A 57,671-nucleotide genomic window follows, 5' to 3' on the forward strand; every position below is an offset into this window, starting at 1 on the left:
GGGTTGGGACCACGGTCCCAGTTGTGGGGTTGGGACCACGGTCCCAGTTGTGGGGTTGGGACCACGGTCCCAGTTGTGGGGTTGGGACCACGGTCCCAGTTGTGGGGTTGGAACCACGGTCCCAGTTGTGGGGTTGGGACCACGGTCCCAGTTGTGGGGTTGGAACCACGGTCCCAGTTGTGGGGTTGGAACCACGGTCCCAGTTGTGGGGTTGGGACCACGGTCCCAGTTGTAGGGTTGGAACCACGGTCCCAGTTGTAGGGTTGGGACCACGGTCCCAGTTGTAGGGTTGGGACCACGGTCCCAGTTGTAGGGTTGGGACCACGGTTCTAGTTGTGAAGTTGGGACCGTTCGTCATGAGATATAATGAGAGTAAACGGAAATTTTAAAAATTACACTGAACCAGATTGTTGAAGCTTTTCAAGAATGCCTTCAATTTGTTCGATGCAATGCTGAGGAATCTTTGAACGGTCCAGGTTAAATACAATTCTATTTGCTTTGTATTGCGCAGTTGCTCCAGGAGCAAACTCACGGTTGATTGGTGATGGTGCCACATGAACTTTAGAGATCTTAAGAGCATTAGTTAAAAACTGAATGATTTCTTCTGTTTCAAACACAATACCACTTTTGCGTTTGTCCAAAAGCTCACTTATTTTTTCTAGCAGTAAGCCTTCATCATCAATAAAAAGACGATTCAAATTATCCCCAGCTCGTGCGGATAACTCACCGGGATGAGAGAAGAGCGAAATTAAATCACGAGGCAGCTTTGAAGTGTTGATACAACGCGTAATGATTTTACGGGAAATATTTTCAGCATCTGCTAATGCGGAAATATTGTTGTTGAACTCATTCTCTAGCCGGAATGAGTAACGCCTACCTCTTTCATATGCGCTTGTTGGCCTGTAATCATTACCAATCTTGCAGAGCGAATCCATTTGCTCATCATCAAGTTCTCCGACAAGAATGCGATATTCACTTGAAGTAAGTATCGCAGCCATACGACGACGGCTGCCATCAGCAACCTCTATGTAATCAGAGACTCTCCTACCAAAACCAGGGTTCTGCTGTCCTGTAAGCAGAAATGATGGAATTAGATCATCAAGCGCTTCTTCCGTCAGAAATTCCTGATCTCGCTCATTACCAACCCATACTCTCGTGGATGTTCCAACACTGTTTCCTGGTATAGTTTCCAGTGTAAATTTCACATCACGACCACAGACGGGGAGGGTGATTAAGTTTCCTTTTGCCATTGCTCCAACCCTGGCGATTAGAGAATCAACCATAGGGGCAGCTGGAGCAGATGCTGGCGTAGCAGGAGATTGTGCTGGTGAAGATTTGGGTATTATCGGAGCACGTTTCATTATTTAATCTCCCAACGAGGTTTAATCAGTCGATCAAATATTTCGTTGCAAACGGGTTCCCAGATCGCGAGAGCGTTTCGCCATGCACCTGTCGATGAACGTTGATCTATGGCTTGCTCAAAGACGGTACGCATTCGAATTTGACCTTTACCAACTTCATCTGTTTCACGGACTACATTCTTTAAAACCATACTTCCCCAGGCGTCACGTATCTGCTCTTCCATCCAGGGAGACTGGGAACCGTTATTATTGCTATATTTTGTAAGAAGAATTCTGACATCAGGTTCAAAGCCTTGCAGATCAACGTTTTTCAGCAAATCACGCAACATATCAAAAAATTGTAGCGCCGATGTGTAATCAAAAAGTTCTGCCGGAGTAGGAACGATAAGTACATCAGCAGCACATACAACGTTAATAGTCCCTATACCGAGATTAGGAGCACTATCGATCACTACTACGTCATAGTCCTGAGCAACCGTTTCTATTGCAAGACGCAACATCATATGAGGTTCTGTGGGTAATTTTCCCTCGTCATAACGGCCCATTAGTTCAGTTTCAATCCGATGCAAAGCCAGGCACGAAGGAATTATATCCAGACCCGGCCAACACGTTGGCTTAATGGCATATGTTGCATCATCTCGTTCGCCAAGATAGAAGGGGAGAAGTGTATCTTCAGCATGGATATGCAGATCCGGAACCCATCCATGATACATGGACGCAGTACCCTGAGGATCATTTCCTTCTATCAATAAAACGCGCAGGCCTTTTAAAGCAAGGTCTTGAGCAAGATGGACAGATACAGAAGTTTTATAAACACCGCCTTTATGAGCAGCAACACCAATTACCGGTGGAACACTATCACCCGGTCGACGCAGACGTGTTCCAAAAACATCACGCATATGATTAATCTGTTCAATGGTATATCCAACGCGCTGTTCTACCCGGCCACGCTTTTCCATGTCAGGATGGGGGAGGCGGCCTGCTTTTTCTGCATCCCGAATGGCTTGAGATGAAACACCAATAAGATCTGCAGCTTCCCCGACACGCCATCGACGTGTAATTTTTCTTGCTTCAGGGCTATCATCGTTAAATTGTGCAATAGCAATCGCTTTTGTCATTTCATGACCAGCTGTGATGCATTGGTCAAGAGTATCCATTAATCCCATCTTAAAGTCCTTTAGGTTAACTTTGCATTAATACATTAAATCTTGATAAATGACGCAAAGCAACACTAAAAATGCAAACCAACCCTAAAATTACAAAGTTGTTCAAAAAATGAATAGATAATGAGTTAATCAATAGCATAAGTATGGTAATTGCAGACCCCGCCTTATAGCACGCCGTGGTTGCGAATAAAATTTTCCTTGAAAGGGTAAATACAAAGGGTGCTAAGGGGGAAATATGAGTCTCGATATCGGGGAGCTGAAGAGGGAAACCAAGTGTGATTAAGGGAGCTAAGGCGGGAACTTAAGAAAGTGACTTATAGAGGGAACTAAAGATGGCACAGGGAGCTAGGGAGGGAGTAAGAAATAAAAAAGGGAGCTAGAAAGGGAAGGAATCTGTCGAACCTGGTTTCACAGCGAGTTACAGGGAAGCTTATCCCGCTACAGCTCCCCATATCTAATCAAATCGGTTTTCTTTAGCCCAACAACATACCCTTCGTTCAATATGCCGCAAAGATAGCCCGTCACAGGTCACCTTGTGCAGCTGTGGGGCGATACCCTCTGCAGCTCACTTTTGAATAAAAGTATCACCCGCTCTAAGTCACTTTTCCCTCTACAGGTCACTTGGTTTTAAGGCAGGGTTTCTACTAAGAACTCGCACCATAGTCTCACGTCCTTCTTTTTTAAGGAGATAGTCCAGGTAGCCAATGCTTTTTAGTTTCTGCAAAGCTGCACGAATGACTTTGTTTTGATCGCTGATTCGATTGGTGAGCATCAGTCGAGCTCTCAATCTGGTGAACGAAATGTCCGCTGGACGTTCAGGAAGACTGGCTAAGTAGGTGTATAGCGCCTGAGCAGCCTCCTGCCGTGGAAGCGCGTTAAGCGGTTTCTTACGCAGTAGGGTGAGATAATCTGCCCTATACAGCTCCCATAACTTGCTATCAGCCTCAAGCTCGATGGTATCTTCATCCGAATTAAAACGTCCCGTCTTTAATAACCCTGTGACATAGGCGCCTTTTGAGCCGATAGTACTCAAAGTAATAGTCTTACCTCGAATACGTGTTAGAGAATCGCGTATGTTCCCACGAAGCCTTGAATCCAGGCGTTTTGAGGGTATCTGACATAGCCCCGCGAACTCATGAAATGAAAGAGTGATCGCGTTGCTGGCAATACCGTACTTTGAGAATGCGTGAATTATCCCCATCCAGACCTTTAAGTCGGTAGAAAGGTTAAGCCTTGGCCCGGTGATAATGATCTTCGTATAACCTTCTGACCTTGAAAGCTCTAACGAAGACAAGATTTCGCTTGCATCAATTGCATCGCCTGAGTCACCGCTTTTGTTTGCTGGAACAAATATGCCTAGACGCATCAATGCTGCAGGCTGAACACTTGAATTGCTGGTAACTGTTAGTGATTTCCCTTCTCCTTCTACAGATTCAGGGATAGCATCAGGAAAGAAGTATATGTTTTTATTAGAATTATCCAACTTATCCACCTTGTGAAAAATTTATACAGTGTAGTGAGAATTTTCCCACCACAGCTCCCTATGTTACCCACTGTAACTCCCTTTTCTCCCTCTGCAAATCACTTTTTACCCTCTCCAAGTCACCTTTTACCCATCACAGCTCCCTTTATACCCGCTTTAACTCCCTTTCTTCCCTCTACAACTCCCCTTAACACGGCTCCAAGTCAGGTAGGACAAGGCTCTCAGCGATCGGGGATCTGTTTGGTTCTAATTGGAACTGTTGGGATCCATAAAGGATCTTATCTGGATCTGAAATATTGGATCTATCCATTGTATATGTGGATAACTATATTGAATTTTCTGGATCGCTGTTGGTGTAACAGAAAGGGCCAACTAGCGTAGTGTCAGCGCGTCAGGGTAGTCGATCACCATCGGCAGCTTCGTAGCAGAAAACGTAATGCCTTGGCCTGATATTGCTGGCATCATTGTAAGTTGTTCCCTATGGAAAGGTATTGCTCTGTAAGACGTACCAATACTTTCTGCGCATAATCTTCGCACGGGAACAGAGCAATTTCTCACCACTGTTCCTCCCGACGCCGATAGCGCTAAGGGTCATTGTTATCGGAACATACCGGCGCAGCTGTAGGGCGTACCCGCATGCGGAACGGATACGAATGGCAATATATCCTCATCGCGGGAATACTGTTCCGGTGACGGCTTCTCCCTGCCGTCCTTCTTAGACTGCTGTTGCTGGCATAGGGTCAACAGTGCCACTATCTCATCGGCGAACGTACTGGCATGTGTCTCATGCAGACTTGCATTATTCATATTGTTCTCCTTGGTATGTCAGTATCGTTTACCTACCGGGCCCTGATATTTAAACCTTTCATTACATTCCAGCTTCAGGTTCTCTACTTGTCCTTCTGACGGTTTTGGTCAGGTAGAAGGGATCATCAGGCATGTTCACGGACTTCCTTCCGACAGTAGGACGGCGCCTCGCCCGGATTACGGGTGATATACGCCGGAAACTCAGTGATCTCGGTCTGGCTGTAAGGCGAGAAGTTTTCAGTGCCACCGAAACGGCTGCGGAATCCTTTAAGTACTGCCTCTTCACCGGCAGGTCCGGCTGCGGGCATTGAGACGGCCATGCTTTCAGGATCAATAAATGAGTACTGCCCTTTCTCATCACTGCGCTGGTTCATCAAAAACGTCAGTGTCAGATCACCGGCATCGCTTTCTTTCGCCCCCTGAGTTTGCCAAGTGACGGAAACGCTATAGAGGGTATGACCATTTTCTCGGGACTCGACCTTTCCCCTAAAGATCATTGTTGTTGGTAGGCTGAGTTTTCCGTCTCCCGGAAGGTCTGAGTGGCAGACAACTACACTGCCGGGCGGGTAGGCCTCATCGAGTCGCCGCATTTCTTCCCGGGTTGCGGCGCCGGCTCCGTAAATCGTGCTGGCAAAAACTACCATAATTCCTAACCGGCTTGAGATCCCCTTAACTGTCTTCATTATGCTTTCATCCTGATATTTGTCGGTTCAGTCCGGTAAAACGAATTGAGAAATTCCGCCTTCATTATTATTAGATGAAGTAATCAAGACCATGAATGACATCTTCATCCAGATAAGTACCGGAAGGATTTGTACTGGACGAATCGATGTTCGGATCAAAGGTAAGTGGATAACTCCCTGAACCGTAAAACCACAGAGCGGTGGCAGGGCAGTAATAAGCAAGGGGTCTGTTTGATTTCGAAACCACTACCCATTGATTTTTCGTGGACGGAGATATTGTTGCAGGATACATGTGAGCAGACCAGGGACGAGTAGTCAGCCACAAATCTGTATGTCCCATATATTTTCCGGTCAGGAATGCCCAGACCTGGCTCAAAAGCTTGTCACACATCAGTTATCAATCCTTCCCCAACAAACAGTCACTCAGAGTAGTTATGGTGCGCAACACAATCCACTGAGCACATCCCTGCGTCTGTCACTCGGATTATTTTCCCCTGCAGTCATCATTTACATGATGATAATAAGCAACCATATAGCCACGCGGATAAATTACCGGATGGCTGTTCCGGTGTGATCCGACTTTCTGGCGTATCACAACTTTCCGGAAGTTTACCATGCACACGGAATAACCACTCTGCCCTTTTCCGGGGGTGAGCGGACGGTCACGTGAAAGGGACGAAACACAACATATAGCGTCGTGAGCAGCTGTCAGAACCTCTACATATTGTGTCAGGGGCCGATAACGCCCCGGAGGGGAGGAAGCAGATCCGGAACTCAGGGTTTCCGGATCTGCGGTGAAATGAGAGAGGGCAGGAGATGCTGTAGCGCCAGAATCATCACTTTCATTAACTATGTTCCATCACAAATGTCAGCTTTAATTTATAAAATTAATAACAAACAACTTTAGTGCTAGGTTAGCATGGCTATTAAAGCAAAGATGAAAGGAATGATGATGCTCAGCCAGCTTAACCTGCGTTTTCATAAAAAACTGATCGAGGCGCTGAAAGTGCGTGCCGGCCGCGAAAATACCTCCGTCAATGCGCTCGCCGAACGCTTCCTGGATGACGGCCTCAAAACGGCCGCTGCCGGCGACGGATATTTTCAGCTGGTTGCCGATCCGGAGGCCACGGTCCGGCAGCTCTACCGGCATATTATTCTGGGCCAGACCTTCGGTTCCGCCCCGATCTCCCGTGATGAGCTGCGCTTCATGCTGGCTTATGCCCGGGAGGCCTTTATGCGCGGGCACGGCAGGCTGGCCACGCTCCCGGCCCTGCGCACCCTGCTCACCATCACCCGCGATCTGCTGGCCTGGCAGGTGACAAACGACCGCCCGATGGATGGCCCTTATCTGAAGGGGATCTTCCGCCTGAACGGCGAGAAGTGGGTGGAAGAATTTGACGCCTTCCTGGCGGAGCTGCGCCCCGTCGTTGACCAGCGGTATGCCGAACATCTGCTGCGCCCGCTGGAAAGCGACTGTTTCCGGCTTGGGGAGATCCCGGACGCGACGCTGGCGGAGATTTTCACCCTCCCGCGGCTGCGGGACATCTTCCCCCTGGTCCTGCGCGGCCTCGACTGGAATGAGGATAAGGCCGCAGCCCTGGCCCGGGATCTGCGCCCGGTGGTTCCGGCCGTGACGGAAACCCTGTCGGCCGGGACCCTGCGCCTGGACTTACGCACCGACGGCCAGTCTCCGGGCCAGCGCCCGGGGGCCTGGTATGACACGCCGCGCCTGCACCTGATGATCACCGGCCAGGATTTTGTGGTGCCCTGTGACTGGGCAGCGTTCTGCGAACTGCTGGGCCTGTTCACGCTTTATGCCCGTCATCCGGAGGTCCTGGCTCAGGGGCACCACGGGGAGCGGGTGATGTTCTCCCCGCCGGGACACGTCACAAAGGAAGGTTTTTTCGGGATCGACGGGCTGCGAATTTTTCTGCCGGCAGAGGCGTTTGAGACCCTGGTCCGGGAGCTCACCACGCGATGTGCAGAAGCCACGCTGGCAGAGGCCCTGACCGGGCTGCGCTGCCTGTACGGAGATCTGTGATATGGCGGATACTGATGCAATAAGGCTGGACCAGTCCGTCACCAGCCCGGAACAGGATCGCTACGGCTTCCGTCATGTCGCCACACAACTAGCGCAGTCTGTTCAGGATATTGGCCGCGAGGGCAGTGCCGTAATTGGCATTGAAGGTCCCTGGGGTTCGGGGAAAACCAGTCTGCTGAACCTGCTGCGTGCCGAACTGGATGAGCAGAAAGAAGATAGCACCTTTGTCATGAGCATCTCCCCCTGGCTTGATGGCAGCGGAACCAGTCTGGTGGAATCGTTGCTGATACCTGTGGCAGGAAGCATTGCAGCTGAAGAAAAAAATCGCCTTTCGCCCGAAGAGCGGAAAATACTGGATAAGAAGAAGACGGTTACCCGGACAGCACGCACGCTCATGGAATATACCAGAGCAACGGCCCGCAATCTGGCCCCGCTGGCTCAGACGGCCGCAATGATCCCGGGCGTACCGGATGCCAGTAATGCTCTGTCCGCGCTATCGGAAACCAACTGGTTAAAAGAAAAGGAAAAAACGACAGCAGATCTGCGGGCAGAAATTTCGCAAAAAATAATCGAAATGGACCTCAGCTTTATTATTCTGCTCGACGATCTGGACAGGCTGGAGCCCGCCCAGGCTGTTGAGGTTGTCCGCCTGGTCAAATCCGTCGCCGATTTTCCCCGCTTTCGTTACATACTCTGTTATGACAAAGCCGTACTGGCGCAGGCCATCAAAAAAGGGCTGGGTGTGGAGGATGGCGAACTTTACCTGCAGAAAATCGTGCAGATTTCTTTCAGCCTGCCGAGGCCGGAATCTTTCGTTCTCCGGCGTGAGTTTATGTCGGGTGCCGTCGCATTGTATGAGTCCGTTAACGATTTTCCACCAGATGAACGGCTTCTGGATAATCTAAAGAGGGTGACGGATATTTACGGCGAGGCACTGAAAACCCCCCGTGAAGTTCATCTCGCGCTGAATAACCTTCGTTTCAGGTACAGCGGGATACGCGATTATGTTTATCTGCCTGATTTGTGCTTTCTGCAGCTGATACGTATAACCAATCCGGGGCTTTATGACTGGGTTGAGGAATACCTGACGGAACGCGCGATGGTAGAGTCAGGCGATGGCAGCGTAAGTCAGGAAGCACAGGAGACTCTTACCGGCTCGCTGCTTAACTGTATCGCTCTGTACCGTTCATCGGAAGCAAAATCGGCAACCTCCCTGCGTCATTGTGTTCCTGGAATTTCCGGATTTAAGCCTGAACACCTGGAGCTTTTCAGGCCAGCGGGAGAGGAAGAAAAGATAGCGATGACAGCAGATCGCCGTCTGGGTAGTGCAGCTTACTGGCGATACTACTTTGCCTTTTCCTCGCCCCAGAATGTCCTGCCACCGGACTATTTCGATGAACTGTTCCGCAAAGCAGGCATTCCTGCTGAGCAGTCAGCTCTGGCGGAGGAGTTACTTGCGCAGATAAACAGCAACGGTATCTCTTCCCGTACCTGGTTTGAACATATCCTGAGCCAGCTAACATGGCCTCAGATAGCTTCCCGTGCGCCCGAATCCTGTGCCGGTCTGCTGCGGTTCTTCTTTGAACATGGCAGTGAGGTGGAAAAGCGTTATGTGGCCCGCAATGTCTGGTTTGCCCATGAGGATCTGGATATGGACAGTGTGGTGGATCATCTGCTCAGACGCATGTATGAGCACGAAACCGGTATAAAAATCAGCCATTTTGCGGAACTGATTATGGAAGCAAAGGACTGGCACTGGATCGCCTGTTATTTTCATCATCTGCTCAACCGGCACGGGCTGGTCGGTAACAGAGTCGCCACTGACAGGATGCAACTTTTTTCTGCAGAGCAACTGCAGATTATGCGCAGCCAGCTGGCAGGAAGGCTCGGCTCAGCTGAAATCACCGGGCAGATTCTGGAAATAAATGATCTGACCCATTACCTCTGGGCCTGGTGCGATATCAGCGGAACCGGGGCCGTTCGTGAGTGGGTACAGTCAGCCACCGATCAGGATGACGACGCGTTCCTGAAACTGTTACTGGCCCTGCGTTATAAAGGCCTGAATACGGCAACCGGGCGCTTTCAGGCTCTCAACGTGTCACAGCATGCTGAGTACCTGGGAGAACCAGAAACAATACAGAACAGACTTAAACGAATTGAGGAAGAGGGATTACACAACGAACGCCTGTTGCTGGTCAACGCATCCATAAAGCGCAACCGCATCTGAACTTTATCACCGGCTCACACGGCGGGCATGTCGCATCAGCGATCGTATTCTGTGTCAGGACACTGCGTCTTTTCCTGCTGGAAGAAATGTTGGAGACAGAGGTCCGTAAATTCAGAATCATATGCAAGGAAGGCACACCGGCGAACGCAGTTGTTATACCTGCAACCGTTAAAATGGTAGAGCCGCATATGCGGCCTTACCATTTCTGCTGTTGTGCCAGCCATTTTGTGGCCACTCAGGCGGGCATGGCGGGCGGCATTGACGTTTTTTTAAATAACGACCTTATGGATTACCAGATAGCTGGGACAGGAAAAAGTTTTATCGGAAAATACTTGGACGTGTGGAACTACGATAGCGCGAAATATCAGCAACGTTACCAACAGGCTGTCAAAACGTTTACGAATAAACCGATGACAAAAGGGGATTGTAATCAACTGAGTGCTGATATTTACAGGCAGAATCAGGCACTGCCCAGCGTCGACCAACAGCGCCAGCAGGAGCAACAGGAACGCCAGACCCAGTCTCTCAATGATGTCTTGAAAGGACCTGTGCAGACCAACTGCACCCGGTACGGGAATTCCGTTTACTGTACGTCCTATTAGCTCTTTATGACGCGTATTGTCACCATTATCTGGCGCCACGCTGATTTATCCCGGTAGAGGAAATGCGCGCCTTTACACCCTGTTCAGAGGTAAAGTAAGAACATTCAGTTAGGAAATTTGTTTAGCGGAGTGATTGCATTTTGGAAAAGATCCAGGCGACTGCGGTTAAATATATCAAGCTGGGAGAGGGAGGCGAATGGGAACATGAGTGCCTGACATCTGGCATTATTAAGTTTGGGTACCACAAAACGCCCCATCAGATGTGCCTTGAGGGAAAGTGGGAGGATGTGAATAAAGTCTGGTTAGAAGAAAGGAAAAATAACCAGTCCACTGCCACCAGTGATGTCAGACAGATAAGGACGTTTTACACCGCCACCCCCGATATACTCTTCATTACGTTCAGCCAGGGGTTATTGCATTGGTGCCAGCCTTCCGGAGAGGTCACCGAACTGGATGATGGCAGTAGGACCCGCCCCACGGTGAGCGGATGGCACAGCCATAGTCTGGCCGGGAACCTTCTATCCCACAGCGTCCTGAGCGGTGCTTTACTCGCTACACAGAATTACCGGGGGACCATCTGCGATGTGCGTTTGGCCGATTATGCCCTTCGAAAAATCAATGATGAGCAATCGCCGGAAATCATCAGCGCTGATATTGCTAAAGCTCAGTACCTGAAGGCTATTACCAAGCTGTGTAGTTTGCTTACCTGGCAGGACTTTGAGTTGCTCGTAGATCTGATTTTCTCCGCCAGCGGATGGAGAAGAACCGGGAGCCTTGGCAGGACACAGAAGACTGTCGATATTGAGCTTGAACTGCCCACCACCGGAGAACGGGCATTTGTGCAAGTGAAGTCTGTTGCTGAGCAGTCTGTATTCTCTAACTATCTGTCACGGTTCCAGACCAGTGACAGCTATGATCGGATGTTCTTTGTCTGGCATCAAGGGACATTGAGTGAGGATCTCCGTGCTGAAGGCGTCACTATGATTGGGCCCACGAGGCTTGCAGAACTCATACTGGACACCGGGCTGGCACGATGGCTTAGAAATAAGGTTTCGTAATAGCCCGATACCTTATCGGTTACGGGCATTTATGCTAGAAGATGCCTTTTCTTATGCTGTGTAGTGGATAGCTAAATTTGGCCACTTTCAAAGGTATGTTAATTTCTGCTCCTCGCTCTAAGCGGACCTTGAGTGCGGCCCTCCACTTTGTGCCAGAAACGGACGTTTATGCAGATATTGCCGCTGTAAAAGCAACTAAATCTGCAAAGCAGGATTTGCTTAAAGCAACATAGCCACCAGTACCATGCACAACAGCATCACGTAGATTCGCGCGTGCCAGACATCAGGGACGGCGGGAATCACCCGGCGGCTAAATATTATACCCGCCCAGCCAGCCACCAGGAGCAGGCCCAGAATCTTCAGGCTGATAAAACCCACAAAACCGCCTGCCGAAATTTTGTGCCAACCACTTATCGCATAGGTCACCGCACCGCACAACGCCACCGGCAGGGAAAGCGGATTAGCCGCGCTAATACACTCTCGCATCGTATGACCGTGTCGCCGCAACAACGGCACCGTCATTACGCTGCCACCCACGCCCAGCAATGCGGCAATTGTGCCGATTAGCATACCGCCACCGGTGACCGTCAAAAGTGACAAACGACGCGGCGCATTGCCGCTGAAGAAACCTTTGCGCAACAGACAGTCCCCAATTGTCATCAGCATATAAAAAATAAACAGCTCGCGAATCAACACCTCGCTTAATATTCCCGCCAACCACGAACCGGCCACTGCGCCCACGGCGATAAACCACAACAGCGGGAATAAGATGGGCAAAGAAAGCCTGCCCGCACGCCAGTTTTGAAAGCTGACCCAGCCCGCGTTAAAAATCATCACAGCCGTTGAAGTGGCCACGGCGATATGCATCGCATCACTTGCCAGCGGTGGCTGCCGCACCAGCAGCTGGTAAACAAACGGTACCACTACAAAGCCGCCGCCAAAGCCAAAAAGCACTGTTGTCATGCCGGTAGTAAAACCGGCCAGTGCGATAATCATCAGATCGTTCAAAGAAGTATCTCGTTGTGAAAATGAGCCAGCAGCTTATCGCGCCAGCGCCCCGCTTCCCATTTGCATGGCGCTCAATTATCCTTTCAAACCGGTCAGAAGGAGGCGAATGTGCGAAACGGAAAAATTGACGATTTAGATCATCTGAATCGGGAGGTAGTAGCGCTAGGAAACGACTATGCGGAGGGATTTTTCCTGCAACCACACCAGCACCGCCGCGCGCAGCTTCTGTATGGCGCAACAGGACTGATGCACGTTTCAACCTGTGACGGAGAATGGGTGGTTCCCCCACAGCATGCGGTATGGATCCCACCCGACACCATACACGCGGTCCGGTTTGTGGGCGTTACCACCCGTAGCTTATATATTGAACCCACATACACGATGGGGTTTATTAAACACCGTCGCTGTGAAGTGGTAAGCGTATCGCCATTACTACGTCAGTTACTGCTTGAAGCGGTGGATTTGCCGCCGCTATATGAAAGCGCACGCGATTGTGCGCTGGTAAAGTTGCTATTACTGGAACTGGCGGCAATGCCGGTTCGCGAGTTCGACATTCCGCTTCCCCGACATCCGGCTCTGCTGGCGCTTTGTCAGGCGTTTTTAATCGCCCCGTCTGTTCACGATCCTGCTGAGCGCTGGGCCAGGGCGCTGTTTATGAGCGCCAGCACATTTCGCCGCCTTTTTTTACGGGAAATCGGCATGTCATTTTCAGCCTGGCGCCAGCGAGCTTGTGTGGTCCGCGCGCTGGCGTTGTTGATAACAGGCAGGCCGGTGTTTGACGTGGCGCTCTCTGTTGGATACGACAATGCCTCATCGTTCGCGACGATGTTCCGCCGCGTTACGGGGCAGACACCCTCATTTTATCATCCTGTATAATCTCAAAACGACTGCATATTCATAATGTGCACTATTCGCTCAAAGCGAACCTTCTGCCAGTTGTGAAAGATAACCCTTCGCACGAAGGTTCTTACCAGCTACTGTCTCATACATCCCTCCAAACCGGCAGCTAATAAAGATCCGACTTTACCTTTTTTCGGATCTCAGGAAAGGATGAAAACAATTGGTGCTGATAGGGCGCTAATCATCTCTGATTGTTGCGATGAATGGATTATTGCCATATAGGAAAGAGGGGGTTAATTATTGCTAAAAGTGGATAAGTCGTCCTGCCGGCAAATCAACGACGAAGCGGCACTCATCAATTTACCCTGAACGTCCACCCTGACCTCTGGCATCATGTCTGGTCAGTAAAGTCCGCTCTGTGCCATAAGCGGACATAACTCACAGCTTATGCGTTCTTGGTTAACAAAATATTTTTCAAATCTGATGAGGGAGAAAGACCAAAATGGCGCGCATATTCGCGACTGAACTGAGTATGACTTTGATAACCAACAGAATGCGCTATGGCAGTAATGCTATCACCGGTAGTGGCTAATCTCAGCCGTGCCTGCATGAGCCGCACCCGTTTCTGATACTGCATGGGGCTGAGCGCCGTTATAGCCTGAAAATGACGATGAAATGCCGAAACGCTCAGCGCGGCCATCGCTGCCAATTCTTCCACCCGCACGGCCTGCATGTAGTTGAGCTTCAACCAGTTAATTACCCTATAAATCCGGGAAAGATGCGATTCCGGCGTGGCGATATTACGCAGCATCCAGCCAAGCGGCCCCTGCAACACCCGGAATAAAATTTCACGCTCATAGGCCGGTGCCAGAGCAGATATCTCCTCAGGCTTGTTGATTAATCGCAGCATCCTCAGCCATGCATCCAGCAATTCAGACGTAACCGGAGCCACAGAAAATCCCGCATGGTAAAGATGCATCTTGTCAACAGCCGGCATGTCATCCAGCAGTTCAGCAATAATTTCCGGCTTCGGCGTCAGGCTCACAGCAAGATACGGCGCGCCGGTTTTCTCATCTGCACAGACCTTACCCACGGCGGGCAAATCAACCGACATCACAAAGTAGGTGGCAGGGTCATACTGCCAGGTTTTATTCCCAACCGTCATGCTCTTGGAGCCAGTCAGGATCAGGTTAATCATCGGTTCATATACCGCTGAAAGTCTGTGTTCAGGAATTTCTCCCTGCACCATTGCGACACGCGGTATACCGGTTTCTGTGGCCTTGTTTCCGGCTCCGGAAGCCAGCAGTCGCAGTTCAGTTAATTGTTTTTGCATCTTCGTTAAATAACACGGCACGGGACAGGCAACAAGATTAAAGCAGGATTAGGCAAATGTCAGAGAGGATTACAGGAGCCAGAGCCTGGTGCTGTGCGTAATCTTGAACTCGTCATCCATTCTGTCAGGAGCTTTTATGAAACATGTCTTGATTACCGGCGGAAGCCGCGGCATCGGAGCCAGTACGGCGATTGAATGTGCACATCGCGGCTACGGCGTCATTCTCACCTGGAATAGCCAGCCGGAAGCGGCCAGCCAGGTCGTTAAGCGGATTAAAAACGAGGGGGGACGCGCGTTAGCATTGCGGCTGGATTTAGAGGATGTCGGCAGTTTCAGTACTTTTCGTTCACAACTGGCTATGACAATGGAGACACACTGGGGCGCCAGGGGACTGAACGGGCTGGTAAACAATGCAGGATATGGTTTGTATAACCCCATTGAAACCGTGACTGAAGCGCAGTTTGACAGCTTAATGAATGTGCATCTGAAGGGCCCCTTCTTTCTAACTCAGACGCTGCTTCCACTTCTTCAGCGGGATGCCGCTATTGTTAATCTCACCAGTGCCACCACCCGCGTGGCGACCGCTGGTGTGGCACCTTACGCCACTTTTAAGGGTGGCCTCGAAGTGCTGACACGTTATATGGCCAAAGAGTTTGGTGAACGGGGGATTAGGGTAAACGCCGTATCGCCAGGCCCGATCCGTACTGAACTGGGAGGGGGCCTAAGTGATGAGTTTGAAGCATTGCTCGCCGGACAAACGGCACTTGGACGAATTGGTGAACCTGATGAAGTTGCCCGTGTTATCGCCGGATTACTGACAGCCGATGGCGGCTGGATTAATGCACAGACGATCGAAGTCGCGGGCGGTTATAACATCTGACAACGGAGCTTTTTATGCTGGACCATATCTTTATTACCGTAAGCGATACCGAGCGCTCAATTACCTTCTATGAACGCGTGCTTCCTCTTCTCGGCATCATCAACCGCCACGATTATGACGGCAGCGATGGCCCGTCAGGCCATCCCGATCTTAAGGGATTTGGAGCCAGTGGCCGCGTATTTTTCTGGCTCAGGCCAGGAATGCCATGTCCGCAGGCCGTTCATGTGGGGTTCGCGGCGGATTCTGAAACGATGGTTAACCAGGCTTATGCAGAAGCAATCGCGGCGGGAGCAACAGAAATTCATCCGCCAGGAGCACAACTTCATTATGACCCGCGCTATTACGCCGCCCAGGTCAGAGATCCGGATGGATACAGCCTGGAGTTTGTTTATAAAAGCTGGCAGCACGGGCGCTGATAACAGGGTGGTGCTGGCCAGAAAAAATTTTATATGGGTGTAACCCCACTAATGCCGACCTTAATCATTCCGCTTTAAGGATGCTATTTCTGTATGAAAAAACTCATGATTTACGGTGCGACAGGCTATACCGGCAGTATGATCGTACGACATGCGCTGGAATCCAGCCTGCAGATAATTATTGCCGGGCGCGATCGGGAAAAACTGGCAGCGATGTCGTCTGTTCTGGATGTCCCTTTCCGGGCTTTCAGGCTGGATAATCCTGACACCATTGATGGTGGCTTAGCGGATATTGACGCTGTCTTAAATTGTGCCGGTCCGTTTTTGCATACCGCACGGCCGTTAATGGAGGCAGCAATCCGCCAGAAGGTACACTACCTTGATGTGGCTGCCGAACTGGACAGTTACCAGCTTGCAGAAATCCTCGATGAAGCCGCTTCTTCAGCGGGCGTTATGCTGCTTCCTGGCTGTGGCGGGAGCGTAGCAATGCTGGGATGCCTCGCAGCTCACGCGGCCACGCGGGTCAAAAATCCGGCCAGTATCTCACTGGCGCTGCATATCACCGGCACGATGTCTCGCGGCTCTGCGGTAAGCGCAGCTGAGAATTTATCAACCCAGTGCCTGATTCGCCGTAACGGCCAGCTGATGCAGAGCGAGTCAGGTGAGCTGCGGGGCTTCGATTTTGGCAACGGTCTGCAGGCCTGTTTTCCTGTGACGCTTCCTGATGTAATCACCGTCTGGAAAGCGACTGGCATTTCTGATATCAAAACTTTCGTACATATTTCCGGTGAGGGTTTTCCGCAGGGCAATTTGGCTGAACTGCCCGATGGCCCGACAGCTCAGGAACGTGAGGCCAGTCGTTATAAGGCCGTTGCGGAAGTGCTAAATGCAGATGGCGAGACCCTGCATATGCTACTGGATGCGGTTAATGGATATAGCTTCACTGCGCTGGCGGCTGCCGAAGCCGGGCGCAGAGTGCTGGCGGGAGAATATCGTCCGGGATTCCAGACACCGGCGGCGCTATTCGGCAAACACTTTGCCGAAACCATCGCCGATACCCGGATTACGACATCTGAAGCTCTGCGCTGAAAAGAAGGAAATACAAGCTCCGTCCGTTTTTTCCGGAAGGAGCTTGTGAAAATGAATTACCAGGGTCGTCGGCCTTCCGGGCCAAAGAATTTTCCTGTCGGGCCATGTCTTTCCGCCAGTGCTAGCCTGATAACCGGCATCGCCCCCTGTTCCGGTGTAAGCGCACCGGTATTGCCATTGAGATCGGTTTTGACGTTACCCGGCTCGACGACATTGATCTTAATGCCCTGTTCGGCTAACTCTTTGGCAAAACACACCGTGGCCGCATTGAGCGCCACTTTTGAGGCACTATAGCTGAGCAGGTTTACGGTTGAGTAAATTGATGCCTCATCAGTAATCAGAGCAAGAGATCCCAGACCGCTTCCCAACATGATAACACTGGCATTTTCTGCTGTTTGAAGCAGGGGAAGAAACGCCTGGGTTACCCGTACCGGACCGAAGAAATTAACCTCAAACGTGTTTTTCATGTCTGATAAACGTGTCTGGCTCGGCGTAGCTGAGGCATCAAGCAACACGCCTGCGTTATTGATCAGTACGTCCAGCCTGTCAGTGACTGCCGATAATATTGCCGCTGCCTGCTGTACACTTGCGTCGTCAGTTACATCCATTATCAGTAGCTGGACAGTGAGTCCTTCTGCCTTTAGTTGCTGAACAGCCTCTTCGCCGCGTCGCCGATCGCGCGCTGTGATCCAGACACGAAATCCCTGCCGTGCCAGTCCTTTTGCGATCGCCAGTCCAATGCCTTTATTGGCTCCCGTAATCAGTGCCGTACGGTTATCCGATGTTTTCGCAGTCATAGATTTGCCTCTGCATTTGCACCGCTGACATGAAACCGGATATCCCCTATCAGATGAGGCACAACGGCACGGTGTACGAACTGCCATTCATCGCCGATGAGTGCAAAGCGGTCTTTGTAATGACCAGTGCAAATCGGTTGCAGGGGGAAGCCGGGCAGTTCCTGATGAACGGTAAAATAACTGGTCGCTGAAGCTTCACCGCTGAAGGGGTTTCCCTCAACCAGAATATTGGAGACGGCGTGCCAGGTGCGAGGCGTGCCGTCCTGGTGCAGCTGAATGCCCGACGACAGAAATCTCTCAATCTCATTCCTGCCCGTAATCTGATGACCGGGCACCTCCAGCGTGGCATGGCGTAAAAGTCCTGCAACTTCACTAAATTTTCCACTGTCGAGCAGATAAGGGTAAGAGTTGATGAGACGGGTAATGTCGCGCTCAGCCTGCAGAACAGAGACCAGATCTTTTTCATTTTGCGGATACATAATAGCGTTTCCTTTTGTTTCATGGAAAAAACGAGATACAACAGGAACACGATGGTTGTGTGCCACCGTGCAGGTTTATGGCCGGGCCTGTTAGGTTTGCGATGCGCCACCGTCAGCGAATAACTCGATGCCGTTCACATAGCCTGAATCATCACTGGCCAGGAATGCCACAGCGGCAGCAATTTCTTCCGGCTCGCCGATACGGCCCAGCGGGCTTTTCGCGGTAAGGAAGGCAAGTCCCTCTTCAGCCTTATCGCCAAAAGCAGCCCGTAGAGAAGGCGTGTTCGTCGGCCCCGGACTAACGATGTTGAGGCGAATGCCTGAACCATGGAGTTCTGCCACCCAGCTCCTGACCATGTTGCGCACTGCGGCTTTGGTTGCACCGTAAATACTCATTGCCGGTCCGGGATCAAAGGAGGATGTTGAACCGATGATGACCACGCTGGAGCCTTGTCCAAGCAAAGGCAGCGCCTGCTGAACAGTCAGAACCACGCCTTTAACGTTGGTCGCGAACTGTTCATCAATCTGCTGTTCAGTTATTTGACCGAGAGGCGCATGAATACCGCCCCCTGCATTTGCCACCAGGATATCGATATGACCAGTTGCTGTTTTGATCTGCTGGTAAAGTTCATCAAGACTTGCTCTACTGCTGACATCAGTCACAACTCCATTCGCTTTTTCTCCCAGCGTCATAACTGCCCGATTCAGTTTTACTGCGGTTCTTCCAGTAATCACCACGTCCGCACCGTCATCGATCAGGCGTCTGGCTATAGCCAGGCCAATACCACTGCTTCCGCCAGTAACTACGGCAAATTTGCCTTTGAGTGGCTGGTTCATTTGCGCTCCCCCTTCATTTTATGTAGTGGTCACTATAAACAGAAGCAGATAATCTGTCACCATTAATTTGTAGCGACCACTACAATAATGGCGTAAAATAGCCGTATATTTTTACGGGGACAGCCGGGTAATGAGCATATGAGTGAGACAGAAAATAACGTCAGGACACGCAGGCGTGCATTTGACCGGGAAGCAGGGATTGAGACAGCTCAGGCACTGTTTCATCAGAGAGGATATGACGCTGTTGGTATTTCTGAACTGACAAAAGCATTAAATATTAATCCGCCAAGCCTTTACGCCGCCTATGGCAGTAAAGCAGGCCTGTTTAGCCGGTGCCTTGCGCGATACGTTGATGAAGGCAACCTGCCGGCGGATAAGATCCTCATCGCCGGACGCTCTCTGGCCGAAGCCATTGAAGAATTATTTATCACGGCCGCGCGTCTGTACGTGAAATCTCCGCTGCAGCGGGGATGCCTCGTCGCAGAAGGTATGCGTGCTGACGATGAACAGGCGCGAGAACTGGCAAACCAGTATGCAAGACCAGGAATACTGTTTATTGAAGATTACATCCGCCAGTCAGAACCGGAAAGAGCGAAAGAACTGAGCGATTTCGTCGTCACCACACTGCGCGGATTTTCGGCTGCGGCGGTCACCGGCTTATCACGTCCCCGCCTGTTAAAAGTGGCCCGCATGAACGGGCAAGCTTTTGCTGCGTTACTCAGTCTAAACCCTGACACATAACGGGAGTTTTTATGTCTGCCATCGACCATCTTGAGATTTCAGTGAAAAATGCGCCGTTATCGCTGCGCTTCTATCAGCAGGCACTTGAGCCGTTAGGCTTCAGGCTGGTTATTACCCAGGAGCCAGCCAAAACACGAACCGGCGGTTTTCGTTACGGGCTTGGGCCGCAGGGCTACCCCCGGTTATGGCTGCATGACAATGAGGAAACCGGTGCATCGTTGCATCTGGCTTTTTCTACTGATAAGCGCAGCATTGTGGATCAGTTCTGGAAACAGGCTCTTCTGGCGGGCGGGAAAGATAACGGAGCACCGGGAATTCGTAAGCATTATCATTCACAATACTATGCAGCGTACGTTTTTGATCCTGACGGTAATAATCTGGAAGTCGTCTGCCAGCAGGTAAGTTAATCAAGTCGTCCATGCTACGCTTATTATGTTAACCCGCAGCTTAATCCGGGTGGAAATGACACGCGAAATTTTTGCCCGGATTTGCTCGCTTCGTGGTTTGTCATGTGCGTTGCTTAACGCCAAAATCGTCCGCACCTCGCTCATAAAGGACAACCATACTCAAATCTCCCACATTGCAGGAGATTTGAGTATGAACACGTCACCGTGGAATAAAGACCGTATCATAGGCCAAAAAAGACCACTTCAGATATCTCATATCTGGGGGATCCGAATCCGGCTTGAACTGGAAGGTAAAACGCGTGATTTAGCTCTGTTCAATATGGCCTTAGACAGTAAGCTACGAGGCTGCGATCTGGTGAGCCTCAAAGTATCTGATGTTGCATATGGTAGCTCGGTTTCAAGCAGAGCTACGGTGCTGCAACAGAAAACCGGTAGCCCTGTGCAATTTGAGATAACCAAAGGGACAAGAGAAGCTGTTGCTGCATTGATAAAGCTTGGCAATTTGCACAGTAAAGACTTCTTGTTTCGGTCTCGGATCGGAACTAACCGGCACATATCAACCCGACAATACAGCCGAATTTTTCATGGGTGGGTAGAAAAGCTTGGTCTCGAAGCTTCGCTTTACAGCACACATTCCAAGAGAAGAACAAAACCTTACTTGATATACAAGAAAACCAAGAATCTCCGGGTGATACAAATTCTGTTGGGCCATAAGAAACTGGAAAGCACAGTCCGTTATCTGGGCATCGAAGTCGATGATGCGTTAGAGATATCTGAATCGATTGAAGTCTAAGGTTGTCAGGGCTGCAACAGCAGCCCTGTGCCAGAAGCAGACATAACATATAACTAAATGAGCCAGCCCTCAGAAAACTGCTGTACGTCTCAAAATATTCCGCGCTTAACATTTTGCATGCGGTTGCCGCCATAGTCTTACATGGTCGATCAGGGCGCGTAATTTTGGCGCTATATTCCGGCGTTGAGGAAAATACAGATAGAAGCCAGGAAAATGGGGAAGAAAATCATCAAGCATTGAAACAAGTTGACCATTTTCAATATACGACTTGAATGTTTCCTGAGGGGCAAATGTTATACCGCCACCGGCAAGAGCCAGTCTCAGCATGAGACGCAGGTCATTCGTTGTTATTCGCGGTTCTACCGCCACATCGAAAGCTCTCCCGTTCTCCTCAAATTCCCAGCGATAAGGCGCAACATCCGGGGATGGACGCCAGCCGATACACTGATGATGCACAAGCTCACATGGATGAAGAGGGGCGCTATTAGCTGTGAGATAGGATGGGGACGCAACCACCATTTCACGTTGCTTTTCTGTAAGCGGGATAGCAATCATATCTTTCTCGATCACATCTCCAAGCCTTACGCCAGCATCATAACCAGCGGCCACAATATCAAATTCCTCATCCGTCACGACAATATCGATCGTCACGGCTGGATTAGCAGCCGCAAACGAGGCGATCAGCGGACCAGAAAGAAACTCTTCAGCTATGGAGGTTACCGCGATCCTCAGAAGTCCACATGGCGTGCTGTCGGATGCAATATCTTCGAACGCAGCTTCAATGCTGGATAAAGGTAATGACAAGGATGTACGCAGTCGTTCTCCCGCCTCAGTCAGGTTTACTGAACGTGTTGTCCGCATTACCAGCATTGTGCCGAGAGTATCCTCAAGCCGCCTCATTCCCTGGCTAATCGCCGAGCGCGTAACTCCCAGCCGGGCTGCGGCTGTGGTGAAATTACGCTCTTCAGCAACCGCGATAAAAACAGGTAAAAGATTGAGATCAATTTTCATTGTTAATTTCTGCTAACCACTGAGTCCAGTGAAAGCAGGATACTTGAACTAATCATAAAGTTCTATCATCTCTCTGAACTCAACTGAAGGAGCACATGATGGATAAAGTTATATTAATTACCGGCGCGTCAAGCGGCATTGGGGAAGGTATTGCCAGAGAGCTTGGAAGTACAGGTGCGAAGGTGCTATTAGGGGCACGCAGACTGGATCGTATCGAAGCCATAGCCGCAGAAATCCGCAGCACCGGCGGTATTGCCGACGCGCGGGAGCTGGATGTTACAAACCGACTGTCCATGGCTCAGTTCGTGCAGTCAGCGCTTGATAACTGGGGTCGTGTTGACGTTCTGATTAACAATGCGGGCATCATGCCACTTTCACCGCTTGCGGCCGGCAAACAGGATGAATGGGAACGTACGATTGACGTTAATATCAAGGGCGTGCTGTGGGGAATTGGAGCTGTGCTTCCAGTGATGGAAGCTCAGGGTTCTGGCCAGATAATTAACCTTGGCTCTATCGGTGCTCTTTCAGTTGTGCCAACAGCTGCTGTCTATTGCGCCTCCAAGTTCGCAGTACGGGCTATTTCTGATGGTCTACGGCAGGAAAGCTCGACAATCCGCGTGACCTGCGTTAATCCCGGCGTTGTGGAAAGTGAACTCGCCTCAACCATCACCCATGCGGAAACCATGGCGGTGATGGATGCATACCGTTCTGTTGCACTTAAACCCACTGATATTGCCCGTGCCGTACGACATGTCATTGAGGCTCCGGAAAGCGTTGATACAACAGAAATAACCATCAGACCGACAGCATCTGCAAACTGAAGCGTATGACAGCGGGACGAAGTAAATATCCACAATCATTATTTATTTAATGCCGCTGGAATAAGGACTGCTGATGAAATGCTAATTTACATGCCAATAATTAATACATTACATCATTCTCAAATGACAGTAACACTGTATTAATTACAGAAACCAAACTGGCACAGGGGATAAAGTAAAAATCACATTATCCCCTCTTTCAATAAAATCATCACCAACCCATTAAGGGGAAAATTATCATGAATAACATCCATTATTTAACTGTAGCAACAATTGTGTTTTTAGTATCTTTCAGCACTATGGCCCAAACTGTTACGGCAGTAGATTCAACCATCGAGGGCGCTGAGGAAAAAATTTCCACCCTTGCAACCAAAGAGGGGAAAAAATATAAAATTCTTGGAGCCTCTTTTAAAAACAGGGTTTATATGGCAGCAGAGTTAATCCCTGTTAATAAAAAATAGCTCACTCATATGTGCCGGGAAGTTCCTTGACCGGCATTGCTTAAAATGAGACGTGATTCCACTTGCTAATACAAAAAATTATCTCTAACACACATACATGACATCAGGAAACACATGAAAGAACAGCATACATATACAGGCCTCTGGATTACCGAAGATGGGTTCATTCGCCATGAGCTTTTACCAAATGGGCGTTACGATGAAGCACGAGGCACAAAACCTCATGCTTATCAGGGCGACTACGACATTCGTGAAAAAAGGATCTACTATCAGGACGATACCGGTTTTACAGCTGATGGAACTTTTGTTAATAATGACGAACTTCACCACGCAGGAATGGTGCTTTTCCGCCGCCAATAAATAACATACTTTCTATAAATATTACCGAAATAAATTTTAATTATCACAATGCACTTTATCCACTAACGAATACTATTAATTTGGCAATGGATTTCCTGTCAAATAGCGATTATTTTTAAAGGCGCCTAATGACACTATAAATAACTATTTATAATTCTTAGGTTGCCATTATATTAATTACTCAAAGCTGTAAGAGTAATCTCATTAGGTGGATTTATTGCACTCATACACGTGTGAGGCGTCATAGCCCATAGCCCATAGCCCATAGCCCATAGCCAGACAGTGTCCGCTCTTCGCTCATAGCGGACAACGGTAAATCAGGCTATATCCTGATCATTCTAGAAAAAAGCCGCCCGTAGGCGGCTTTAATTATTTGCGTGGTTTACCAGCATCCGAGCGCTTTTCTCGAACTCTACCATCATTGTTACGATCACGGGGCTGTGTACCACCGCCGGGTTTAGGAACAACTACGCCTGGATTAAGTGGTCTTCTGTCAGCCATATATGCGTTTCCTAAAAGAATGGCAAAGTTGCCGTCTCTTTTGATACGCCTAGTATCGTGACCATTCAATCTCTATGGGGGGAAATGTTGCGCATTATCAACTTTTCCATGATTCCACCCAGAGGGAACATTGCAACTTTGTCCATCCGCTTTGTGCCAGGAGCGGGCGTTACTCACATCGTGACTCATTAATAAATAGGAGTAGATCAGTATGAGTTGTTAATAGGGCTGCTGCATCAGCCCTGTGTCAGAAACAATATTGTGGCGACATTTCATAAGCTGGTCTGCCACTTATACTGGCCATTCAATAGATTTGAACTTTTCAAGAGAAACCTTAGCAAAGTCGGGTTCAACCATGTTTGCGTAGTCAATTAACCCACGGATGTGTGACTTTAGCCCCCATACAGAGTCGAATTTTCGATTGAAGGCATGTTGCACAGGCCCCACCTTTTCCAAGAAGTAGAGATGTTGCCGAATGGTGTCCCTTGTACCCTTCGCTAACTTTGGAAATTCTGATTCTACATTCAAGCCTAATATGATCTTTTTACCACCTGGCGGTACAATTGTAGTTTTTCTGTATTGTGGCCGAAAGCCAGACTGCGAAATGATTTTGTAAGCCTCAAAAACAAAATTCTTAGCCCGAGATCGTCCAAAACTCTTGTCTCTTGTAGAGAAGCTCAGGTCATCACTATAGCGTGTATAAACTAAGCCATTCTTTTGGGCCAAGGCATGCAAAGACTTATCACAGTGTTTCATTACGAGATTTGCAAGGAATGGGCTAGTGGGCGCTCCCTGCGGCAAATAACCTAGCAACGTCTGGTGATACAGCGGGATAGCCTCATTGAATGCCTTTACCCGCCACTGTGGAAACTTGAGTCTAGGGCCTACACCAGAGGTGCCAACCGTACATAGACGCGCAAGCTCAAAGGCTACTAATGGTTGATAGTTTAAAGATCTAAAAATACGGTAGACCTGAATTTCAGACACTGAACTGAAGAAATCTGCAATATCAATCTTAATGAGCCATTTAGCTCCGCAATGTCGCAAAGCGCACTTCTGAATTGAGCTTCCCTTTCTGAAAGCATGACTTGCAGGATGAACAGGCAGGTCTTTGAGAATATATTCACTGATCCAACGCTGAGTGTGCATCAGCTTTGGGGATGGAATATGAATAAAACGGCGTCCACCAGATCGCTTACGAATAGAAAACTTCTTATAAATTTCAAGGTTCTCGACCCCTTTTATTGCACCCCGACACACGAAACTGCGAAGCAACTCGTATTCAACACTAGTACGTTTGGCCAAGTGTTTGAGACTTAAAATGGGGGGGAGGGTGTATTCCGAGTAAATAAGAAGCTCGCTCTGGGCGATAGCATCATTGAGCAAGGATTCTGGAAGCCCGTTGGCTAGCCCCAGGTTTTTGTAGGATTGAGAGGACCACATATAACTACTCCGATGCGTCGCCGCAGGCGACGGCGCGCTCTGGTGACCCAAGACTTACGCCGGAAGAGGCAGAGTGCGCCGTCTCCAGCCAAGCGTGGGCTTTTTCGTGAGGCTCAGGAAATCCATACCCCAACATCCACTGTAAGGTGGTGTAGCAACCCTCTATCATTCCCCGAGGGGTAACTTTGTGTTGCTCGTTAGCACTAGTCATACGTAGTCTCTCTCAGTTGCCTAGGATAGTAGTAGTCGGAACCAACGGCAAGATATCCTTTTGGTGAAAAGGATATCTGCTTCGCCGCAGATAGTTCCGAGAGTCCCCGAGGGGTGATCCTTCGCTCAGGGGTTAGGAATTTCCACTTAATACATTTCGAAAGAAGTAGTTCACAGTCCTTTGAGTTTAATCCTGTCGCATAGCAAATAGTTGAACGCTTACGTTGGCCTTTTGCGATCAACCCTAGAACCACGAGAATGAGAGTTCCAACCGCCCCCCTCCTCATTAGTGCACCTGACCTCGCCAATCGTGTCTGACCTACATCATGGAGGGTTTGTATGGGATCACCACACACAATTTCAGGTGGAAAAACCGAAGCCGTTACTGTATCCACACTCCTATTTGGAAATATACCAACCCACTTCCCTTTTTGGTCATCGGAATCCCATAATATAGCTGGTGTATTGTTAGGACACCCATGCTCAAAAACAAGCGAAGACATACTTTTTTGATAACCCCACCAAAAATGTTTTCTCCCTTTCAATGCCTTACGCCCATATTTCTCACAAAGTTTCAGTAGTGCCTCTCTTCTTTCCACCTTAATTGGGAGGGTTATAAAGGTTGCTGAATCTCGGTAGATAATCAATTCTGGAGACGCTTTCAAAAATCCTAGACGCCTGAGTCCTTGAGCCGTGGCAGAATAAGCTACAACCTGAATTTTAATGTGTTTTGATGATAGCCAAGAGGCTATAGTTCTATCTCTCCAGAATGCATCAATAAAATCAGAGACTCTCTGCCCAGACCCAATATAGTCATCAATAAACATCAGAGAGTCACATCTCTGCGCTCGAAGTTCTTCTTTAGAAGGGTGGTTTAGAATTTTTTTCGGATTGGCTTTAGAAAGTTGTCTAATTATTTGAGCTATAATTGCTTCGCTACCTTGATCTGACGAGATACCGATCGAGTTTACATTTTTCCCATTGTTACTTTTAATTACTTGATCAAAAAATGGAACTACATGGCTGCTGAATAACTGGCCTTTATCGTGTTTCTTTTTTAGTTCCCTTACGGCATAAAGGGCGACTGGACCCGCTATCTTTGTTGAAACATCCAAAATAAGGGCTTCAAGATTTCGACGAAATTCAGTATGGGAGACAAGAGTCAGTGAGTTAAGCAGAAGCTTCGCAGTTTCCTGGTCTAATGCATCGAATTGGCTCAACCATCTTTCGCCTTGCTTAGTATAGATTAGTTTTCTTGAATCAAGTTGATTTTTATTAATTTTCTCATCTCCCAATCTACAGTTTCCATGTTAATCTATGACATATATATCGAATAGCCACAGGTTAGTTAGGTCGATATATCGAACCTAGTAATCTGACTAAAATAGTCGTCGAGTGCAAGTTACGCCATTACTTCCGCTTCTCGCTCACAGCGGACATTACACTCCTGGGCTGTCCGCTCCGTGCCAGAAGCGGACGTCGCTGATATCTTAATTCAATAATCTGCAGAGGATAGCCAACTGAATATGCAACATGGACAGGAGCAACGACGGTGCTGCCGTGACATGAGCTTGTAAAGTAGTATAAGTTCTTCTCCTTCTCCAATCTGAATGCTCAATGACATTATAAGCGACATGTTTTGAACAGCCAACGCACGGTGATGAAACGGAAGGTGTTTTAATCATCAATGTTAATCCCTTTGGCACTAATGGAGCTAAGGATCGGCGACTGCTAATCAGTAAGGATGCTGAGCCCATTCGCGATCTAGTCACTGTGCTAGATGAAATCCAGCGCAAAGGGATTTTTTATGAATTTTGTGAAATGATTGATGAGGTGAATATGATGGCCATCGGGCTGGAAAGCCGTATCGGTCAGTTCTCAATGTCGATGATTAGCCCTCAAGGGCAATACGATAAAAAACATGATTTCTGCCTCGAAAAGCTGGCAGAGTTCAGAACAAAACCGGTCCATCGTAATGCCTATTATACCTTAAAAATGGGTGTAAAAATGAGCAGACGGGAAGAGAAGGGATATATGATTTTAAAAGGTAATTCAGGCCCTTTAACTCAAGTTTCAGGTGGGGACGGAAGTAGGGGTTTTGAAAAGAATGGGATACGATCTTCTACACGCTGAAACTGAAATGTGTTGAACAACTTGGTGAATAAGGATAAAAAATGAACGTTCTTGATTTTATTGGTGACAGAATACACAGTGCGGATAAAATTTATATACATCCCGACATCCCGCGGACTAAAACAGCAAACGCAATCAACACTTATTGTCATGAATTAAACCATGATGATATTTTGATTCTCGTAGATGATACTGTTTTCGGTAGTGCCAAAAACGGCATGGTGATCACGAATAATAAGATTTTCTCTAAGGAGCAAATGGAAAAACCACTGTCATTTTCCTTTGACAGTAACACAAAGTTTTTTGTTGAACGAAAAGTCATGGCAGTTGCTGTGTACATTAATAATATAAAACTAGCTAATACAACCCAGCCATCTTATAAAAGCTTGGTTGATTTATTTGATAATGTTAATTCATTTTTAAAAGAGAAGTACCCTCACGAAGGGATTGCTCCTGCGCGGACAGCGGCTCCTAAACCTGCTGCTGTTTCCGCACCCTCACCTGCTGCTAATGCTACTTCCACTACCACTTCCACTACCACTTCTACTACTACTTCTACTTCTACTTCTACTACTGCTGCTTCGGTAGCTCCACATAGCTCTTATTCGTTATACAGAAACTTACCTGACGATGGTTTAATGCACAGAATCAGGGTTGAAAAAGGGGTTGGTTCTTTTTTTGATTTCTTCTCTACTGGCGACGGAAGAACAGGGAGCGAAGTTATTAGGAAGGAAGTGACTGGTTTACTGCTAAAAAACATAGTGCATATCAGAACTGAATATATTGATAAAAATAATATTACAGGGTTGAAAAACAATACGGCAACCCTTGAGCTTTTACTTTATTCATTGGCGCTTTTGCGACTGGAAATGAGTGAGCGTTATGTGAATGAAGACGCCATAAACCTTGTCCTGCTTGAAGGTATAAAAGGGTTCCTCGATGCAGGATCTTCCGGCAGGGAGAAGAACGTAATAAACAATCTATGCTCGCTGTCGCTATCTTTAGGTGATGATTTTGACGATGTTACAACTTCATTTTATCTTCGTCTGTTAAGCAGTAACATGAACGGAAGAACAGTTCCCGAAAACTTAGACCTGGATAATTTGCTTGATAAATTTCATAACGAGGAACACTTACAGGGAGCTTCATCCTTTGAAGACGTTGCAGGAAACGTAATCGGCGACATTCTGAATCAATCCTTAAATGAGTTGGGGGATTTATCAATCGATAGAAAAGTCACCCAACACGCGCAGCGTTGTGTGGACGTTATTCTTGAAAAATTCAGGTAGTGAATAATAAAACCCATATAACACATCAGCCCTTTCCAGTGAAGGGCTGTTTGCTGCTATCATGCCGCTTGGCAAATCATTTTCTGCGGATTATTCAGGGTCATTCAGGATGGCTTGAAGCATCATGTCATTCTTACACGGTGCAGTTATGACTCTTAAAAGCATGGCAACCCGTCGGAGTGAGGTGACAATGATTAGCGAATTCATTCTGAAAAATACGGTTATTTCAAGTGTCGCTACGGCTATAATGATATCTACGATAGCCTCGAATCGCTACCAATATTATATTACTTTTTTCCTTATCCCATAATCTATGCGTAGCGGTTATCCATCCAGATGGACGACGCCGCGGTATTTAGTAAAGAGACCAATAAAGCGGGTTAATGAATATTTTTGTACACATATATCATCCAAATTTAGAATTAAAAGCAGAAGCCAGTGTAGGTACGTACAGATTTCCGGGCAATAAACCTGCTGGATAACTTACGATGCAAACCAAACCCTTATACTTTCTGTAGGCATTAATTAGGCAGAGTGAAGTGTATTTTAATTGTCCGACTAGCAAAATTTGTTAATTATCATACTTTATATATAACAAAATACATGGTAGTTTAACTATTTGACGGATTTATTGTCTCGTTCAACAGTTCAGGGATGCAAAATGACTAAATATAAATGCAATACTAACGAACCTTTAGATGATAGGGGGGTTGCGCTACATCTGACTTCTCACTTTGATAATAATAAAGAATATTTCAACAAGCTTCTTAGTAAAGACTTTTCACTCGCAGAAGTTTATCTTACCTTGCAGGATAAGGAAAGGATGAAGGAAGCCTACAACAAGGCCCATCATGTCAGAGAATATGAAATAAATTTATTCTGGTCTCGACTTAATTATCTTTGGGCAATAACTGCTGTACTTTGCGCTGCTGGAGGGGTCATACTCAACGATATGATTAATCTTGCAGAAGGGAAAGAAGTTAATGAGCTACAATTTCTAAGTTTATTCTCTGTTTCAATTTTTGGATTTTCTCTAACTACGGTTTCAATTTTTTGTCACCAAAGCGGGTAAACATTGGCAACAGGTATGGGAATATCATTTAACTGCTCTTGAGCCTTTTCAGTCAGGTCATCTTTATAGTCTTAAATTCGAAAGGAAAAATGGCTCTTCTCCTTCGATTACTAGGTCGGTTGCGATTTTTCACATTTTTTTATTGATCATTTGGGGAGTGTTGGCTTTTTTCTCGGCGGTTCTTTCTTTTACCAAAGATAATCACATCCTTATGATTGTTGAAGCTATCGTGATTTTACTGATATATTGGTTGTTTAATGTAATTGATAAGTATGTTTCAAAGTCTTCGGAAAATAAATTAAATCTATTATAAAGACTCAAGACTGTCTGTAGGCACTCATTCATTCAGTTATCATAAAAAAATGATACTTCGCTGTTGCTAAAAGCATATATGTTTGAAAGTGTCAGAATACTTAACTTTGATCGCTTTTATCATGTGTCAGGTTCTTTATGTCTAATTTCGAGTTAAGAGCGCATGATTCTGTATTTTCCTTATGAAATAGAACCAGAGATAGACTCACTTAGATCACTTTTTAAATTGATGCTTAACCTAAATAAATCCTCCTTACTGCCGATAATAATAGCGTCAGTAAGGAATGGTTATGAACGATTTTCATATTTTAAGTATCTGTATTCAGAATAAAGACTCAGCGGGCTGCATGCGGGTTTTCCGTGATAAATCTGAATTTGCAGCGCGCAAGATAATTGAGAAGCTGAAGGTCAGCGTTACAGCCCGGACCGGCAAGGCCTTCTGGCTCTGGGTCCAGACGTGGCTTCTCGGTGCCTGCCGTCAGGAGACAAAATATCGTGACTCTGTCCACTCCATTACGTCATCTGAACCTGTTCCCGGCCCAACTCAGCCCCGCCGCCCTGGACTGGGTGAAGGTACTGGCACTTCTGGCCATGCTCGTCGATCACATCAATACGCTGTTCATAAACCCGCTCAGTCCCCTGATGTATGCGCTTGGCCGGATGGCCTTCCCCCTGTTCACGCTTATCTGGGCGATGAACGTGCACGGCAGTCCCGGACGTCTGCAGCATCGCGCAAATCGCCTGTGGATGTGGGCGATGGTAACGCAGCCCGCGTTCATGCTGGCGTTCCGTCACCAGTTGCCCGTGTATGCCCTGAACATTCTGTTCGTGTTTGCCGGCGTGACGCAACTGCTGGCACTCCATCACCGTTACGGAAGAAAAGGCCTGCTGACGGGCTTGTTATTGCTGGCTGTCATGGTCATTCCGCTGACGCCCGGAAGCTTCGGTATGCCGGGACTGATGCTGGCCTGTTCACTGGCCGTCGCCAGTGCGCCCGTTTCCCCTGGCTGGCGTCGCTCCGCCGGATTCCTGGCCGTCATCTCGCTGGTATGTCTCAACGGTATTTCACATCTGATAGCGTTGCCGGTGGAGACCCTCCTGTTTGCCACGCTACCGACGTTGTTTCTGCCCGTGCTGGCCATAAGAGTGGTTCAGCAGTACACCGAAGACGACGGCCGTCGCTTCATGCCGCGCCATTTCTTTTACATCGCCTATTCAGGACACTTAACCGCCTTTGCTGTGGTGCTTGTCTTCATCCGGTGAAGCCTAAACTGTTAAGGTTTTCTGAACCAGGATGGATTGTACTTTTCAACCGACGGCGTGGCTGGTTTTTCCGGAATTCCATAGTCTGGATTTTGCATTAACCACAGGGCATTTTCGACATCAACAAATGATATTACGCCTGGTTCTTGCAACCCTTCCTGGTAAGCCAACATGTATAAAGCGAAACTCAACTTTTGATCGTGGAGAGTATCAATCGCACGCCGTACACTATTTTTGAGGTCGTCATGAGAATGAATGTTTAAAGAGGTGTATTCTCGATTTAACCAACCAGCCGCTTCATTTGCTTCCTGTACGACACGAGCATTATAGGTCTTGGGCGCATTGTCCCAGTCGAGTAATCTGGCCATCTGCTGTCTCCTTTTAATGATGTTAATTCTTAAACATCTATTATTCATACATAATTGCATCGAAAACTGAAGCTTAAATTATCTTTAATGCCCGTGAGAGCATAAAGGCGACAGAAACTGTTACGACTGGCTCTGCGGGTAAGGGTCGCCGGGACCGGCGTAAGCCGCTGCGCATTGATAGTTTCTGCCTTACCAGCCCCTCACCCTGTTAAGCCATACCCGCTTACCCCAATTCGGTAACGTCATATGCGCGTCCGGAGTGAGCCCGGCAAGGCCTCCGGCCGCCGTAGGGCTGTATCTCCGCGTTAGCGCCGTCAGGCGCTTACGAGCGTGTACGCAGAACTCTCCACGACTTTTCTGCAGCGACATCTAATCTAGTTACAACATCCCTCGTAAAGCGATGCTGTTCCGGCCCTTCGGGCCGGGGCGGCGGCGGTTTTGCAGGGGTCGGGTACTGGCTCGATGTTGGATTCTGGCCAGAAAGGGGCCCGGCGCCTGCGACGGGAGGAAGCTGGTGTTGTACGGGGTGAAAGCCGGTGGAGCTCTATCAGTGTGTGCGCGGTTTTCCCCATTATCCACAGAAGTTGTTCAGTGAATAAGATGTACGTCTTTAAGAAGATAAGTAAGGGTGAAACCCTGATTATTTTGCGCGTAGCTGAACGTCGGATGCGGGTAACCCTTTAATACTGTTTGCAGATAAGGGGAAAAAAATGGAATGCCGCCAGCACCGGTGGCGTGATGGTGGGAAAAAATGATGGTTTTCATGGTGTAAGAGTAGAATGCTCGTGCAAAAAGTGAGCTGTGAGGGGCTGAGGACGTGAGAAACCCTCCGCAACGAAGCGGATGAACATCCCGGGGATGTCAGTGCGGGGGAACTGTGCCGGGAGGAGCGAGGTCGACCAGCTGCATCTGATAGAGCTGACTCCAGACCAGTTTCTCAAACTGGTGAGGCGTCATCTGAGACGAATGCCCCTGCAGGCTTCGCCAGAGCTGCTCCGCGACCTGTCGTTTGCGCTCGTCGAAGGGCAGCTGTGTAAGCCGGCTGCGCATCTTTCCTTCCAGCACCCGGGTTCGCCGGCTGAGCAGGGTCTGCTGACGGCAGCGCTCATACCAGCGACGGCGCGCCAACCTGAGGGAAATGACTTCGCCTGGCATCAGTTGCCCGTCCTGAATGGCCTGCAGGCGTTCAGCCTGTTCGGCCCGTAACTTATCCATGTTAACACCCGTCAGCTGCCAGCCGGTCTCTGTGATGATAACGTGTTTCGGGAACCGGCATCCGTTGGCCGCATCCCATTCATTTCGGGGGCATTCGACAATACCGAAACGTTCAAGTTCGGCAATAAGACGTGAAACTCGTGAGGTAGAAACAGCCTGTTCGGGGATGAGATTTCCGTCGGCGTCCCTGGGGCTTAACTCTGCCGCCAGCCGGCTGATATTGATGGTCACGATACTGGTGGCCAGATCGACTCTGTTAATGAACAGAACAAACAGGGCATCCAGTAACTGGCGTCGTTCGCTGCGAAAAGCGCGACGACGACCGGCAACAGCACGAAGAAAAACAAACAGGGGATCGGCAGACACCCGGCGGCGTAAAACCCATTCGCCGGTCGATTTGTTCCGGTTCATCAGATTGCGCAGGGCGCGACCGTGCTCTCTGCTGAGCGGTTTAAAGTGCCCTGGACGGATATAAACCGGGGAGGGGCATTTACATGCCGTGGAATGTTCCCCGCGGTGGCGTCTGTCGACGCGGGCGATCAGAATCTCATTCACACCGGCCTTTCTTATTGGCGGCCGGATGTTGTGTTATGTGGTGCATGCGTTATAATCCTTCACAGGCCTAGAGCCTGCTATTGGACCCCTCGATATCTGCTGATTCCGCCAAGTTTCACTCAGATTTCGGGGGGTTTGTGCATTATGGCAAAGTATAAGCCTCGCCGTCTTGAACGTTTTAGGTTCGTTAGACCTTTGAAAGCATTGCTAACCAGCGCCTCACCACAAAGCTCTCAAAAGCCAATTTGAGATAGGTTAGAAAATGCATGATTTCTTACGACATACCCCACCACAAGGCATACCATAAAATCAATTCTAACCTCTCAGGCTCATGATTTCCATCTCAAATCTTGATCGAAGTATCTTCAGATGAGACTGGTGCTGGTTAACGTCCATTCCTCTTATGTTGGATCTTGAAGTTTTGACGTTTTGCACTCTTCATTACTCTTTGTTTCTCTGTCGTGAAACTTTTATCGGCCCTGGATGAAAACATTTCATCTTCCGGCATTCCTAGTGAATAGAAATCTCGTTCGTGACTCTCTTCATTTTTTATGTACTCTATAAACTTCTCAACTCGCTCAAGGCGAACTTTAACACGTTCAATACGGTCACCACGTGTAAAATGGTTATATTCTTGACGTGCTGCCTCGGTAAGATAGTTACTTGTACTTTCGTCGAAAATCCCACAGTCGGTGCAAATTAAATCCAGATAAGTGAAATAATATGAAAGCTCATTAAGCATATACATGCCATAATTTGTTATCTTGATGAGATCTACTGACCCGGAATACGCATCCAACCTATTATCGGATTCGATGAACCCATGTTTAAGTAAAACATCTAAGTTCTGTTCAAAATCATCTTGCATACTGAAAACTTCAGCAAAATATGCTCTCAATGTAGCTACTGAAAAGAAAGATGGTGCAGTTGGGTCAACTCCTTTACTTAGCTTTCTAAGAATTCTTAAGGCCGTAAAGTGTGAACCGTTTCGGGATGACCTTAACTGATAAATATTTGGTATGTCACTTAATGACTCATCATAAAAGTATCTGTTTGGAGTCATTACCGGCTTGATTACCTGATGTATTTGGAAGTTCCATCCTTTATTAGCGATCATTTCATCTACATTTGTATAACCAGATAGGGAGAAACTTCTGAATAGATCAAGCGACAGTCGAATATCTCCGTGTGCGCAGGCAGTAAGAAAATTGTTTAAAGGAGACATATCGTTGGAAAATTCTTTGCTCAGAATTTTGAGATATGTAGCACTATCTTGAATAAATAAGCTATCTATATTTTCACCCTCATCATCTAAGACTTTTCTTTCTAGCATACCTATCGTGTAGTCGAGCCTTTTTTTAAATACCTCGGATGGTCTTGGAGAACTGATATGAAAACCTGAATTTTGGAACGCATCAAGAACTCCATGGATTTTTGAATCATAGAACCTTTCTTCCCTCATTGATATAAGTGTTACACATTTTAATCTTTCAGATATTTCTTGAGCAGAGGAAAAACAAAAATCTTGGATCTCTGTAGAGTATTGGTCGGTGTTATCTATAACAACTATAGCGCCTCTACCTTTTTTAGAAAGGTAATCGACTAAACGCGATGCGCAATAAATAGTATCCTTTTTCCACTCGTAGATAAGTGAATTTAATTTGAGATTATAGCTTTCTGAAGATACAGATAGACCTGCTAAATCTTGCTTTAACGCTATTACAAAGCGATCACTGAACAACTGTTCTGCAAGGGCATCTCTATCAGATTCAAGTATTCCATCTATATCTAATTGGTCCAGTATAGTATTCCAAATATGATCTCTTATTACTCCCTGTTCTTCTGGGACTCTTAGGAGGTCTACTATAGCTATAGACGAATGTTCTTTTAGCCAACGAGGAGCGTTATGATGCAATAATCTTTTAATAAAAGTTGATTTTCCAGCACCTTTCCCTCCGAATAAAACAAGCACTTCCCCCTTGCGATTTTGCTTTATATTCTTTGTTAACCTACCGCCAAGTCTGCCACCCTTGCCAGTATCATCGAGTTGTTGCACACCATATGATTCAAAATAAGGTGTTAGCGAATCCTGAATCAGTACCCGCATACCGTCTGATGTACCCTGATATTCTCTTTGAGATACATAACAACGTTCCATGAACTCAGTATCATCATCTTTTATTACTCCAAAATATTTATTTATTATAGGTCTTAACTTAATAGCAAGTCTATTTGCAGTAATGGTGTGAGAATAGGAAGTTATTTTTTCTTTTGGGTAATAAACGCTTCTGTCCTTTGGGAAGGTGCTACTTAGAAGAATTGGAAGGGTTGATCTCTCTGTTATAGAGATAAAAGATAGATTATTGAAAGCCTTCGTGAATTCTTTATCAAAGAAGTCCAAGCTCCTAATGACATATGCCTGGAGCGTTTCCCAACGGCGGCCTTTTTCGAAGGTTTTAAAAAAAATCCACTCTAAACCGTTGGTTATGCACGCATACTCACATCCAGTGTCATAGCAATATGTACGGACTTGTTGCATAGCTGATTTTATATTTGGGTCGCTTATTAATTTCGCGATTGATATGTAGCATGAAGTTTCATCTTTAACGTGAGGAGCAGGGATTTCGAAATAAACCCCATTTTTTTTGGCTTCGATAAATAATTGATCATCCCCATTGGCTTTTTTAAGTATATAATCGGCAAATCCAGGATTAATATATTCTTCTACTTTAACTCGATTTTTAGGCCATGCAAGAAAATCATGAAGTATGAAATCTATAATTTTATGTCTAGTCTCCGCTTCATTCATATTTCTTTCAATAGAATATTTTTTTATTTCATTTAATTGATCTAGTTTAGCATCATTATTAATTTGTTTGCGTGTATTCACTGACCAACCTCTTAACAGTAGTTTTTAATCAACGACTCATGAAGGAGTTCGTTCTTTATCTGAACGTTACTTTATCATTTCAGACAATATCATTTAATTTTTCATGAAATTTACATTCACATTATAAATGTGATGAAAATCACCTTTTGCAATAGTTTCATTTAGGTAACTTTTTTAACCTTTAAACGAGCAACCTTAAACCTTTTTACTGTCTGTTAATCTACTTATTAAAATGTACCTTTGAAAAAGTAGACTCTCTGCGATACGCTTATGCAGGGCAATCGGGCCCGGTTTTTCACACAGCGCGCCGGACGGTTTCCGGCCCGGGAGACAGTACGTTGAGTCACAATTATGATGATGACACCCGGCCGTTCGCGGATCTGCTCCCGGCCGGCCTGACCGGGGAGTTCTGGCCGGCGGCGGCCAGTGGCGAGGTGCCACTCGATCCGGCCCGGGCGTATCTCCTGTCGCTGAATTCCCCCCGCAGCCGCCAGACCATGGCCTCCTTTCTCGGGATCGTGGCCCGGATGCTCGGTGCCACTTCCATGGAGTCCTGCAGCTGGGGGAGCCTGCGCCGGCATCACGTGATGGGGATCAGCGAGCTCCTGCGTGACACGGGCCGGGCGACGGCCACCGTCAACACCTATCTGTCTGCGCTCAAGGGGGTGGCGAAGGAAGCCTGGATGCTGCGGCTGATGGACGTGGAGAGTTTTCAGCACATCCGCGCAGTGCGGAACCTGCGCGGCAGCCGGCTGCCCCGGGGACGCGCCCTGCCGCCGGAGGAGATCCGAGCCCTGTTTGCTGCCTGCGATGCGGACAACAGCAGTACCGGCCCGCGCGATGCGGCGATGCTGGCCGTCATTCTCGGCTGCGGCCTGCGTCGCTCCGAGGCGGTGGCGCTGAGTTTAAGTGACGTTGTCACTTCTGAGCGGGCGCTGCGGGTGCTGGGTAAAGGCAACAAGGAGCGGATGGCCTATGTCCCGGCCGGGAGCTGGGCCCGGCTGCAGATGTGGATTGACCAGGTGCGGGGAGAAACGCCCGGGCCGCTGTTCACCCGCATCCGCCGTTTCGATACCCTGACGAATGACCGGCTGACCGACCAGGCCGTTTACCATGTTCTGCAGGTGCGTCAGCATCAGGCGGGGATTGCGAAATGCGCCCCCCATGATTTAAGGCGTACCTTTGCCACGGCGCTGCTGGACCAGGGGGAAGATTTGATTACGGTGAAAGATGCGATGGGGCATGCCAGCGTGACAACGACTCAGCAATATGATCGCCGGGGAGAGCAACGTCTTCGTTCAGCCCGAGACCGACTCGATTTGATATGAACCGGCTGGATCCCCGTAAATAACGACTACAATAGATTCAGCAGCCACGCTATCGTTGTTAATCCTATGCAGTAATGTCCCTTTTGACCCATTCTGAAATGTCCCCGTAGCTTCTCAGCCAGGATATTTCATGTCAAAAGAGATCATTAGTATGAGCCTTAAAGAACTTGACCGTCTCCAGATAATTCGGGATTCAGTCAGCTGCCAGATCACCCAGGAGCAGGCTGCGGATCGTATAGGCATATCAATCCGGCAGGTAAAACGTCTCGTTCAGCGTTACCGGATCGAAGGCCCTCAGGGACTGATTTCCCGCCGCCGAGGACAACGTCCCAATAATGCTTTCACGTCGGAATTTCGGACTCTCGTCATCTCACTTGTCAGAGATAAATATCCGGATTTTGGTCCCACTTTTGCCTGTGAGAAATTACGGGAGATCCATGGGCTGGCTTTGTCGGCCGAGACTTTGCGCAAGTGGATGGTTGAAGAAGGTTTATGGCGTGAGCGACGCCGAAAAATTGCCCGCATTTATCAGCGTCGGCAACGGCGCCCATGCTATGGCGAACTTATCCAGATTGATGGTTCTCCGCATGACTGGTTTGAAGAACGAGGGCCTCGCTGTACATTAATTGTCTTTATTGATGACGCCACCAGTGCGCTTATGGCGCTCCGCTTCGCTCCGGCAGAAACGACCCGCGCTTATATGGAAACGTTACGTGATTATCTCGACAAATATGGGCGTCCTCTTGCCCTCTACTCTGACAGACACAGTATTTTCCGTGTGAATAACCCGGAACGTGAAGGCGAGCTGACGCAATTTACCCGTGCAATTAAAACTCTTGGGATCGAGCCAATTCACGCTAACAGCCCTCAGGCTAAAGGCCGGGTTGAGCGTGCTAATCAGACCTTACAGGACAGACTGGTTAAAGAATTACGTCTTCGCAATATCAGTGATATCGAATCAGCTAACCTGTGGTTGTCTGAGTTTGTGAAGGATTACAACTCTCGCTTCGCTTCGATCCCCCGTGAAAATGGTAACGCCCACAGGGGAATTCTTCATTCTCCGGAAGAACTTAACTACATACTCTGTTATCAGTCCCGTCGGGTGCTTTCCAAGAATCTGACCTTTCAGTATAAAACGAGTGCATATCAGATCCGTTCAGAAGGGCAGGGATACCGTCTCAGGCATGCGATTGTCACGGTATGCGAAAACTTTAATGGTGAAATAACGGTGCTTTATGAAAGTCGGCCGTTGGGCTACGAAAAATATGTCGATGGGCCTGAACCAATACCGCTTGATGATGAAAAGAGCGTACATGAGCGTGTGGATAATGCGCGTTATAATCTGCGCTCTAAATATTACGTCAAACCTGCTGCTGACCATCCCTGGATGACGCGGCGAACGCAGAGTAAAGATGATGTGAAGCCGCCAACGTTACCCAGAAAGAAAGTGGGCCCGGATACGACGCCAAAATAGCACTTACAGCATTAGTCAATTGCGATTAAGGGTTGCATTATAAATGTCGTCGTTTTCGCGTTTGCCTACGCCGATAACAGTGACTGTGACAATGTCGTCCTCTACACGATAGACAAGGCGGTATCCGGCACCACGTAGCTTAATTTTATACTGGTCCTTACGTCCATGTAGCTGTGATGCCGGAACTCTGGGGTTCTCCAGGCGCTCTTTGAGCTTCTTTTTGAACTGCACCTGCAGTGTATGACCCAGCTTCTTCCATTCTTTCAGAGCGGATTCGTTGAAAGCCAGCTTATAGGTCATCAATGTTGACCTCTATAACCCTTTCCCCGCTTCGCTCATCAGCCATCCTTCCCAGTTCTTCATCTTCCAGAAGTTCCATCAACTGTGCATAGAGTGCCGGTGGTACACAGTAGAACGCAGGCTCATTACGATTAAGAATGGCTACCGGAGCGCCATCCCCTGCGTGGAAAGTACCCATAGGGTCGCGTTTGAGCTCAGTAATACTGGCTGCCGTAGTGGTCAGAACCTGAAATGCCATAATGTTACCTCCTCAGATTGAGTGTTAATTGTAGATCATTTAAAAGAGTCTTTAAAGGTACTTTTGTTGAGGTTTATCCGTTAACTAAGCTGGATAGCGTGATATGACTTATTGAGGACAGTTGAAGAAACAGAGGGCAGGGGAGGCAAATGTATTGAAATCAGAGTCTAATCACTTTTGTGCGTTTATATGCAGTGAGGTAAAATTTATCTTCTGCGTTTCTGGCGGGTTTGTTGGGGGTTTGTTGCCTGTTTTACCCGGTTCCCGTCAGAAACGCTCCCAGGCCTTCTGAGCTGTGCGCGTAATGAGGCGTTTGGTAAATAGCTTAGGCTAATGTCCGCTATGAGCGAATAACGGACCTTCAAATCCAAACCGGTTCAATCGATTAACCTTGGCTGTCAGTCAAGCCATCGTTAACATGAATCCGATCGAAAATTCCTTATCGCATTTTTACAAATACGCAGTGGCAAGAAAGATAGATTCTGGCTCATGACAAGTAGAGTTGTTCATTTGTATAAAGAGACTTCGCCTTCAGGACGCGTTTTGAACCTGCGATGCATCCACAAGTATTGCTCAGGAGCACGGAGAATTTCACGCTCGATGATCTTGTTCATATAAGCCGCTGCGGCGACCTTGTCTTCCCCTGGATAGCCTGACAACGGATTGCTGATATACATGTGATAACCTTTTTTATCGCTACGTCGAATCATGCTAAGTGTGATCAAGTGTGCACCAGCGAGTTTTGACAGAGCATACGTTCCGTTCGTCGTGGCTGCTTTCTTTACCGAGAAAAAAGGGGCAAAAACGCTTCCTTTAGGCCCATAATCCTGGTCTGGTGCAAACCAAACGGCTTCACCTGCTTTTAGCGCATGAACAAAACCTGATAAATTACGTCGATTAATCATAGCCTTATTTGAACGCATACGCCCTTTTGTCTGTACCCATTCCATTAATGGATCATTGTGTGGGCGATACGTTGCCATCATAGGATGGCATAACCCCATTACTCTTCCACACAACTCAAGGGACATAAAATGAATCCCGACAACCATTACTCCTCTTGTCGCACCGGTCAGGTTTTCAAGCCCTTCGACATCAAACCATTTTTTGACTCTCGCATCGCTCCAGAACCAGGCCATTCCTGTTTCCACCAGTCCCAGCCCGAGAGAAACAAAGTTTTTATTGACCATCTGGCTCCGGGCAAACGGTGTCATCTCGGGAAAGCACAGTTCGATATTTCTAATCGCAATCCGTTCCCGGCGTTTCAGAAAGGGTCTGGATATTTTTCCAAGGCCAGAGCCCAGAATATGTAAAACCGGGTAAGGAAGTTGAACGAGAAGCCACAGCAGACCCAAACCAGACCAGGTAAGCCAGTGGCGAGGATGAAGTAAATTATGAGTAAAAGTCTGTGCCATAAATTTCCTTAATGCTAATGAAGGTTATAACGCAAAAGGAAAACAATGAGGCAATTCGTCTTTAGCGATACATTTTGTTTTAGATAATTTAAGTCCATCTAAATTCAGGAAAAAATATTTTCCAATGACTGGTGAATAATTTAAAGAGCCAGGGATGAATTGTAAGCCAGCAAGTTTATTCTGTTATAAATCCATGGTTTTATCATTGATACTCAAGGAATTGTCTTCTTGATTCATCATCATCAAGGTACTCAAAAGAAAGAAGCCGAATTTTGGTAAGTTTATAAAACCACTCACAATCGTTTCGTTGAATAATTTCGCCTGGTTTGAAACATATCCCGGATGCCACCCGAATAATCGCATATTTACCATTACTAAACCTGACCCGGTGAATACAGAAAGGTTGGCCAGCCTGTCCGTGACAGCTGTTCGACATGATATGCCCTTCAATAAAAACAGATTTTTTAGATTTCATTATCATACCCTCGACAACAGCAGTACAGGAGGAACGTTGTCATTTTCCGACATCACTGACGTTAAGTGGCAGAGGCTGATCAGCCGCCGATACACCAGCATTCTGAAGGTCTGAACAACAGTCCGCAGGCAGGGCACTCAAGAACCGCATCTTTTCTTAGTTTACCTGCTTTCTGATCGGCTCTGTGTGCACATACCGGGCAGGCAACATGAACCGGTCTTTCTTTAAAATACCTGAGCCCATTGGTATAAGACATAAATAATTCTCTGAGGAATACAGTAATTATTATACGCTTTAATATAAAAATAACTGGCATAAGTTATGTTAAGTTGTGTCTGAATCAGGATATCAGATATTGAAAATTGAACGTCTTATTTATGATACACTACCCTTCCGTGAGAAATTTAAGATGAAATCAGAAGACACCCTTGACTGGTATCCGGCACAACTACCGCCTGTGAAAATTATTCTTGGCGAAGCCGTGCTGGCTGTGGGTAAACAGGGCCGACCGATTAATACCCGCACCTTGCTGGAATACCTTCAGGTCATGCAGGACAAACAAAAAAGGCGGGATGACAAAATCGCCATGCAGACTGCGATTGATGTTCTCAGGGATAATCAGCGCATTAACGGCAGACGTTAATGCACCTCCGGGATCAGTGTCAGTTCTGAATGATCTCAACCGTATGGTTTTGTCCATCATCCTTCAGCGGTATTCTGTCATCAGGGAGGAGAACACCATCCAGCGTCACGCAATATTCTGCATCGCCGCGTGAAACACTAATCTGATAATGGCTTTCACCATATTGATATGCCATAGAAAAAGACGACCACTCATCCGGTAACCTGGCATGAACACTAAAGTCAGTGCCTGAACGTTTTATCCCCAGTAATTCCTCGGTAAGTAAACGCCAGGCCCAGCCTGCGGAACCGGTATACCAGCTCCACCCTGCACGTCCGGTATGGGGAGCGACGCTGTAGACATCAGCACTCATGACATAAGGCTCAGCTTTATAAATCCCGACAGAGTCCGCATTCAGGGTATGATTTATAGGGCTGAGCATTGACCAGAGTTGCCAGGCTCGTTCGGCATTCCCCATTCGGGCAAAGGCCATCACTGCCCAGATGGCGCCATGCGTATACTGCCCTCCGTTTTCCCGCACGCCGGGCAGGTACCCCTGTATGTAGCCCGGATTTGGACCGTGTCCGTCGAAAGGAGGCGTTAACAGTTTGATCAGCCCTCCTTCGTTATCCACAAGGTGCTTATCCAGCGCCTGCATGGCCTTTGCGCACCGTCCCGGGCTCGCGGCGCCGGACAATACAGACCAGCTCTGCGCAATCGCATCAATCCGGCAGTCCTGTGAGGTTTTCGATCCCAGGGGAGTACCATCGTCAAAATACCCGCGCCGGTACCATTCCCCATCCCAGGCGTGGGCTTCGAGATTACTTTGCAGGCGCAGAGCCTGTGAACGGCACATCGCGGCGACGCTTTCATCCAGCCTGCGCTCCGCCAGCGCTGCAAACCGCTGCAAAATGTCGTACAGGAAGAAGCCCAGCCAGACGCTTTCACCTTTGCCTTCGATACCCACCCGGTTCATCCCGTCATTCCAGTCACCAGCCCCCATCAGCGGCAGGCCATGCTCCCCGAAGCGAAGTCCATAGTGAATAGCTTTGACGCAGTGTAACCAGAGTGTCTCTTCGGTGCCGCTGATGACCGGCGTGTCATAGACAGACTCTTCACCAGGCTGAAGCGAGCGTCCCTCCAGATAAGGAATGCGTATTTCCAGTGCATCCATATCCCCCGTCGTTTCAACATAGTGGCAAACAGCAAGCGGCAGCCAAAGATAGTCATCGGAACAGCGGGTACGCACACCGTTGCCGTGTGGCGGGTGCCACCAGTGTTGCACATCCCCCTCGATAAACTGCCGTGATGCACAGAGTATTATCTGTTCACGCATCCGGTCCGGAGCAGCGTGGCTCAGAGCCAGCGTATCCTGCAGCTGATCGCGAAAACCAAATGCACCGCCAGACTGATAGTAGCCACTCCGGGCCATAAGACGGCAGGCGACCGTCTGATACAACAGCCAGCCATTAACCAGTAAATTTACGGACGTGTCGGGGGTGTTAACTACGATTTTATCGAGAACATTGTGCCAGTGATTATGAATCCGGTTCAGCTCCTGGCGGACCGTATCCTCGTTCATGTAGCGGGCCAGCGTCTCCTGAGCACAAACATCATTCTCCTCTGCGCCGAGGATAAAAATAAACGTCCTCTGGTCCCCGTCAATTAATGTAACCGCCGATTGCACCGCTCCGCAGGGATCCAGACCGGCCCCCGTCTTACCAGAAAGCTTTTGCAGTTTCATGGCCGAAGGGGCGTGAAGGGAACCATTACGGCCAATAAACTCCCGGCGATCCCCTGTCAGAGAACAGTCATTACCGCTGACGGCAAAAAATGCAGTTCGGCCGCCACCATTATCACCATAAAAGTTATTCGCAAGCACCCCGCAGCCACCGGGCGTTCTGGCCACATGTGTCACAATGTGAGGGGCTGAGCGCGTTCGTGTTTCTCCGAGCGTCCACTCTACATAGCCTGTGACGGAAAGTTGACGTGTCCGTCCCGAAGAGTTACTGAGCGTCAGGAGCACCAGTTTAACCGGATCTTCTTCAGCAACCAGGACCGTCAACTCGCTGTCTATACCACTCTCACGATGGGCAAAAACGCTGTAGCCAAAACCATGGCGGGTCAGGTAGTCACCGTGTCCGCGAACAGGTAAAGCCGTCGGCGACCAGCACTCCCCGCTCTCTTCATCGCGCAAGTAAAATGCCTCGCCGCTGCGATCGCTCACCGGATCGTTCTCCCACGGCGTCAACCGGTATTCATGGGCATTCTCATACCAGGTATAGGCCTGCCCTGCCTCTGAGATCACACTGCCAAAACGAGAATTTGCCAGTATGTTCGACCAGGGAGCCGGTGTAAGCGCATTTTCCCGAAGGACGATCTGATACTCCCGCCCATCCGGAGAAAATCCACCGTACCCATTGAAATGGCATAACTGACTGGTATCAGGGCTCCAGTCCGTATGTTGATTACGCTCGCGCACAGCACGCGGAATGAATGCCCTTGCCGGCGATTTCAGGGTATGAATACGCTGGTTAAGCTGCTCATTAATACCCCCTGCGCGGTCATCAAGATAAAGACAGGCCACGCTCATCAAAAGCAACTTATCCTCAGCGGAGAGATGCTCACCGTTCCGGACAAAAAGCCCGCCCTTTTTATCCAGCAGACTGGCTTCAGACCCGGCATAAATTAACTCCATTATCTGATTTTGTAATCCCTGCTGGTAGCCGCCGGGGCTGTTATTCAGGATAACCAAATCAACATCCAGCCCTTTCTGTCTCCAGTAACGGTGTGCCTGAATCAGTGTGGTCACTGAGGTGATACTTTCCTCGCTGGTTATACTCAGCAGCACTATCGGCAGATCCCCTGAAATTGCCCAGCCCCACAGTCCGGACTGGCCACGCCGGTTGCGGCCTATCGCCTGGCCTTCGGCGCGCAGCTCCTGGACAGGGTAAAGCACAGCGCTGGCGAGACTATTGAACAACGTGGCATCATCTTCACTGGCATTCATCTGGCGCAATACCACCAGACTGTGAGACCAGGCCAGTTCAAAGACGCGATCGGCAATAGGGTAATCGCGATATTTCTCCAGCAACGCCAGGCTCTGCTGACGGGTCTCGCTGATGCCATAAATGATATCAATCGTAACCGGCTGCCCTGGCTGCAGAATGATGGCGTTGCGAATTGCCAGTATCGGATCCAGCACCGAGCCCGACGTGTTGCCTAGCATCCCTCCCGTCTCTATTGCCTGTGCATTCGCAGGGTTTCTGCCACGTCCAATAAACCTTGCCCTGTCCGTTTCAAACGACACGTTATGTCGGTTATCGCCGTGCACCACCATCATGTGAAACAGGCAAGGGCCCGCTTCATCCGGTGAGCGCGGGCGCCGGTGGCAAAGAATAGCGTCACGCTCAGGAGCCAGCTCAGTCTGAATAAACAAATTGCTGAATGCCGGGTGTGCCAGATCGCTGGCATCAGGTGCCAGTACCACTTCAGCATAGGTTGTCAGCTCCAGAGAGCGAGGCTTACGACCACGATGAATCAGTGTGAGCCGTCGCAATTCAACATCATCCTCCGGAGAGATCACCACCTGAGTTTTGACGCTGAGTCCCCCTAAGCTGCGTCTGAATTCTGCCCCCGCATCGGTGAACAACACTTCCTCGTCTTGTCCGCTGGTGTAGCCTGTTGGTTGCCAGGTATTGCTCCACACATCTCCCGTCTGGGTATCGCGGATGTAGCAGAATGCTCCCCAGTTATCACGGGTGGTATCACTGCGCCAGCGCGTTAGTGCAATATCATTCCAGCGACTGTAACCACCACCGCCCGCGGTCAACATCAGATGATAATGGCCGTTGGACAGGAGTTGAATATCCGGGGAGGGGGTATCCACGCTATAGAAAATACGGGGTTCATAGCGAACGGGTTTGACCATGCCCTCATGAGATTCAAAATGACGGCGCGGACTGTACAGATCGACCGCATCCGGCACGCGCTCCTGTAACAGCAGACTCGCTGACCGGAATACCGTACTGGACATAAAGCGTTCAGTCATGGGGGCATCAAGCAGCACATGAGCCAGCGCCTGAAATGCCATACCCTGGTGATGCGCCATCCAGGACTGTACCACCGCATAGAGCTGACCGGTTGCAAGACGTGAGGGGGTATAGTCCAGCGCTTCATAAAAACCGTATTCTCCGCATGCACCATTTTTTTGCAGCCTGAACAGGTTCTCACAGGCTTTCTGCGGGGAAACCATCAGCGCCAGCAGCGTGGCGTAAGGAGCGACAACCATGTCATCGGCAAGCCCCCTGCGTAGACCGAGCCCCGGTACGCCAAATGCCTGATACTGATAATTATGCTGAACATCAAAAGCATGATAGCCAGACTCTGAAACACCCCATGGTACCCCGCGTTCTTTCCCCCAGTGAATCTGGCGCATAACCGCCGACTGACTCATTTCATCGAGCAGGCTGCCGGGCCAGGTGGGCATCACCAGATTCGGCATCAGATATTCAAACATCGATCCGCTCCATGACATCAGGGCAGTTTCATTATCAATCGTGGTAAACAATCGACCCAGCGCGTACCAGCTTTTAAGAGGCAGCTGATTAGTCGCAATGGCAAGAAAACTGGTCAGGCGGATTTCAGACGGCAGGAGATCGTAGTGGCTTTTGTCAGGCATATTGGTGTCACAGTTATAACCGACGCTGAGCAGACTGGTTGCTTCACTGTACAGAAAGGCGAAATCCATCCGGGCATGCTCATCCAGCCGCTGTTCCAGCTCGGTGATAATATTGAGTCGCATTCGGGCCTGCTCCGCCACTGACGCCGGAGGCGTTCCTGTACCGGTTAATGTCGGACGGGCAAGCTCGCTCAGCGTCGGCAGCGTCTGTTCATTCCAGGATGCAGGCAACCAGCCAAGCAACAGAGACCACTCATGGCAAAGCTGAACCAGTTGATGCTCCAGATGTCCAGCCCAGCGCATCTGAAGAGGAGATCCCTGATGACATGCGCTGGTCAGATGGTTGCACTGGGTGCGCATGCTTTTCAGTTCGCTGAAAAGCGCCTGCGGAGAGAGCGACACCGCGTTCAGGCAATGCTTGCGCAGCAGTCTCAGGCTGTCAGGTGGGTTCTTACCCCACTGTTTTTCCAGAATATCCAGCGTATCGTTCAGTCCTGCCAGTATCTGTTGGTTGCTTAAAACAGGCTGATGACGCATGGCGGACAGGCCTGCACGCAGGGTCAATAAATGCCCGGCCATATTGCCGCTGTCGACGCTGGAGATATAGCGTGGACTTAGGGGGGCCAGCGTACGGGTGTCATACCAGTTGTAGAGATGGCCCCGGTAGTGCTCCATTTTATCCATCGTGTCGAGCGTGAGCGACACGCGCCGGAGCACCTCTCCGCCGGGCAGGTAGCCAAAGTCCCATGCCGTCAGGTTAGCCATAAGTGAAAGACCAATATTGGTAGGAGAAGTTCGGTGTGCCACCGTCGGTTGTGGTATTTCCTGATAATTATCAGGCGGAAGCCAGTTCTCTTTTGCTGTGGCAAATGTTTCAAAAAAAGCCCAGATTTCACGGCTTGTCTGGCGTAACAGCTGTTTTTGTTCCTGATTAGGCGAAAAAACCTTACGCACGGGCTGGCGACTCAGCCAGCTCATCAGCAGCGGTGCCACACACCATACCAAACCGATCGGTAACGCAATCCCCAGCAGCTGTGGGGCAAATTGTCCGGTCAGTATTGTCAGCGCCACGCCACCGGCAACGTTCAGCCACATCGCCTGATAAAAACGTGCAACAGTGGGTCTGGCCTGACTGCTGTCCTGGCTGTGGCTGACCCACTGGCTGAGGTGACGCCTGCTTATCCCCAGTCGCCATAGCGTCACGGCGATCGCTTTCAGCGAATATCCGGCTTCGTGCGGCAGTATCGCAAAATTAAGGCTGATACCTGACAGACGCTTTAGCGCGCCCGCCCCCACCATTAACAGATGCGGCTTCACGCGGCGACGCAGAGGTTTATGCAGAAGGTCGTGGCTAATGCAGAGGATGGCTGGCAACAGCCATATCAGCAACAGTATGCCCAGCCAGTAAACCGGGTTGGGTACCCAAAGCAGAGCGAAGAACAGCAATATCAGTAAGGAGGGGGCGACCAGACTGCGACGTAGATTATCGAGTAATTTCCAGTAAGAAAGCGCGGTCAGCGGATTCCTGACCCGGGTTCCATCGGCTTTTCTGACGCGTGGTTTTAGCCAGTTAAGCAGTTGCCAGTCACCCCGGATCCAGCGTGAACGTCGTGCAACATCCGACAGATAATTATTAGGGTACTGTTCGTACAGTAACACCTCGCTCAGCAGACCCGAACGTGCATAGCATCCTTCAAGCAGATCGTGGCTGAGTACCAGATTTTCCGGGCAGATGTTGGTAGTGGCCTGCATAAAAATATCAACATCGTAAATCCCTTTGCCCACAAACGAGCCTTCCCCAAAGAGATCCTGATAAATATCCGAAGACATCATCGAATAAGGGTTATTGCCCGGTACGCTGCTGCGCAGGGCTGCGTAACGCCCCTGACCGTTGCGTGGTATCTCCTCCGCAAGACCGGGCTGTAAAATACCGAATCCTTTGACAACCCTCTGGCGTACCGGATCATACTCAGGCGTATTCAGCGGATGCGCCATCGTCGCGACGAGTTTGTGTGCCGTATCGCGCGGGAGCACCGTATCGCTGTCCAGGGTAATGACGTATTTTATGTGACCCGGTAAAAGGTGGGCAGGCATCTCTGCAACGCTGACGAATTGCGTTCCGGGATGGCGCAACCAGCTGTTCAGTAACGCCAGTTTTCCCCGCTTGCGTTCATAGCCCATCCACGCTCCTTCCGAGGGGTTCCATTCAGGCTGACGATGTAACAGATAAAAACGTGGTCGGCCGGAGGGGTAGCGGCGATTAAGCGCCTGCGTATCGGCGATAGCCTGTCTGAGCAGCGCGTGACTTTCCGGCGAGGGTTCATTTTCAGAATCAGCGAAGTCTGTGAGCAGCGCGAACCTGAGATTTTCGTTTTGATTCCCCAACCAGCAAACTTCAAGACTGGTGAGGAGCTGGCTGAAACTTTCGTGGCTGGTCAACATGCAGGGAATGACTAACATGGTGGCATTGTCAGCGGGAATACCGGCTGAAAAATCCATCCCCGGCAAGGGGCGAGGAACGCGAAAACGGGTGGTTGCATCACTGAGTAAATCGCTCATTAACTGAGTTAAAGCAATAATCAGAGGCAATATCACCGCGATCAATAGCCAGTCTGCGCCCTGCATGGCGGTTTCGTGCATTATTGCTGCGGTCGCTGCGGTTGTCAGCAACGCCAGGCTTCCAAGCCATGACAGCAGGGTTATTCTGTTGAAACTGTACCGCAAGCGTATGAGCCTTGAGGCGTCTGCCAGGAGATGAATATCCAGCGCCTGTCGACCTTCGCCCGCAAGATAATAACCAACATGATGTTCCGGTGTATCGGGCGCTTTTTCCTCTGAAAGCGCCAGCACCTTCTCAGCAACCTCAGGCTCGCTGAGACCGCTGTCTCTGGCCAGAACCTCAACTACGTGCCGGTAATGATCCCGGGTATTGAAGTGCATACGGGGATAAATGCCGGCAGGATCATTGCGTAATGCCTGTTCGACAACGCTTATCGTTTCGGCGAAATCAGCCCAGTCCGTTTCACTCAATAATCGCAGGCCCGCGATGCTGTTACTGACGGACAGCTGGCTGGCGGCAAGCTGCTGATTGAAACTATGTATGAGAACGTCAGTGGTGATCCCCTGTTCCCGAAGGCACTGATCAACCCAGGTCAGAGGTAACGACAGCGCGTTGCCATGCCCCTGCAGGCGCCGCACCAGCTCTGCGACAAACGCACTGGTTAACGGAGGTCGGGAGCGCGCCATATCGGCAACCACCATAATTAAATCACCAGGCGCACTCTCTGCGCATTCGACAATCCTTGTTATCCACGTATCGGCAAGGTTTCTGTCCTGCTGCGCTTTTATCACTTCCATACTGATACGACGAAGATTTTCAATCAGCGCAAGGCGCAGCATTCCCGGTAACGCCCAGACTTCACCCAGCGTCAGCGGCGTCACCTGTTGATAGGCTGTGAGATAGCTGGTCAGGCTGGCGGCATCCCAGCGGCCATCGCCGTGAGCAATGGCCTCTGATGCAATATGATAAATTCGTGGGCAATTCAGCGGCGATACCAGCGACGGAAGACCTTTGCCAAAGCTTTTCGGCAGGTGCTGGCGGACAGTGCGGATTTGTTCCTCAATCAGATAATAATTGTCCAGCAGCCATTCACCGGCGGGCATGATACTGGTCTTTTTACCCGCGTTAAGCTCATAGCAGTTTTGGGTAATGACGGCCTCATTGTCGCCAAGCCGTTTCAGAAGATAATAAGGATGCTTATCTGGTGATACTTTATGAGTCCGCGCCAGCTTCTGGCCGTAGCGTTCCATCTGGACGGTCGAAAAGAGTTCTGACCGCGGGGTGCTTTCACCGGCAGGATCGTTCGCCGAAAACGTTATGTTTTCGGCAGCATTAATCAGAATACGGGAGCGGTTAAACCACGCTCTTGGGTTCATTTTCATAGCATTGCTCTGATGCGACGTTAGCGCGCAGGAGCAGTTGCGAAATCAGATCAGAAAAGTTCTCTCAGGATGGGCGTCAGGCATCAGGGATTTAACAGCTGCCGGAATCTAACATAAGTATAGGACATAAGCTCTGTTCTGCGGTTTTGGTCGAGCTAGCGTCGGGAGATAAACAGAGCCTTACATCCGGGGCAAAGCATGGTCTGGTTGAGCCGGATTTTTGACAACGATTGTGCTGATTTTAAGCCACAAACAGGACAGGCAGCAGCGGCAGTAGACGCACTGCTGAAGAGTTTCATTGCGTAATTGATAACAGACATAACCATTAACCTTTCAATGAATGAGATTCACCGTACCACGTGTGGTTAAGTTTTAATCTATTTATTTTGGCACAATGAAAATCAGGAAAGATAAATGTTCGCAGCCACAGGCCCCCTGAGACCGTTTATCCGGCAAAATTCTATGCGCCTTCCAGGGATGAGTAATTCTGATTCGCGGGAGTTAACGGCTGAAATGTGAAGCAGAACGTCTTTTCGTCCATCAGATGGGATGATGAGGCCTTTACCACTAAGAATATCAAAGCTTTTGACAATTCCTGTCATTTTATGGGACAAGTCAATTCCTTATTGAAAACAAGTAAAGACTATACACTGAAAATGGCATTCAGCCACTTTTATTTTCCCTACAGGACCTCTGGACGGCTAAAAGATAATTTGCTTATATCGATTCCCTGTGCCTTAATGAATCCCATCAGTTCGATGTACTAATGAAAGTTAGAAATTTTCCGGGCAGTTCTCATTACCAGGCGCTATCGTTGATATCCCCTCTTTTTGAGTCCATACGTTTACTATCAATATAACGATGTATAACAGGAGTCAGTATGACCTCTAGAATTACAGGCCTGGTAAAATGGTTTAACGAAGACAAAGGTTTTGGCTTCATCTCTCCTCTTGATGGCAGCAAAGATATCGTTGTCCATTTTTCTGCGCTTAATGGCGACAACTTTAAAACTTTATTTGAAGGACAGAAAGTTGAATTCGCCATTCAGATCGGAGACAAAGGTCCTGCTGCTGCAAACGTAATACTTTGCGATAAATAAATCAATGTGGATCTGCGATAACGATGAAGGATTATTCCTGAGTAGACAGATCCATAACTTAAATCAGATAAAAATCGTTTATTCTTAATATCTGATCAGCATATTTTTCACAATTATGAGTGCGCTGACCGATGTAATGGAGTGCAGGACTACTGCATAAAAATTTTAAAAGCACAAACTAACTGCTTGTTAAATAAGAAGTGCGTAATGAGCGAGGCTATCTCCGAAAGCACCTCGTAATGGCTTTGACCTTAATGACATCTGCCAGTTAACACCCACGAGAGAACAGGGTAATAAAATATGATTAAAGTCCTTGTTTTCTTTAATGCTGAATCCTGTAAAGTTATGACCGTTCTGGAAGGTATATCCTCTATCAGGCAGGAATATCCAAACGGTGAAGAAACACATCTTCGGATTATGTCTGCAGGTTTTCCTTCCTTAACTGGCGATCATGGTATTGTTTACGTAGCTACTGACAGGGAGTTAACGTCACAGGAGATACTTGATGCGGTCAGGAAATATTTATAGCATTTTTGTCATGCTCTCTGCTCCACGTTTAATTGCATGCTTACCCTATTTATCAGAATCGAACAAAAAATGAGTTAAAAAAATTTATGGCCTGCTAACAGCAGGCTTTTTTTACACTACACTTTTTTAGAAACATCTCAATAAAGAGAGGGTAATTCGCTACCCTCTGACAAAATGCAGGTGTCTCTCACCTGCGTGCCATCTTGCCATTTGTGACAAATCTTACTAAGTGGCCGCGATAATTCACTAAATGTCTCTCCTGATTTAAGCTCACCAGGTATGACTGAAGTGACCTGCCCCCAGGATTAGATACAAGGCTCAGTTAGTAATGTCGGATCCTTCACTCTCAGAATTACCCTTTCTCCAGCTCGCTGCAAATTCAGACGGCGTCTGATAATTCAGCGTGGAGTGCGGGCGACATTCGTTATAATCCTGACGCCATTCGCTGATGGTTGTCCTGGCATGATTGACGTGGGGTCCGCTTGAAAAACGGAAATTATCCCACGCTAAGACTGTTTTTCGTACAATGTGGTGTCGACTGTGCGTAATGAGCGGTATTTTCCGGATCCCAGCTTAAGATTATTACGCCAGACGTAATCTCCAATCAGATTGATATGTTCCCAGCCCAGGGGAGAAAGATGAGATACCAGTTGCTCATTTATCGGGATACCTTTTCGTTTTAGTGACTCAATAGCTCTTTCTATATATACCGTGTTCCACAACGTGATCGCCGCTGTCAGTAACGTCAGCCCGCTGGCACGGTAACTCTGATTCTCCAGCCCACGATCCCTTATTTCACCCATACGGTGCATAAAGACCGCTCGCGCAAAGGCATTACGGGCCTCACCCTTATTCAGCCCCGCCTGTACGCGTCGGCGCAGACCGGGATCACGGAACCAGTCCAGCATAAATAGTGTCCGCTCAATGCGGCCAATCTCTCTCAGCGCTTTGGCAAGTCCATTCTGTTTTGGGTAACTGGCTAACTTTTTCATCATCAGCGATGCGGTGACTGTCCCCTGCTTAATCGAGGTTGCCAGGCGCAATACCTCATCCCAGTGTGCCTCAATGTCTTTGATATTCAGGCTGGTTGTTGATATGACGGACTGAAGCCCCGGATAGCGTTCGGCCTTTCCATGAATAAACAGCCGCTTGTCATGAAGATCCCGGATCCTCGGCGCAAAAGCGTATCCCAGCAGGTGCATCAGGGCGAAAACATGTTCAGTGAAGCCTGCGGTATCGGTGTAATGCTCGGTAATTTCCAGATCGCTTTCATGGTACAGCAGGCCATCAAGCACGTGGGTTGAGTCGCGCACCCGGCTGATCACTTTGGCATAGAACGGGCTGTATTGGTCTGAGATATGCGTATAAATCTGCACGCCCGGCTCCTGACCATATTTAAGATTGACCTGACCGGCATAACGTCCGTGACTGCCTACCCGAAAGTTCTGCCCGTCTGACGATGATGTTGTCCCGTCGCCCCAGAATGCGGCCAGAGGCCGCGCTTTCTGAGCGTTGACCAGCTCGGCCAGTGCCGCTGAATAAGTTTCATCTCTGATGTACCATGCCTGAATACCTTCGAGTGACGATTTTGTTGCCCCCGGGCAGGACTCCGCCATTTTTGTCAGCCCCAGATTGATGTGTCAACGCAAAGCAGAAACGGCACCTTCTTTGCGAAACAGAAGTGTCCTGTGATTGCCTGAGCGGCTTAGGCAGCACGTGCCATCGACAGAATATGAAAACCAGTATTATCAACGGCTCAGAAGTGTCTAGATTATCCGTGGCGATTCAGTGATGTGATTACTTTACTGGCACAGGATGAGGCTCTTGCTGCGGCCGTCAGACGATAAGTTTATTTGGATTAGCTAAAACTTGGGCTGACATAGGTATGGCGCAGGGCCACATTTATCTGACAGTCTGAACAGTGCCAGGAGCGGAAATTCAGCACTTTTGTTTATGTGCTCAAAAATGGTAAGCCACTCCAATCAGAGCGGGGTGCAATGAAGAAATTTAATAAAACAATTAAAAATCCTGCTCGGACGAACAGACCTAATGAACCACGTGAAGGGGCAGACTGTGGTGTCGGGTGCCTCCCGATAAGAACGCCATCAGCACACATTCCTGCGCTCTGAGAGGTAACCAGCATTGGTTTCCTGCTGAAACGCCCCACCGCATAGGGGGATTCACAACTATTTAAAGTTAGCTCTTTGAAAGGCTAACGCAAGTTCCAGTCATCAATTAGACGAGCTGGCAATGGACTCCAAGGATTTCGGCTTCTCCGTTCAATCAGATGGTCCGCTCCGTGCCAAGAGCGGACTTTAATAATACCAAGTTGGATTAATGCACGTTGAACAGGTCAGTACTTCCATGTTGTGATACTTTGCATTTACATTGTAACCCTTGACCTTTCCTGAGATTAGAGATTAGACCAATGACGGGCTTTTTTAAGCAGATTGAAGATACTGAAGATATTCGCCAAGGTGATATCATACGCAAACTTAATCCTAACACCGGAGAAGTAGAAAAATTAGGGGTCATAATCACAGCCGATTGCGACATTGCTCAAAAGAAAGCTAGCGAACGCTATACTTGGTTAGAAATAGTACCTATGGCAGTCTATATCGAAGGTCCGTGGGCACAGGAGCAATTGCGCAGGCTTTCAGAAAAACGTTCGAATTCTATATGTGAGTATCTTAATAGTCAGATCCGCAAACGACACCCTGATCTAACGCTACTAACACATGATTCTGTAGTGCAATGGCTACACAGTAAGTCTGCAGAAGATATTTTAAAGAGTGTAACTGGGAAGACTTCAGGATTAGATCAAAAGCAGTTGCGCAATCTTCAGGGTTTTGCGCTGACGGTATGTCCAGACGAAAAACAGAGCTCCTTCAGCTTATTAAAATCGGCTTGGACATTCTTTGATATCAATGAGAAAAATCAGCAGGAAGCCGTTCGAGATGCCTTTAAAGATAGTGGTGGCTTCCAGGACTATTTTGTAATTCCTGAGTTACCTCGACAGAAGGGTGTTGGTTTTGTCGTAATGCTACGATCAATGTGGACAATCATGGCTCCCGAACTTTACCTCACCGAGCAAGATGCGCGTATAGACGGTCATCCACACGCTTATCACCGAGTTGGACGGCTCGATGATAGCATTCGCTTCTCAATCACTCAAAAGCTGGCATTTCTATTCTCACGTATCGGGATGCCAACGATCTTTGAATCTGCCTGCAAGACTGCAGCTGAATTTACGGCTGAGGAATTTTTCAAGAAAAATGAGCAAGAGGTACGCCCCTGATGACAACCATATCTGCCGTTGTAATTGACTCGAAGGCTATCAGCATATTGGATCGGGCATTAATCGAAGATTCTTGGATGCAGAAATTCGAAGTACCGCAAAATACCGATGGTCTACGCCGCGTGGAATTAGACGATATAGTTTTCCTACTTTCAAAAGAAGCCGATCTAGATGAAAACTATCTTGTCATTAACACCACTGTCTTTTCTAATAAAGGTATAGTGGTTAAACCACGCATGGCTTTCGAGCGTATTATCCGCGTGGCATTGAGACATTTTGATCGTAATATAGCAATTCCCCTTCCATGGCAGCCTTATTTCTCTGGCTCTCTGCTTTCGATTTACGCACAGCCGCCCCGAGATGCCCAACAACGGATCTATTTCGACCAATCGCCAGATGGTACCAGCTGCCTATACGCGTTCGCTATCACAAGCACTCCAGAAGACCTAGAGCGAGTACCTGAAGACAATTCTCTGTATCAGCGTGCAATTAGCAGGATCTGTGATGCTCTTTTGGCGGAACCTCCATCCGTACCAAATGTTGGTAATTTCGGTGTTCTTCTTTCCGAACCCTTGGGCGTCAAACTGGCTAGTGCAGGGACTTTGCAGGAATGGTATGAACAACGCCTTAACCGTGAGCAACGAGAGTTTGTCGATAGGTTACATGACCGACCCGTAAGGCTACGTGGCGCTGCTGGCACTGGAAAAACGCAATCAATGGTTGTGAAGTGCCTACGTGATTTGTACGACGATGTAGGAAACGATAAAACTTTCGCATTTCTAACCCATAGCTCGGCATTGGCTAATACGGTCGTACGGGGCATGCTTCAGGCACTTGATCCGACAGAAAAATGGACATCGTTAAAAACGACTTCGGGACAACCTAAACTATGGATCGGCACTATTTACGAGCTCGCGCAAGAGAAATTGGGTTATGAGAAAAAAGGCCTGCAGCCCTTGTCACTAGACGGTCGAGATGGGCGTGAATATCAAAGGATGCTCATTGTGCAGGCAATCGATCAGGTAGTAAAAGACCCACGTATTGTTTTGGATAATTTTACAGATTGTCCTGATTTCCAACTGCGCTTACAGAAGCATAGTGAAGACCCCTCGCTCATTGACGAAATTATGAACGAATTTGCCTGTGTGCTAGATCTGGAAGCAATTAGGAAAGATACACATGAGGCTAATCGTTATGCTACTCGAGGTTCTCGGGAGCCTTGGCAGATGATCCTACCAACTGAAGCCCACCGCCGAGTCGTTTTAGAGATCCACGACATCTATCGCACACTGCTACGGAAGCAGAAGATGCTGAGCATG

The 57,671-nt window shown here is 48.5% G+C and carries 50 protein-coding genes and 2 pseudogenes (1 of these 52 running past the window's edge); 25 read left to right on the forward strand and 27 right to left on the reverse strand.

What is annotated here, in order from left to right; all coding sequences use genetic code 11:
- Nucleotides 1–392: 392 nt before the first annotated feature.
- The 6 genes from WFN75_RS21645 to WFN75_RS21670 form a co-directional block, all read right to left on the reverse strand.
- Nucleotides 393–1,361, reverse strand: a complete 969-nt coding sequence (locus WFN75_RS21645; protein WP_288821818.1) for a ParB/RepB/Spo0J family plasmid partition protein — start codon at nt 1,359–1,361, stop codon at nt 393–395.
- Nucleotides 1,361–2,527, reverse strand: coding sequence for a plasmid-partitioning protein SopA (sopA, locus tag WFN75_RS21650; protein WP_288821817.1), 1,167 nt, complete (start codon nt 2,525–2,527; stop codon nt 1,361–1,363). Before sopA ends, WFN75_RS21645 begins: the two co-directional genes overlap by 1 nt.
- 610 nt (nt 2,528–3,137) lie before the next feature.
- Entirely contained in the window at nt 3,138–4,010 is an 873-nt protein-coding gene (locus WFN75_RS21655) for a RepB family plasmid replication initiator protein (protein WP_052452854.1), read from the reverse strand.
- Nucleotides 4,011–4,607: 597 nt separating this feature from the next.
- The gene (locus tag WFN75_RS21660) at nt 4,608–4,817 is read right to left on the reverse strand and encodes a hypothetical protein (RefSeq protein ID WP_336996795.1); all 210 of its coding nucleotides are present in this window, start codon (nt 4,815–4,817) and stop codon (nt 4,608–4,610) included.
- 125 nt (nt 4,818–4,942) lie between these two features.
- Entirely contained in the window at nt 4,943–5,500 is a 558-nt protein-coding gene (locus tag WFN75_RS21665; RefSeq protein WP_288821815.1) for a hypothetical protein, read from the reverse strand.
- A gap of 70 nt (nt 5,501–5,570) precedes the next feature.
- Nucleotides 5,571–5,891 carry a hypothetical protein gene (locus tag WFN75_RS21670; RefSeq protein ID WP_288821814.1) on the reverse strand — a complete coding sequence of 107 codons (321 nt, stop codon included), beginning with the start codon at nt 5,889–5,891 and terminating at the stop codon, nt 5,571–5,573.
- A gap of 561 nt (nt 5,892–6,452) precedes the next feature.
- Between WFN75_RS21670 and WFN75_RS21675 the strand changes: the two genes are divergently transcribed.
- From WFN75_RS21675 to WFN75_RS21690, 4 genes are all read left to right on the forward strand, one after another.
- A complete protein-coding gene (locus tag WFN75_RS21675) occupies nt 6,453–7,541 on the forward strand; it encodes a transcriptional regulator (protein ID WP_336996830.1) in 1,089 nt (362 codons plus the stop codon).
- 1 nt (nt 7,542) lies between these two features.
- Entirely contained in the window at nt 7,543–9,768 is a 2,226-nt protein-coding gene (locus WFN75_RS21680; protein ID WP_336996796.1) for a KAP family P-loop NTPase fold protein, read from the forward strand.
- Nucleotides 9,769–9,854: 86 nt separating this feature from the next.
- The gene (locus WFN75_RS21685; RefSeq protein WP_336996797.1) at nt 9,855–10,370 is read left to right on the forward strand and encodes a hypothetical protein; all 516 of its coding nucleotides are present in this window, start codon (nt 9,855–9,857) and stop codon (nt 10,368–10,370) included.
- Nucleotides 10,371–10,510: 140 nt separating this feature from the next.
- Nucleotides 10,511–11,428 (forward strand): hypothetical protein, encoded by a 918-nt coding sequence (locus WFN75_RS21690; RefSeq protein ID WP_284974046.1) that lies wholly within the window; start codon nt 10,511–10,513, stop codon nt 11,426–11,428.
- A gap of 219 nt (nt 11,429–11,647) precedes the next feature.
- Here WFN75_RS21690 and WFN75_RS21695 read toward each other — a convergent pair whose 3' ends face one another.
- On the reverse strand, nt 11,648–12,436 hold the full coding sequence (locus WFN75_RS21695) for a sulfite exporter TauE/SafE family protein (protein ID WP_336996798.1): 789 nt from the start codon (nt 12,434–12,436) through the stop codon (nt 11,648–11,650).
- A gap of 108 nt (nt 12,437–12,544) precedes the next feature.
- Here WFN75_RS21695 and WFN75_RS21700 point away from each other — a divergent pair, with 108 nt between their 5' ends.
- A complete protein-coding gene (locus WFN75_RS21700) occupies nt 12,545–13,312 on the forward strand; it encodes an AraC family transcriptional regulator (protein WP_181368264.1) in 768 nt (255 codons plus the stop codon).
- Between the two features lie 409 nt (nt 13,313–13,721).
- Here WFN75_RS21700 and WFN75_RS21705 read toward each other — a convergent pair whose 3' ends face one another.
- Nucleotides 13,722–14,609 carry an AraC family transcriptional regulator gene (locus WFN75_RS21705; RefSeq protein WP_045344569.1) on the reverse strand — a complete coding sequence of 296 codons (888 nt, stop codon included), beginning with the start codon at nt 14,607–14,609 and terminating at the stop codon, nt 13,722–13,724.
- Between the two features lie 136 nt (nt 14,610–14,745).
- On the opposite strand from WFN75_RS21705, the gene WFN75_RS21710 reads away from it, so the two are divergent.
- From WFN75_RS21710 to WFN75_RS21720, 3 genes are all read left to right on the forward strand, one after another.
- Nucleotides 14,746–15,489 carry an SDR family NAD(P)-dependent oxidoreductase gene (locus tag WFN75_RS21710; RefSeq protein ID WP_045344568.1) on the forward strand — a complete coding sequence of 248 codons (744 nt, stop codon included), beginning with the start codon at nt 14,746–14,748 and terminating at the stop codon, nt 15,487–15,489.
- Nucleotides 15,490–15,503: 14 nt separating this feature from the next.
- On the forward strand, nt 15,504–15,905 hold the full coding sequence (locus WFN75_RS21715) for a VOC family protein (RefSeq protein ID WP_032611598.1): 402 nt from the start codon (nt 15,504–15,506) through the stop codon (nt 15,903–15,905).
- A gap of 93 nt (nt 15,906–15,998) precedes the next feature.
- Entirely contained in the window at nt 15,999–16,994 is a 996-nt protein-coding gene (locus tag WFN75_RS21720) for a saccharopine dehydrogenase family protein (protein ID WP_048242180.1), read from the forward strand.
- 56 nt (nt 16,995–17,050) lie between these two features.
- On the opposite strand, the gene WFN75_RS21725 is transcribed toward WFN75_RS21720, so the two are convergent.
- The 3 genes from WFN75_RS21725 to WFN75_RS21735 are packed head-to-tail and all read right to left on the reverse strand — an operon-like array spanning nt 17,051 to nt 19,107.
- A complete protein-coding gene (locus tag WFN75_RS21725) occupies nt 17,051–17,791 on the reverse strand; it encodes an SDR family oxidoreductase (RefSeq protein WP_048242178.1) in 741 nt (246 codons plus the stop codon).
- Complete coding sequence (locus WFN75_RS21730; protein ID WP_336996799.1) at nt 17,788–18,336, reverse strand: nuclear transport factor 2 family protein; 549 nt, start codon at nt 18,334–18,336, stop codon at nt 17,788–17,790. Before WFN75_RS21730 ends, WFN75_RS21725 begins: the two co-directional genes overlap by 4 nt.
- 24 nt (nt 18,337–18,360) lie before the next feature.
- Nucleotides 18,361–19,107, reverse strand: a complete 747-nt coding sequence (locus tag WFN75_RS21735) for an SDR family NAD(P)-dependent oxidoreductase (RefSeq protein ID WP_045344564.1) — start codon at nt 19,105–19,107, stop codon at nt 18,361–18,363.
- Nucleotides 19,108–19,245: 138 nt separating this feature from the next.
- Between WFN75_RS21735 and WFN75_RS21740 the strand changes: the two genes are divergently transcribed.
- The 3 genes from WFN75_RS21740 (at nt 19,246) to WFN75_RS21750 (ending at nt 21,048) form a co-directional block, all read left to right on the forward strand.
- Nucleotides 19,246–19,848 carry a TetR/AcrR family transcriptional regulator gene (locus WFN75_RS21740; protein WP_336996800.1) on the forward strand — a complete coding sequence of 201 codons (603 nt, stop codon included), beginning with the start codon at nt 19,246–19,248 and terminating at the stop codon, nt 19,846–19,848.
- A gap of 11 nt (nt 19,849–19,859) precedes the next feature.
- Nucleotides 19,860–20,255, forward strand: a complete 396-nt coding sequence (locus tag WFN75_RS21745) for a VOC family protein (RefSeq protein ID WP_045344562.1) — start codon at nt 19,860–19,862, stop codon at nt 20,253–20,255.
- A gap of 190 nt (nt 20,256–20,445) precedes the next feature.
- Complete coding sequence (locus WFN75_RS21750; protein ID WP_336996831.1) at nt 20,446–21,048, forward strand: tyrosine-type recombinase/integrase; 603 nt, start codon at nt 20,446–20,448, stop codon at nt 21,046–21,048.
- 105 nt (nt 21,049–21,153) lie between these two features.
- Here WFN75_RS21750 and WFN75_RS21755 read toward each other — a convergent pair whose 3' ends face one another.
- Nucleotides 21,154–22,059, reverse strand: a complete 906-nt coding sequence (locus tag WFN75_RS21755; protein WP_097762713.1) for a LysR family transcriptional regulator — start codon at nt 22,057–22,059, stop codon at nt 21,154–21,156.
- A 98-nt stretch (nt 22,060–22,157) separates the two neighbouring features.
- On the opposite strand from WFN75_RS21755, the gene WFN75_RS21760 reads away from it, so the two are divergent.
- The 3 genes from WFN75_RS21760 (at nt 22,158) to WFN75_RS21770 (ending at nt 23,701) form a co-directional block, all read left to right on the forward strand.
- Nucleotides 22,158–22,880, forward strand: coding sequence for an SDR family oxidoreductase (locus WFN75_RS21760; protein WP_336996832.1), 723 nt, complete (start codon nt 22,158–22,160; stop codon nt 22,878–22,880).
- A 239-nt stretch (nt 22,881–23,119) separates the two neighbouring features.
- Nucleotides 23,120–23,341 (forward strand): hypothetical protein, encoded by a 222-nt coding sequence (locus tag WFN75_RS21765; protein WP_097762711.1) that lies wholly within the window; start codon nt 23,120–23,122, stop codon nt 23,339–23,341.
- Nucleotides 23,342–23,455: 114 nt separating this feature from the next.
- Complete coding sequence (locus WFN75_RS21770) at nt 23,456–23,701, forward strand: Atu4866 domain-containing protein (protein ID WP_336996801.1); 246 nt, start codon at nt 23,456–23,458, stop codon at nt 23,699–23,701.
- A gap of 792 nt (nt 23,702–24,493) precedes the next feature.
- Here the strand turns inward: WFN75_RS21770 and WFN75_RS21775 are convergent.
- Both WFN75_RS21775 and WFN75_RS21780 read right to left on the reverse strand, forming a co-directional pair.
- Nucleotides 24,494–25,645: a reverse transcriptase family protein gene (locus tag WFN75_RS21775; RefSeq protein WP_097573887.1), complete on the reverse strand. Its 1,152-nt coding sequence runs from the start codon at nt 25,643–25,645 to the stop codon at nt 24,494–24,496.
- 203 nt (nt 25,646–25,848) lie between these two features.
- The gene (locus WFN75_RS21780; protein ID WP_336996802.1) at nt 25,849–27,150 is read right to left on the reverse strand and encodes a phosphoribosyltransferase-like protein; all 1,302 of its coding nucleotides are present in this window, start codon (nt 27,148–27,150) and stop codon (nt 25,849–25,851) included.
- Between the two features lie 478 nt (nt 27,151–27,628).
- Here WFN75_RS21780 and WFN75_RS21785 point away from each other — a divergent pair, with 478 nt between their 5' ends.
- The 4 genes from WFN75_RS21785 to WFN75_RS21800 all read left to right on the forward strand — a co-directional run bounded on the left by WFN75_RS21785 (nt 27,629) and on the right by WFN75_RS21800 (nt 31,924).
- Entirely contained in the window at nt 27,629–27,988 is a 360-nt protein-coding gene (locus WFN75_RS21785) for a hypothetical protein (protein ID WP_336996803.1), read from the forward strand.
- Nucleotides 27,989–28,029: 41 nt separating this feature from the next.
- A complete protein-coding gene (locus WFN75_RS21790; RefSeq protein ID WP_336996804.1) occupies nt 28,030–29,277 on the forward strand; it encodes a hypothetical protein in 1,248 nt (415 codons plus the stop codon).
- A gap of 661 nt (nt 29,278–29,938) precedes the next feature.
- Nucleotides 29,939–30,349: a RipA family octameric membrane protein gene (locus WFN75_RS21795; protein WP_336996805.1), complete on the forward strand. Its 411-nt coding sequence runs from the start codon at nt 29,939–29,941 to the stop codon at nt 30,347–30,349.
- An 807-nt stretch (nt 30,350–31,156) separates the two neighbouring features.
- Nucleotides 31,157–31,924 (forward strand): TraX family protein, encoded by a 768-nt coding sequence (locus tag WFN75_RS21800; protein ID WP_336996806.1) that lies wholly within the window; start codon nt 31,157–31,159, stop codon nt 31,922–31,924.
- An 11-nt stretch (nt 31,925–31,935) separates the two neighbouring features.
- On the opposite strand, the gene WFN75_RS21805 is transcribed toward WFN75_RS21800, so the two are convergent.
- The 3 genes from WFN75_RS21805 to WFN75_RS21815 form a co-directional block, all read right to left on the reverse strand.
- Nucleotides 31,936–32,292, reverse strand: a complete 357-nt coding sequence (locus WFN75_RS21805) for a hypothetical protein (RefSeq protein WP_212478692.1) — start codon at nt 32,290–32,292, stop codon at nt 31,936–31,938.
- Nucleotides 32,293–33,153: 861 nt separating this feature from the next.
- A complete protein-coding gene (repA, locus tag WFN75_RS21810) occupies nt 33,154–34,062 on the reverse strand; it encodes a plasmid replication initiator RepA (protein WP_336996807.1) in 909 nt (302 codons plus the stop codon).
- A 385-nt stretch (nt 34,063–34,447) separates the two neighbouring features.
- Nucleotides 34,448–36,952, reverse strand: coding sequence for a hypothetical protein (locus WFN75_RS21815; protein WP_336996808.1), 2,505 nt, complete (start codon nt 36,950–36,952; stop codon nt 34,448–34,450).
- 380 nt (nt 36,953–37,332) lie between these two features.
- Here WFN75_RS21815 and WFN75_RS21820 point away from each other — a divergent pair, with 380 nt between their 5' ends.
- On the forward strand, nt 37,333–38,280 hold the full coding sequence (locus tag WFN75_RS21820; RefSeq protein WP_442913319.1) for a tyrosine-type recombinase/integrase: 948 nt from the start codon (nt 37,333–37,335) through the stop codon (nt 38,278–38,280).
- Between the two features lie 130 nt (nt 38,281–38,410).
- The gene (locus tag WFN75_RS21825; protein ID WP_336996809.1) at nt 38,411–39,754 is read left to right on the forward strand and encodes an ISNCY family transposase; all 1,344 of its coding nucleotides are present in this window, start codon (nt 38,411–38,413) and stop codon (nt 39,752–39,754) included.
- 15 nt (nt 39,755–39,769) lie between these two features.
- Here WFN75_RS21825 and WFN75_RS21830 read toward each other — a convergent pair whose 3' ends face one another.
- From WFN75_RS21830 to WFN75_RS22730, 5 genes are all read right to left on the reverse strand, one after another.
- Nucleotides 39,770–40,054, reverse strand: a complete 285-nt coding sequence (locus WFN75_RS21830) for a type II toxin-antitoxin system RelE family toxin (RefSeq protein WP_004187019.1) — start codon at nt 40,052–40,054, stop codon at nt 39,770–39,772.
- The gene (locus WFN75_RS21835; protein WP_048030981.1) at nt 40,044–40,292 is read right to left on the reverse strand and encodes a type II toxin-antitoxin system Phd/YefM family antitoxin; all 249 of its coding nucleotides are present in this window, start codon (nt 40,290–40,292) and stop codon (nt 40,044–40,046) included. Before WFN75_RS21835 ends, WFN75_RS21830 begins: the two co-directional genes overlap by 11 nt.
- Before the next feature lie 506 nt (nt 40,293–40,798).
- Nucleotides 40,799–41,707 carry a kdo(2)-lipid IV(A) palmitoleoyltransferase gene (lpxP, locus tag WFN75_RS21840; RefSeq protein WP_336996810.1) on the reverse strand — a complete coding sequence of 303 codons (909 nt, stop codon included), beginning with the start codon at nt 41,705–41,707 and terminating at the stop codon, nt 40,799–40,801.
- A 202-nt stretch (nt 41,708–41,909) separates the two neighbouring features.
- Nucleotides 41,910–42,182, reverse strand: a complete 273-nt coding sequence (locus WFN75_RS21845) for a hypothetical protein (RefSeq protein WP_170833537.1) — start codon at nt 42,180–42,182, stop codon at nt 41,910–41,912.
- 79 nt (nt 42,183–42,261) lie between these two features.
- Nucleotides 42,262–42,498, reverse strand: coding sequence for a YnfU family zinc-binding protein (locus WFN75_RS22730; RefSeq protein ID WP_350308983.1), 237 nt, complete (start codon nt 42,496–42,498; stop codon nt 42,262–42,264).
- 93 nt (nt 42,499–42,591) lie between these two features.
- On the opposite strand from WFN75_RS22730, the gene WFN75_RS21850 reads away from it, so the two are divergent.
- The gene (locus WFN75_RS21850) at nt 42,592–42,825 is read left to right on the forward strand and encodes a hypothetical protein (protein ID WP_004132711.1); all 234 of its coding nucleotides are present in this window, start codon (nt 42,592–42,594) and stop codon (nt 42,823–42,825) included.
- A 19-nt stretch (nt 42,826–42,844) separates the two neighbouring features.
- Here WFN75_RS21850 and WFN75_RS21855 read toward each other — a convergent pair whose 3' ends face one another.
- The 3 genes from WFN75_RS21855 to cspF all read right to left on the reverse strand — a co-directional run bounded on the left by WFN75_RS21855 (nt 42,845) and on the right by cspF (nt 52,041).
- On the reverse strand, nt 42,845–51,427 hold the full coding sequence (locus WFN75_RS21855) for a GH36-type glycosyl hydrolase domain-containing protein (protein ID WP_336996811.1): 8,583 nt from the start codon (nt 51,425–51,427) through the stop codon (nt 42,845–42,847).
- Nucleotides 51,428–51,582: 155 nt separating this feature from the next.
- Nucleotides 51,583–51,753, reverse strand: coding sequence for a YnfU family zinc-binding protein (locus tag WFN75_RS21860; protein ID WP_318528834.1), 171 nt, complete (start codon nt 51,751–51,753; stop codon nt 51,583–51,585).
- A gap of 75 nt (nt 51,754–51,828) precedes the next feature.
- A complete protein-coding gene (cspF, locus tag WFN75_RS21865) occupies nt 51,829–52,041 on the reverse strand; it encodes a cold shock-like protein CspF (RefSeq protein ID WP_071601025.1) in 213 nt (70 codons plus the stop codon).
- A 266-nt stretch (nt 52,042–52,307) separates the two neighbouring features.
- Between cspF and WFN75_RS21870 the strand changes: the two genes are divergently transcribed.
- Nucleotides 52,308–52,526 (forward strand): cold shock domain-containing protein, encoded by a 219-nt coding sequence (locus tag WFN75_RS21870; protein ID WP_016239707.1) that lies wholly within the window; start codon nt 52,308–52,310, stop codon nt 52,524–52,526.
- A 300-nt stretch (nt 52,527–52,826) separates the two neighbouring features.
- Nucleotides 52,827–53,054: a hypothetical protein gene (locus WFN75_RS21875; protein ID WP_096924194.1), complete on the forward strand. Its 228-nt coding sequence runs from the start codon at nt 52,827–52,829 to the stop codon at nt 53,052–53,054.
- A 318-nt stretch (nt 53,055–53,372) separates the two neighbouring features.
- Here WFN75_RS21875 and WFN75_RS21880 read toward each other — a convergent pair.
- Nucleotides 53,373–53,519: pseudogene (locus tag WFN75_RS21880) on the reverse strand (integrase core domain-containing protein); the annotation flags it as partial.
- A gap of 41 nt (nt 53,520–53,560) precedes the next feature.
- Nucleotides 53,561–54,691, reverse strand: a pseudogene (locus WFN75_RS21885) (Tn3 family transposase); the annotation flags it as partial.
- Nucleotides 54,692–55,482: 791 nt separating this feature from the next.
- Between WFN75_RS21885 and WFN75_RS21890 the strand changes: the two are divergent.
- Nucleotides 55,483–56,352 (forward strand): hypothetical protein, encoded by an 870-nt coding sequence (locus WFN75_RS21890; RefSeq protein ID WP_336996812.1) that lies wholly within the window; start codon nt 55,483–55,485, stop codon nt 56,350–56,352.
- Nucleotides 56,352–57,671, forward strand: partial view of a UvrD-helicase domain-containing protein gene (locus tag WFN75_RS21895; RefSeq protein ID WP_336996813.1) — the 5' portion only. The gene runs 891 nt beyond the window's last position; 1,320 of the gene's 2,211 nt are visible here — the first part of the coding sequence; it begins with the start codon at nt 56,352–56,354; its stop codon lies beyond the right edge, outside the window. The genes WFN75_RS21890 and WFN75_RS21895 overlap by 1 nt, the downstream gene beginning before the upstream one ends.

Origin of the sequence: Leclercia sp. UBA7405 (genome assembly GCF_037152215.1) — a bacterium.
In the GTDB taxonomy this organism is placed as follows: domain Bacteria; phylum Pseudomonadota; class Gammaproteobacteria; order Enterobacterales; family Enterobacteriaceae; genus Enterobacter; species Enterobacter pneumoniae.

Excerpts from the sequence above, each read along its gene's own strand:
- WFN75_RS21645 (WP_288821818.1), bottom strand. The coding sequence starts at position 1,361 with ATGAAACGTGCTCCGATAATACCCAAATCTTCACCAGCACAATCTCCT.
- sopA (WP_288821817.1), bottom strand. The coding sequence starts at position 2,527 with ATGGGATTAATGGATACTCTTGACCAATGCATCACAGCTGGTCATGAA.
- WFN75_RS21660 (WP_336996795.1), bottom strand. The coding sequence starts at position 4,817 with ATGAATAATGCAAGTCTGCATGAGACACATGCCAGTACGTTCGCCGAT.
- WFN75_RS21665 (WP_288821815.1), bottom strand. The coding sequence starts at position 5,500 with ATGAAGACAGTTAAGGGGATCTCAAGCCGGTTAGGAATTATGGTAGTT.
- WFN75_RS21670 (WP_288821814.1), bottom strand. The coding sequence starts at position 5,891 with ATGTGTGACAAGCTTTTGAGCCAGGTCTGGGCATTCCTGACCGGAAAA.
- WFN75_RS21675 (WP_336996830.1), top strand. The coding sequence starts at position 6,453 with ATGCTCAGCCAGCTTAACCTGCGTTTTCATAAAAAACTGATCGAGGCG.
- WFN75_RS21680 (WP_336996796.1), top strand. The coding sequence starts at position 7,543 with ATGGCGGATACTGATGCAATAAGGCTGGACCAGTCCGTCACCAGCCCG.
- WFN75_RS21685 (WP_336996797.1), top strand. The coding sequence starts at position 9,855 with ATGTTGGAGACAGAGGTCCGTAAATTCAGAATCATATGCAAGGAAGGC.
- WFN75_RS21705 (WP_045344569.1), bottom strand. The coding sequence starts at position 14,609 with ATGCAAAAACAATTAACTGAACTGCGACTGCTGGCTTCCGGAGCCGGA.
- WFN75_RS21710 (WP_045344568.1), top strand. The coding sequence starts at position 14,746 with ATGAAACATGTCTTGATTACCGGCGGAAGCCGCGGCATCGGAGCCAGT.
- WFN75_RS21715 (WP_032611598.1), top strand. The coding sequence starts at position 15,504 with ATGCTGGACCATATCTTTATTACCGTAAGCGATACCGAGCGCTCAATT.
- WFN75_RS21720 (WP_048242180.1), top strand. The coding sequence starts at position 15,999 with ATGAAAAAACTCATGATTTACGGTGCGACAGGCTATACCGGCAGTATG.
- WFN75_RS21725 (WP_048242178.1), bottom strand. The coding sequence starts at position 17,791 with ATGACTGCGAAAACATCGGATAACCGTACGGCACTGATTACGGGAGCC.
- WFN75_RS21735 (WP_045344564.1), bottom strand. The coding sequence starts at position 19,107 with ATGAACCAGCCACTCAAAGGCAAATTTGCCGTAGTTACTGGCGGAAGC.
- WFN75_RS21740 (WP_336996800.1), top strand. The coding sequence starts at position 19,246 with ATGAGTGAGACAGAAAATAACGTCAGGACACGCAGGCGTGCATTTGAC.
- WFN75_RS21745 (WP_045344562.1), top strand. The coding sequence starts at position 19,860 with ATGTCTGCCATCGACCATCTTGAGATTTCAGTGAAAAATGCGCCGTTA.
- WFN75_RS21750 (WP_336996831.1), top strand. The coding sequence starts at position 20,446 with ATGAACACGTCACCGTGGAATAAAGACCGTATCATAGGCCAAAAAAGA.
- WFN75_RS21755 (WP_097762713.1), bottom strand. The coding sequence starts at position 22,059 with ATGAAAATTGATCTCAATCTTTTACCTGTTTTTATCGCGGTTGCTGAA.
- WFN75_RS21760 (WP_336996832.1), top strand. The coding sequence starts at position 22,158 with ATGGATAAAGTTATATTAATTACCGGCGCGTCAAGCGGCATTGGGGAA.
- WFN75_RS21765 (WP_097762711.1), top strand. The coding sequence starts at position 23,120 with ATGAATAACATCCATTATTTAACTGTAGCAACAATTGTGTTTTTAGTA.
- WFN75_RS21770 (WP_336996801.1), top strand. The coding sequence starts at position 23,456 with ATGAAAGAACAGCATACATATACAGGCCTCTGGATTACCGAAGATGGG.
- WFN75_RS21775 (WP_097573887.1), bottom strand. The coding sequence starts at position 25,645 with ATGTGGTCCTCTCAATCCTACAAAAACCTGGGGCTAGCCAACGGGCTT.
- WFN75_RS21790 (WP_336996804.1), top strand. The coding sequence starts at position 28,030 with ATGAACGTTCTTGATTTTATTGGTGACAGAATACACAGTGCGGATAAA.
- WFN75_RS21795 (WP_336996805.1), top strand. The coding sequence starts at position 29,939 with ATGACTAAATATAAATGCAATACTAACGAACCTTTAGATGATAGGGGG.
- WFN75_RS21805 (WP_212478692.1), bottom strand. The coding sequence starts at position 32,292 with ATGGCCAGATTACTCGACTGGGACAATGCGCCCAAGACCTATAATGCT.
- WFN75_RS21825 (WP_336996809.1), top strand. The coding sequence starts at position 38,411 with ATGTCAAAAGAGATCATTAGTATGAGCCTTAAAGAACTTGACCGTCTC.
- WFN75_RS21830 (WP_004187019.1), bottom strand. The coding sequence starts at position 40,054 with ATGACCTATAAGCTGGCTTTCAACGAATCCGCTCTGAAAGAATGGAAG.
- WFN75_RS21835 (WP_048030981.1), bottom strand. The coding sequence starts at position 40,292 with ATGGCATTTCAGGTTCTGACCACTACGGCAGCCAGTATTACTGAGCTC.
- lpxP (WP_336996810.1), bottom strand. The coding sequence starts at position 41,707 with ATGGCACAGACTTTTACTCATAATTTACTTCATCCTCGCCACTGGCTT.
- WFN75_RS21845 (WP_170833537.1), bottom strand. The coding sequence starts at position 42,182 with ATGAAATCTAAAAAATCTGTTTTTATTGAAGGGCATATCATGTCGAAC.
- WFN75_RS22730 (WP_350308983.1), bottom strand. The coding sequence starts at position 42,498 with ATGCCAGTTATTTTTATATTAAAGCGTATAATAATTACTGTATTCCTC.
- WFN75_RS21850 (WP_004132711.1), top strand. The coding sequence starts at position 42,592 with ATGAAATCAGAAGACACCCTTGACTGGTATCCGGCACAACTACCGCCT.
- WFN75_RS21855 (WP_336996811.1), bottom strand. The coding sequence starts at position 51,427 with ATGAAAATGAACCCAAGAGCGTGGTTTAACCGCTCCCGTATTCTGATT.
- WFN75_RS21860 (WP_318528834.1), bottom strand. The coding sequence starts at position 51,753 with ATGGTTATGTCTGTTATCAATTACGCAATGAAACTCTTCAGCAGTGCG.
- WFN75_RS21870 (WP_016239707.1), top strand. The coding sequence starts at position 52,308 with ATGACCTCTAGAATTACAGGCCTGGTAAAATGGTTTAACGAAGACAAA.
- WFN75_RS21875 (WP_096924194.1), top strand. The coding sequence starts at position 52,827 with ATGATTAAAGTCCTTGTTTTCTTTAATGCTGAATCCTGTAAAGTTATG.
- WFN75_RS21890 (WP_336996812.1), top strand. The coding sequence starts at position 55,483 with ATGACGGGCTTTTTTAAGCAGATTGAAGATACTGAAGATATTCGCCAA.